The organism is Peribacillus sp. SIMBA_075, from assembly GCF_046534585.1.
This window is the reverse complement of sequence record NZ_JAWRYN010000039.1, coordinates 1-50,616: the sequence shown is the minus strand read 5'-3', so window position 1 is coordinate 50,616 and position 50,616 is coordinate 1. Positions and strand designations below refer to the sequence as shown.

General features: G+C 40.1%; 44 protein-coding genes, 4 tRNA genes and 3 pseudogenes. 41 read left to right on the top strand and 10 right to left on the bottom strand.

The genetic code is table 11. The annotated features are described in order from the left end of the window. Positions 1–364, top strand: a 364-nt coding sequence (locus SB775_RS21520) for a hypothetical protein (RefSeq protein ID WP_410863201.1), incomplete at its 5' end; no start/stop codon positions are given. Between the two features lie 2 nt (positions 365–366). Here SB775_RS21520 and SB775_RS21515 read toward each other — a convergent pair. The 8 genes and pseudogenes from SB775_RS21515 to dnaA form a co-directional block, all read right to left on the bottom strand. Next, positions 367–549: pseudogene (locus tag SB775_RS21515) on the bottom strand (HD domain-containing phosphohydrolase); the annotation flags it as partial. 250 nt (positions 550–799) lie between these two features. Further along, complete coding sequence (gyrA, locus tag SB775_RS21510) at positions 800–3,349, bottom strand: DNA gyrase subunit A (protein WP_410863200.1); 2,550 nt, start codon at positions 3,347–3,349, stop codon at positions 800–802. A gap of 97 nt (positions 3,350–3,446) precedes the next feature. Beyond that, entirely contained in the window at positions 3,447–5,372 is a 1,926-nt protein-coding gene (gene gyrB / locus SB775_RS21505; protein ID WP_061465924.1) for a DNA topoisomerase (ATP-hydrolyzing) subunit B, read from the bottom strand. A gap of 78 nt (positions 5,373–5,450) precedes the next feature. Beyond that, complete coding sequence (gene remB, locus SB775_RS21500; RefSeq protein WP_061440301.1) at positions 5,451–5,714, bottom strand: extracellular matrix regulator RemB; 264 nt, start codon at positions 5,712–5,714, stop codon at positions 5,451–5,453. A 12-nt stretch (positions 5,715–5,726) separates the two neighbouring features. Beyond that, entirely contained in the window at positions 5,727–6,845 is a 1,119-nt protein-coding gene (gene recF, locus SB775_RS21495; protein ID WP_061440300.1) for a DNA replication/repair protein RecF, read from the bottom strand. Between the two features lie 21 nt (positions 6,846–6,866). Beyond that, on the bottom strand, positions 6,867–7,079 hold the full coding sequence (gene yaaA / locus SB775_RS21490) for a S4 domain-containing protein YaaA (protein WP_061440299.1): 213 nt from the start codon (positions 7,077–7,079) through the stop codon (positions 6,867–6,869). A gap of 218 nt (positions 7,080–7,297) precedes the next feature. Then, complete coding sequence (gene dnaN / locus SB775_RS21485; protein WP_061440298.1) at positions 7,298–8,434, bottom strand: DNA polymerase III subunit beta; 1,137 nt, start codon at positions 8,432–8,434, stop codon at positions 7,298–7,300. A gap of 192 nt (positions 8,435–8,626) precedes the next feature. Continuing rightward, positions 8,627–9,976 carry a chromosomal replication initiator protein DnaA gene (dnaA, locus tag SB775_RS21480; RefSeq protein WP_061440297.1) on the bottom strand — a complete coding sequence of 450 codons (1,350 nt, stop codon included), beginning with the start codon at positions 9,974–9,976 and terminating at the stop codon, positions 8,627–8,629. 943 nt (positions 9,977–10,919) lie between these two features. Between dnaA and rpmH the strand changes: the two genes are divergently transcribed. From rpmH to SB775_RS21425, 11 genes are all read left to right on the top strand, one after another. Further along, positions 10,920–11,054, top strand: a complete 135-nt coding sequence (gene rpmH, locus SB775_RS21475; RefSeq protein ID WP_034316183.1) for a 50S ribosomal protein L34 — start codon at positions 10,920–10,922, stop codon at positions 11,052–11,054. A gap of 80 nt (positions 11,055–11,134) precedes the next feature. Beyond that, the gene (gene rnpA / locus SB775_RS21470) at positions 11,135–11,491 is read left to right on the top strand and encodes a ribonuclease P protein component (protein WP_410863197.1); all 357 of its coding nucleotides are present in this window, start codon (positions 11,135–11,137) and stop codon (positions 11,489–11,491) included. Positions 11,492–11,669: 178 nt separating this feature from the next. Then, the gene (spoIIIJ, locus tag SB775_RS21465; protein WP_061465922.1) at positions 11,670–12,458 is read left to right on the top strand and encodes a YidC family membrane integrase SpoIIIJ; all 789 of its coding nucleotides are present in this window, start codon (positions 11,670–11,672) and stop codon (positions 12,456–12,458) included. Further along, entirely contained in the window at positions 12,455–13,075 is a 621-nt protein-coding gene (gene jag / locus SB775_RS21460) for an RNA-binding cell elongation regulator Jag/EloR (protein WP_061465921.1), read from the top strand. Before spoIIIJ ends, jag begins: the two co-directional genes overlap by 4 nt. A gap of 327 nt (positions 13,076–13,402) precedes the next feature. Next, positions 13,403–14,788 carry a tRNA uridine-5-carboxymethylaminomethyl(34) synthesis GTPase MnmE gene (gene mnmE, locus SB775_RS21455; RefSeq protein WP_089363695.1) on the top strand — a complete coding sequence of 462 codons (1,386 nt, stop codon included), beginning with the start codon at positions 13,403–13,405 and terminating at the stop codon, positions 14,786–14,788. Between the two features lie 21 nt (positions 14,789–14,809). Continuing rightward, on the top strand, positions 14,810–16,696 hold the full coding sequence (gene mnmG, locus SB775_RS21450) for a tRNA uridine-5-carboxymethylaminomethyl(34) synthesis enzyme MnmG (protein WP_061465919.1): 1,887 nt from the start codon (positions 14,810–14,812) through the stop codon (positions 16,694–16,696). Positions 16,697–16,726: 30 nt separating this feature from the next. After that, positions 16,727–17,443 (top strand): 16S rRNA (guanine(527)-N(7))-methyltransferase RsmG, encoded by a 717-nt coding sequence (gene rsmG, locus SB775_RS21445; RefSeq protein ID WP_284469107.1) that lies wholly within the window; start codon positions 16,727–16,729, stop codon positions 17,441–17,443. A gap of 359 nt (positions 17,444–17,802) precedes the next feature. Further along, positions 17,803–18,663, top strand: a complete 861-nt coding sequence (gene noc, locus SB775_RS21440) for a nucleoid occlusion protein (RefSeq protein WP_410863194.1) — start codon at positions 17,803–17,805, stop codon at positions 18,661–18,663. 264 nt (positions 18,664–18,927) lie between these two features. Then, positions 18,928–19,689 carry a ParA family protein gene (locus SB775_RS21435; protein WP_034316249.1) on the top strand — a complete coding sequence of 254 codons (762 nt, stop codon included), beginning with the start codon at positions 18,928–18,930 and terminating at the stop codon, positions 19,687–19,689. After that, entirely contained in the window at positions 19,682–20,539 is an 858-nt protein-coding gene (locus SB775_RS21430; RefSeq protein ID WP_061465916.1) for a ParB/RepB/Spo0J family partition protein, read from the top strand. The genes SB775_RS21435 and SB775_RS21430 overlap by 8 nt, the downstream gene beginning before the upstream one ends. A gap of 72 nt (positions 20,540–20,611) precedes the next feature. Further along, positions 20,612–21,313, top strand: a complete 702-nt coding sequence (locus SB775_RS21425) for a DUF554 domain-containing protein (protein WP_089363697.1) — start codon at positions 20,612–20,614, stop codon at positions 21,311–21,313. 255 nt (positions 21,314–21,568) lie between these two features. On the opposite strand, the gene yyaC is transcribed toward SB775_RS21425, so the two are convergent. Then, positions 21,569–22,204, bottom strand: coding sequence for a spore protease YyaC (yyaC, locus tag SB775_RS21420; RefSeq protein ID WP_410863192.1), 636 nt, complete (start codon positions 22,202–22,204; stop codon positions 21,569–21,571). Positions 22,205–22,594: 390 nt separating this feature from the next. Between yyaC and SB775_RS21415 the strand changes: the two genes are divergently transcribed. The 27 genes and pseudogenes from SB775_RS21415 to SB775_RS21285 form a co-directional block, all read left to right on the top strand. Further along, positions 22,595–23,431 carry a mechanosensitive ion channel family protein gene (locus tag SB775_RS21415; protein WP_061465913.1) on the top strand — a complete coding sequence of 279 codons (837 nt, stop codon included), beginning with the start codon at positions 22,595–22,597 and terminating at the stop codon, positions 23,429–23,431. Between the two features lie 20 nt (positions 23,432–23,451). Further along, positions 23,452–23,649: a DUF951 domain-containing protein gene (locus SB775_RS21410; protein ID WP_061465912.1), complete on the top strand. Its 198-nt coding sequence runs from the start codon at positions 23,452–23,454 to the stop codon at positions 23,647–23,649. Positions 23,650–23,815: 166 nt separating this feature from the next. Then, positions 23,816–24,916 carry a redox-regulated ATPase YchF gene (gene ychF, locus SB775_RS21405; RefSeq protein ID WP_410863190.1) on the top strand — a complete coding sequence of 367 codons (1,101 nt, stop codon included), beginning with the start codon at positions 23,816–23,818 and terminating at the stop codon, positions 24,914–24,916. A gap of 194 nt (positions 24,917–25,110) precedes the next feature. Further along, on the top strand, positions 25,111–25,395 hold the full coding sequence (gene rpsF / locus SB775_RS21400; protein WP_034316153.1) for a 30S ribosomal protein S6: 285 nt from the start codon (positions 25,111–25,113) through the stop codon (positions 25,393–25,395). A 70-nt stretch (positions 25,396–25,465) separates the two neighbouring features. Then, the gene (gene ssb / locus SB775_RS21395) at positions 25,466–25,996 is read left to right on the top strand and encodes a single-stranded DNA-binding protein (protein ID WP_061465910.1); all 531 of its coding nucleotides are present in this window, start codon (positions 25,466–25,468) and stop codon (positions 25,994–25,996) included. Positions 25,997–26,043: 47 nt separating this feature from the next. Then, positions 26,044–26,283, top strand: coding sequence for a 30S ribosomal protein S18 (gene rpsR / locus SB775_RS21390; protein ID WP_053348323.1), 240 nt, complete (start codon positions 26,044–26,046; stop codon positions 26,281–26,283). Positions 26,284–26,519: 236 nt separating this feature from the next. Then, positions 26,520–27,467 carry a YybS family protein gene (locus SB775_RS21385; RefSeq protein WP_410863188.1) on the top strand — a complete coding sequence of 316 codons (948 nt, stop codon included), beginning with the start codon at positions 26,520–26,522 and terminating at the stop codon, positions 27,465–27,467. A gap of 38 nt (positions 27,468–27,505) precedes the next feature. Continuing rightward, positions 27,506–29,476 carry a DHH family phosphoesterase gene (locus SB775_RS21380; RefSeq protein WP_089363701.1) on the top strand — a complete coding sequence of 657 codons (1,971 nt, stop codon included), beginning with the start codon at positions 27,506–27,508 and terminating at the stop codon, positions 29,474–29,476. Continuing rightward, the gene (gene rplI / locus SB775_RS21375; protein WP_061465907.1) at positions 29,473–29,922 is read left to right on the top strand and encodes a 50S ribosomal protein L9; all 450 of its coding nucleotides are present in this window, start codon (positions 29,473–29,475) and stop codon (positions 29,920–29,922) included. The genes SB775_RS21380 and rplI overlap by 4 nt, the downstream gene beginning before the upstream one ends. Before the next feature lie 141 nt (positions 29,923–30,063). Further along, positions 30,064–31,428: a replicative DNA helicase gene (gene dnaB / locus SB775_RS21370; RefSeq protein ID WP_061465906.1), complete on the top strand. Its 1,365-nt coding sequence runs from the start codon at positions 30,064–30,066 to the stop codon at positions 31,426–31,428. Positions 31,429–31,716: 288 nt separating this feature from the next. After that, positions 31,717–33,009, top strand: coding sequence for an adenylosuccinate synthase (locus SB775_RS21365; protein ID WP_061465905.1), 1,293 nt, complete (start codon positions 31,717–31,719; stop codon positions 33,007–33,009). Positions 33,010–33,299: 290 nt separating this feature from the next. Continuing rightward, positions 33,300–33,375 (top strand) — tRNA-Lys (locus tag SB775_RS21360). A gap of 8 nt (positions 33,376–33,383) precedes the next feature. Beyond that, positions 33,384–33,455, top strand: a tRNA-Glu gene (locus SB775_RS21355). Between the two features lie 22 nt (positions 33,456–33,477). Further along, a tRNA-Asp gene (locus SB775_RS21350) sits at positions 33,478–33,553 on the top strand. Between the two features lie 31 nt (positions 33,554–33,584). Further along, positions 33,585–33,657 (top strand) — tRNA-Phe (locus SB775_RS21345). 411 nt (positions 33,658–34,068) lie between these two features. Next, a complete protein-coding gene (locus tag SB775_RS21340; RefSeq protein WP_410863186.1) occupies positions 34,069–35,487 on the top strand; it encodes a peptidoglycan DD-metalloendopeptidase family protein in 1,419 nt (472 codons plus the stop codon). A gap of 279 nt (positions 35,488–35,766) precedes the next feature. Further along, positions 35,767–36,474: a response regulator YycF gene (gene yycF / locus SB775_RS21335; RefSeq protein ID WP_034316131.1), complete on the top strand. Its 708-nt coding sequence runs from the start codon at positions 35,767–35,769 to the stop codon at positions 36,472–36,474. 5 nt (positions 36,475–36,479) lie between these two features. Then, positions 36,480–38,312 carry a cell wall metabolism sensor histidine kinase WalK gene (gene walK, locus SB775_RS21330; protein ID WP_410863184.1) on the top strand — a complete coding sequence of 611 codons (1,833 nt, stop codon included), beginning with the start codon at positions 36,480–36,482 and terminating at the stop codon, positions 38,310–38,312. After that, positions 38,309–39,640: a YycH family regulatory protein gene (locus tag SB775_RS21325; protein ID WP_410863182.1), complete on the top strand. Its 1,332-nt coding sequence runs from the start codon at positions 38,309–38,311 to the stop codon at positions 39,638–39,640. Before walK ends, SB775_RS21325 begins: the two co-directional genes overlap by 4 nt. Further along, positions 39,627–40,421, top strand: coding sequence for a two-component system regulatory protein YycI (locus SB775_RS21320; RefSeq protein ID WP_410863180.1), 795 nt, complete (start codon positions 39,627–39,629; stop codon positions 40,419–40,421). The genes SB775_RS21325 and SB775_RS21320 overlap by 14 nt, the downstream gene beginning before the upstream one ends. A 6-nt stretch (positions 40,422–40,427) precedes the next feature. Then, positions 40,428–41,222 (top strand): MBL fold metallo-hydrolase, encoded by a 795-nt coding sequence (locus SB775_RS21315; RefSeq protein ID WP_089363707.1) that lies wholly within the window; start codon positions 40,428–40,430, stop codon positions 41,220–41,222. Positions 41,223–41,492: 270 nt separating this feature from the next. Next, positions 41,493–42,704: a S1C family serine protease gene (locus tag SB775_RS21310; RefSeq protein ID WP_410863179.1), complete on the top strand. Its 1,212-nt coding sequence runs from the start codon at positions 41,493–41,495 to the stop codon at positions 42,702–42,704. Positions 42,705–42,876: 172 nt separating this feature from the next. After that, complete coding sequence (locus SB775_RS21305; protein WP_089363709.1) at positions 42,877–43,038, top strand: CxxH/CxxC protein; 162 nt, start codon at positions 42,877–42,879, stop codon at positions 43,036–43,038. 653 nt (positions 43,039–43,691) lie between these two features. Next, complete coding sequence (gene rlmH / locus SB775_RS21300; protein WP_089363710.1) at positions 43,692–44,171, top strand: 23S rRNA (pseudouridine(1915)-N(3))-methyltransferase RlmH; 480 nt, start codon at positions 43,692–43,694, stop codon at positions 44,169–44,171. A 60-nt stretch (positions 44,172–44,231) separates the two neighbouring features. Next, positions 44,232–45,299 (top strand): dual-specificity RNA methyltransferase RlmN, encoded by a 1,068-nt coding sequence (rlmN, locus tag SB775_RS21295; protein ID WP_061465897.1) that lies wholly within the window; start codon positions 44,232–44,234, stop codon positions 45,297–45,299. Positions 45,300–45,469: 170 nt separating this feature from the next. Then, a pseudogene (locus SB775_RS21290) lies at positions 45,470–45,667 on the top strand (transposase); the annotation flags it as partial. Positions 45,668–45,680: 13 nt separating this feature from the next. Continuing rightward, positions 45,681–45,920, top strand: a pseudogene (locus SB775_RS21285) (transposase); the annotation flags it as partial. A gap of 150 nt (positions 45,921–46,070) precedes the next feature. Here SB775_RS21285 and SB775_RS21280 read toward each other — a convergent pair. Further along, complete coding sequence (locus SB775_RS21280) at positions 46,071–46,403, bottom strand: heme oxygenase (protein ID WP_061465896.1); 333 nt, start codon at positions 46,401–46,403, stop codon at positions 46,071–46,073. Positions 46,404–46,698: 295 nt separating this feature from the next. On the opposite strand from SB775_RS21280, the gene SB775_RS21275 reads away from it, so the two are divergent. Further along, positions 46,699–48,147 carry a DEAD/DEAH box helicase gene (locus tag SB775_RS21275; protein WP_410863178.1) on the top strand — a complete coding sequence of 483 codons (1,449 nt, stop codon included), beginning with the start codon at positions 46,699–46,701 and terminating at the stop codon, positions 48,145–48,147. A 296-nt stretch (positions 48,148–48,443) separates the two neighbouring features. Further along, positions 48,444–50,513, top strand: coding sequence for a catalase (locus SB775_RS21270; RefSeq protein WP_410863177.1), 2,070 nt, complete (start codon positions 48,444–48,446; stop codon positions 50,511–50,513). Positions 50,514–50,616: the final 103 nt, after the last annotated feature.

Here is a 50,616-nt window from a genome sequence, read left to right as displayed (position 1 = left end):
TGCTTTTTTAATAGTGTGTGCTCACTTAAAATTTAACGTTGGCGCTTTGTTTTGTTCAGTTTTCAAAGAGCAATTTCGTTGTCGTTCGCTTAGAAACGACTTTAATAATATATCAACTATATTATTTTTTGTCAACAACTTTTTTTATTTCGATGTCGACTTAGTTATTATATCCAGTATCAGAAATAAAAGCAAGAGTTATTTTAAAATAAATAAAATATATGAATCCCTTGATAATAAAAAATTGGTCATTCCCCTAGAAGCTTATCTTTTTAAGAGTAAACTTTTTTCTTATCAGTATAGTATTTCTTCTATATATCCTTTTTGGAATTCATGGCGTGAAAGACTTCTGCAACAACAATAATTTTAAAATAAGTTCATGAACTTTGTTTTCCACCTTTCGGGATAACCCGTTCCATCTAACCTTCTGTGTTGCTCTAGAACGGCTACCTTCACACTATCCTTAATGATGAAACTATCTTTTATCATTTTATAGTTAAAAATAGGGCGATTGTGAATCTCCTCATGATCCTCAGCAGTTAGACTTTCCGTTTTATTTAATAATCTTGGTCCCTAGCAAAATGTTTCACTTCGATAGTTTTGATGAGTATCATACTACTTGAAAAACATGGTGATTATATTCAATTTATTTTATTAGCCGTTTTAATCTTTGATACTCCAAAACCTTAAGTCTTTCACTCATATTCAAACACTTGATATTCACATTTTGAAAAATCAGCTAATACGCAAATAAAAAAGACCCAGCTTAGATTGCCTGGGTCTCTTGGTTATGGAAGAATTATTCTTCCGTATCCTTTTCAGTTTCTTTATTTTCTTCGATTAGAGTAGGTTCAGAATCAGAATCCGTATCTATTGTTGGGCCCTGTTCCGCATCTATTTCTTCTTCTTCTTCTTCTCTTCCAACGATGGCTACCGTCGAAACATATTCATTGTCTGCTGATTCAAGTCGGATGAGTTTAACACCCTGTGTATTACGGCCCGTTTTAGAAATGCCTTCGACTTCCATTCGGATCAATACACCAGCTGCTGTAATCAGCATTAAATCCTCATCTATACCTGTAACTGTTTTAACAGCAATAAGTTCACCATTTTTCTCAGTGACATTACATGTTTTGATCCCTTTGCCACCACGGCTTTGAATCCGGTATTCTTCCGCAGATGTCCGTTTGCCATAACCGTTTTTCGTAACGATAAGGACCTCTTCATCATCTTCAAGAATTTCCATACCGACCACTTCATCATTCGACCTTAAGGAAATCCCTTTCACTCCCGCTGCAGTACGTCCCATTGTCCGTACATCCGTCTCAGGGAAACGAATCATCATCCCGGCTTTCGTTCCAATTATGATCTGTTTGTCTCCATTCGTAAGACGCACTGAAATCAATTCATCATCTTCACGTAAACCTAGAGCAATTAAACCGTTATTACGGATATTTGCAAAAGACGACAAAGGAGTACGCTTTGATATCCCATGTCTGGTCGTGAAGAATAAATACCAATCATCGGCAAATTCCTTCACAGGTATGATTGCATTGACCCACTCGCCTTTATCGACTTCCAACAAGTTGATAAGCGGCAATCCTTTTGCCGTCCTACCATACTCAGGTATTTCATATCCTTTGGAACGATATACTTTACCTTTGTTAGTGAAGAATAATAGAGTGTCATGAGTCGAAGTGGTTAACAAGTGACCGACAAAGTCATCTGTATTCGTTCCCATGCCCTGTATTCCACGACCCCCGCGTTTTTGACTGCGGTACGTGGTTGCAGGCAAGCGTTTAATGTAACCGTTATGGGTAAGTGTCACGATTATATTTTCCTCTGGGATTAAATCCTCATCTTCCAGGCTTTCAAAGCCGGCTAATGTGATTTCGGTTCTCCGTATATCATTAAAGCGTTCTTTAATTTCAAGAAGCTCTTCACGAATAATTTCAAGAACCTTTTCCTCATCAGCAAGAATGGCTTTATATTCTGCAATTATAGCCATTAATGCCTGGTATTCATCTTCAATTTTTTCACGTTCCAGACCAGTCAAACGCTGTAAACGCATATCAAGGATAGCCTGCGCCTGTTTTTCGGAAAGTGAAAATTGTGTCATTAAGCCTTCACGGGCAATTTCTGTCGTTTGGGAACCACGGATTAACGAAATGACCGCATCCAAATTATCAAGTGCTATACGCAAACCTTCTAAAATATGGGCACGGGCTTCAGCTTTCCGTAATTCAAATTCCGTCCTGCGCCTAATGACCACCTGTTGGTGCTCTAAGTAGTAGTGCAGGCATTGTTTTAAATTCAGCACCTTAGGCTGGCCGTCCACCAAAGCAAGCAGATTGATTCCGAAGGTGGTCTGCATCGCGGTATGCTTATAAAGATTATTTAAAAGGACATTTGCATTAACATCCTTTCGAAGCTCCATGACAATACGCATGCCATTGCGATCCGATTCATCCCGTAAATCAGTAATGCCTTCGATTTTCTTATCTCGAGCAAGTTCTGCAATTTTTTCAATCAATCTTGCTTTATTTACTTGATAAGGGATTTCTTTAACAAGGATTACCTGTTTACCATTGGGCTTTTCTTCAATCTCGACTCTCGCCCGTTGGATGATTGACCCTTTTCCAGTTTCATAGGCCTTCCTAATTCCGCTTCGTCCTAAAATTAAACCGGCTGTCGGGAAATCCGGACCAGGGATATATTCCATCAACTCTGGAATTGTAATTTCAGGATTCTTGCTTAAAGCCAATACGCCGTCAATTACTTCACCTAGTTGATGTGGTGGAATATTGGTTGCCATCCCTACTGCTATACCTGATGAACCATTCACTAACAAGTTCGGGAAACGGGCTGGCATAACGGCTGGTTCTCTTTCTGAACCATCGTAGTTATCCTGGAAATTAACCGTATCTTTATTTAAATCGCGAAGTAATTCCATCGAGATCTTCGACATTCTTGCTTCTGTATACCTCATTGCAGCAGCTTGGTCTCCATCGACCGAACCGAAATTCCCGTGACCATCGACAAGCATATAGCGATAGTTAAACGGCTGCGCCATCCGTACCATCGTTTCATATACGGCAGAATCACCATGCGGGTGATATTTACCGATTACTTCCCCTACAATACGGGCTGATTTTTTAAATGGTTTATCCGAAGTCATTCCAAGATCATTCATTGCATAGAGAATTCTTCGGTGTACCGGTTTTAAACCGTCCCTTACATCAGGCAAAGCCCGAGACACGATTACGCTCATCGCGTAATCCAAAAAAGATGTCCGCATCTCGGTACTTATATTTATTTCTTTTACACCTGATCTTTCATTTTCTGACATGGAGCCAACCTCCTATAAAAAGCTTATACTCTCATTTAGTTTTAACTGTACGTGCACTATGTAAAGAACAGGATGTAAAAAGCATCCTGTCAAAAAATCAGATATCGAGATTTTTTACATAAATTGCATTTTCTTCAATGAAGTTACGTCGCGGTTCCACCTTGTCGCCCATCAACATTTCGAAAGTCTCATCTGCCTCGGCAGCATCTTTCAAACTGACTTGAAGCAGCGTTCTCGTATCAGGGTTCATGGTCGTTTCCCATAATTGCTCTGGATTCATTTCCCCCAGCCCTTTATAGCGCTGCAGGTTAGGCTTTGGAGTACTTGGCATACTAGCCATGATTTCTTCAAGCTGGCGATCATTATAGGCATAATCCACTTTTTTCCCTTGCTGAATTTTGAAAAGTGGCGGCTGAGCAATATATATATATCCATACTCGATAATTTTTCTCATATAACGGTAGAAAAATGTCAACATCAGCGTTCTGATATGGGCACCATCTACATCCGCATCGGTCATGATAACAATTTTATGGTATCTGGCCTTTTCAATATTGAATTCATCACCAATGCCTGTTCCAAGTGCTGTGATGATCGTGCCTATTTCTTCATTATGCAGGATTCTGTCCAATCGCGCTTTTTCAACATTCAGGATTTTACCCCTTAACGGTAAAATAGCTTGGAAATGACGGTCCCGACCCTGTTTAGCCGAGCCTCCCGCCGAGTTTCCTTCAACGATGTACAATTCGCTGATAGCCGGGTCTTTAGATGAACAATCCGCCAATTTTCCCGGTAGATTGGATACTTCCAAAGCACTTTTCCTTCGTGTCAATTCACGGGCCTTCTTTGCTGCCATACGTGCTCTTGCTGCCATCAGCCCTTTATCTATAATTTTTCTGGCCACTGCAGGATTTTCGTATAAGAAGGAATCAAGCCTTTCCGAAAGAATGGAATCAGTAACCGTCCTTACTTCAGAATTTCCCAGTTTGGTTTTCGTCTGTCCTTCAAATTGCGGTTCAGGATGCTTAATCGAAATGATTGCCGTTAGACCTTCCCGGACATCTTCACCGGAGAAATTGGAATCGGCTTCTTTTAAAAGGCCATTTTTCCGTGCATAATCATTGATGACACGGGTTAAAGCGGTCTTGAATCCTGATTCATGTGTACCGCCTTCATAGGTATGAATATTATTGGCAAAAGAAAAGACATTACTGATGTAGCTGTCATTATATTGCAAGGCTAATTCAACGGAGATTCCATCCCTTTCGCCTTCCATGAATATCGGTTCCTCATGCAAAACCTCTTTTGAGCGGTTCAAATGCTCGACATAAGACTTGATACCACCCTCATAGTGGTATTCCCTGATTTTCTCTTCTTCTCCACGTTTATCTTCAATGATTAATTTCAAGCCTTTATTCAGGAACGCAAGCTCACGGATACGTGTGGCTAATGTATCGAAATCATATTCCAAGGATTCCGTGAAGATTTCACCATCAGGAATGAAGTGAACAGTCGTGCCGGTATGATCGGTTTCCCCGATGATTTTCAAATCTTCTCTAGGGACCCCTCGGTTAAATTGCTGATAATGGATTTTACCTTCACGATGAACGTAAACTTCCAATACCGTGGACAAGGCATTAACTACTGAAGCTCCCACACCATGCAGACCACCGGAGACCTTATAACCTCCGCCGCCAAATTTACCGCCCGCATGAAGGACCGTCATGATAACTTCCACAGCTGGCCGTCCCATTTTTTCATGGATACCGACTGGAATCCCCCGTCCATTATCGACTACGGTTATGCTATTGTCTTCTTCGATCGTCACTTTGATTTCAGTACAGAAACCAGCTAGTGCCTCATCAATACTATTATCGACAATTTCCCAAACAAGATGGTGAAGTCCTTTTGCAGAGGTAGTACCGATATACATCCCCGGACGTTTACGAACTGCTTCTAAGCCTTCTAAAACCTGTATCTGATTCTCATCGTATGCCTGAGCTTGTACTTCTTTTTGTTCCATTGTCATTCGTATCACCTACACTTTTCTTTTGGCATTTATCAAATTTTTCAGGAGTGATTATAACGTTATAGCTACAATTCAAAGAATATCTATATCATCGATTAAGAGCGATGGCTGCAGTGAACGCTTTTTTAAAGTGGACGACGCAAGCGGTGAATAATAGACCTGTTTATCCGTCACTACAATCGATTTAACCGAGTTTTTTTCTAAATGGTAAGTTACATCAGACTTTTTCTCCAAAAATTCACTCATGATTGGAGAGGCCTGGAGCAGCTTCTTATCTAAAATGGCTATGACATCGTCCGTTTTCACAAGAATGTCTTCACCAATATGGAGATACATACATTCACCTCATCATTTAACCTTTTTAATACTTCCTTGACTAACATAAAAGGTGGACGCTTCTCTTAGGGTTTGATGATCGATTCCATCAACGGAGGGTGTCGTCACAAATGTTTGCACTTTCCCTTGTATCGTATTCAGTAAATGAGATTGACGGAAATCGTCAAGTTCCGATAACACATCATCCAATAATAAAATGGGATACTCGCCTATTTCTTCATGGATCAGTTCAATTTCGGCAAGTTTCAAGGACAGGGCAGTTGTACGTTGTTGTCCTTGTGAACCATAAGTCTGGACATCACGGTCATTCACAAAAAAAACCAGGTCGTCACGATGAGGACCTACCAGTGTTACACCCCGTTCAATTTCCCTTGTTTTTATTTTATCAAATTTTTCTGTGTATACTTCTATCATTTTCGTCAAATCCATAGATTCTGATACATCAAGCGACGGTTTATATTGGATTTTCAATACTTCTAGGTTTCTGGAGATCCCCGAATGAATCGGCTCTGCCCATTGCTGGAGCTTTAAAAGAAACTCGTATCTTCTTTCGACAATTTTCGCTGCATACTGAATAAATTGGTCAGTCAGCACGTCAAGCATCGTCGTATCCGTTTGTTTCCGGGTCTGCAGAAGCTTTAAGTAATGATTTCTTTGTTGAAGTATTTTATGATATTGGCTCATATCATGAAGGTATACGGGAGAAACCTGGCCAATTTCCATATCTATAAAACGGCGTCTGACTAGAGGACTTCCCTTCACAAGGTTAAGATCCTCAGGCGCAAACATGACCACATTCATATTTCCGACATATTGACTCAACTTTCTTTGTTCAATATGGTTGCACTTCGCCTTTTTCCCTTTTTTTGAAATGGTCAGCTCAAGTGGTATTGAGGTATTTCTCTTTCTAACTCTACCTTCTATTTTAGCATACTCTTCATCCCAGCGAATAAGTTCTTTATCATTTGAGGTCCGATGGGATTTTGCCATTGCTAAAACGAAAATAGATTCCATGACATTTGTTTTTCCTTGAGCATTTTCGCCGAGGATTACATTGACTTTATTTTCAAAAGCCAGATTCAGTTCGGTATAGTTGCGGTAATTTCTCAAACTTATATTTTCAATATACATATTCCGCTCTTCCCTTATGTTTTAGCTTGTAATTGTGTAGACGCCAAATCCAGGAATCTCTATTTTATCACCTGATCTTAATTTCCTGCCTCTTCTCACGTCTAGTTCGCCATTAATGTAAACCTCGTATTCACTTAAGAACCATTTCGACATTCCTCCGCTTTGGATCAAATCAGCCAATTTCAAGAATTGTCCAAGCGTAATATATTCTGTGCTTATTTTTATGGAGTCCATTATGCCTCACTCATTTCTAAGTAGTCTTTAATATTTCATTTTACTAAATAAATGCCATTAAGACAAAGTATAGCTTTTTCAACTCTTATTTTTAGCAGTCTTAAGTTCCGTTCAGTATTAAAAAAATGTTAAAAAACCTTTTGGAACCTATGTTTAAATATAAAAAAATTAAAGACCTGCTTAACAAGCCTTTAATTTTTTTGAAATATTATTTTAGATTAATAAGTCCTTACCGGAAGGATTAATTGGAGCATGGAATCATCATGTAGTGGACGAATGACAAATGGACGCATTGCACCGGTGAAATTAATTTTGATATCGGAACCTTCCAATGCCTTTAAAGCATCCATTACAAATTTGGCACTGAATGAGATTTTCAGATCTTCACCTTCAATGGCTTCTGCCTGAACCTCCTCGATTACTTTACCAATTTCAGGTGTATTGGAAGAGACTTCGATTATCCGTCCTTCAAGGGTTGTCAATTTGACGACATTATTTCTTCCTTCCCTTGCAAGTAAAGATGCCCTGTCAATAGCTTGGAGAAAATCCTTTGTATGAACAGTCACATCCGTTTTGCTATCCGATGGAATTAATCGTGAAGTATCGGGATAGTTCCCTTCAAGCAATCTAGAGAAGAATAATAAATTTTCAGCTTTGAAAAGTACTTGGTTTTCGGTAATGACGATTTCAATGAGTTCGTTAGTATCATCAAGGATTTTACTCAACTCATTCAGGCTTTTACCTGGGATTACAACGCTATAGGTCCCTGTAATTTTATTTTCTATTTTGGCCGTTCTCATTGCCAGCCTATGACTGTCTGTTGCAATACAGGTCAATTCATCATCTTGAACCTTTAAGTTTACACCTGTTAAGATGGGGCGTGTTTCTGACGTGGACACTGCAAAACCCGTTTGGCGAATAAGGGTCTTTAAAAGGTCCGTCGGAAGTTTGAAAATATTTTCTTCTTCAATGATTGGAAGATGTGGATATTCTTCGGGATCCAGTCCATTTAAATTAAATTCGGCTTTACCTGAGCGGATAATCGTTTGAAAGTTGTTTTCCACTTCAATTTCTACAGTATCCATCGGGAGCTTTTTGACAATTTCACTGAAAAAACGGGCATTCAGGACAATACCGCCGCTACTTTTCACTTCAACAATCTCATCGCCGTCAACTTCAGCTGGAATGAATGATTGAATGGAGATATCTGAATCACTTCCTGTTAAAGTGACACCCTCACTAGTAACGCTTATTTTTATCCCCGTTAGAATTGGAATCGTCGTTCTTGATGTGACTGCCTTCATTACTTCTTGGACACTATGAACTAATCGATCTCTTTGGATTATAAATCTCATGTTTCATCCTCCAATTTATTATTGCCAAATAGGCATATTTATTAATAATTTTTATTAAAAAAGATAGTAGTAATAGTAGTAGGGCCTGTTGATATGTGGATAAGTCCAATTAACCTAAGGAAAAACAGTCTATCCACTTGTGGACAGACTGTGTGTAAGTAGTCGTCAGTTATACACATTATCCAGAATTGATTATACCCTCAGCTGATCCTGGATTTCCTTAACCTGACGTTGTAGCTGGGTGTCGGTTTGCATGAGTTTAGAAATTTTTTCATGCGCATGGATGACGGTCGTATGATCGCGACCTCCGAATTCATCTCCAATCTTAGGCAGGGATGAATCCGTTAACTCCCTGGAAAGATACATGGCAATCTGTCTTGGAAAGGCTACGGATTTAGTCCGTTTTTTCGCCTTGAAATCCTCCAATTTCACACTATAATGCTCACCAACTGTTTTTTGGATTTCTAAGATGGTGATTATTTTAGGTTTGGAGCTTGGGATGATGTCTTTTAATGCTTCGGCTGCTAAATCGGCATTAATATCCTTATTAATTAATGAAGAATAAGCGACAACACGAATGAGTGCACCCTCAAGCTCACGAATATTGGAATCGATTTGGTTGGCAATATAGAGCATGACTTCATTCGGGATATCAAGACCCTCAGCTTTTGCCTTTTTACGCAATATAGCAATCCGTGTTTCTAGATCAGGAGGTGTGATATCCGTGATCAAACCCCACTCAAACCTGGAGCGGAGGCGATCCTCAAGTGTAGGGATCTCTTTTGGTGGACGGTCACTCGAGATGACGATCTGTTTGCTTTCTTCATGCAACGCATTGAATGTATGAAAAAACTCTTCTTGGGTTTGTTCTTTTCCTGCAAGAAATTGAATATCATCAATTAATAAAACATCTACGCTTCGGTATCTATCACGGAATTCCCCTGCTTTATTATCCCGGATTGAGTTGATGAATTCATTCGTGAATTTTTCAGATGATAAATAAACGACCTTAGCATTAGGATTATGCTCAAGAACATAATGCCCGATTGCATGCATTAAATGGGTTTTCCCTAGGCCTACGCCTCCGTATATAAATAATGGATTATAGGCTTTGGCAGGTGCTTCTGCGACAGCGAGAGACGCGGCATGGGCAAAACGATTGCCGGAGCCGATGACAAATGTATCGAAGGTGTTTTTCGCATTCAGCATATGCTGTGGAAATGCAGCATGGTCTTTATCCTGTTTTTTTATCTTTTTAGGTTGAACAGGAACGGTAAAATCATCATCTTCTTGATTTGGGGGAATGATGAATTTTGCTTCCAATTCCTCACCGGTAAGTTCAAACAATACATCAGAAATAAGATGGGAATAGCGTTCTTCAAGCCAATCCCTGGCAAATTCATTGGGGGCGGTGACTGTTAATGTATCACCTTGCAGTAAATAAGCCTTGGTTGATTTAAGCCAAGTTTCAAAGCTTGGTTTACTGATTTTTTTTTCGATTTTTCCGAGCGCCTGGTTCCAGAGGCTATCGATGTTATCCAAACTTATCCCTCCTTTGCAAAATATTTTATTAATAGAATCTTAAATGTATAGGCACAAATAAACTCATCGATTGCCGTCTTTATATAAATTTTGACAGCAAAGGTTCGGTGAGCTGTAAGGGATTTGTGTGTTGTAATGTTAATTCCCTATAACTATATCTAGCGCTGTACAACCTTTGTACAGACTACATCTGGTAACCAGGTGTAGGTTTGGATTTTTATTCATCAACAGGTATTTTGAAAAATATATAATAAGAAAGAAAAAGGGTTTTCGACAATATCCACCATCTGTGGACATATTAATATACACAGGTCGAATAAACTATCCACATGTTATACACAGTCTGTGGATAACCGATACCTGTTGATAAAGTTATTCAGAGTGAAAACACAAATATAATATCAGAAATTCAGGCGTCTTGCAATGGGTTAGAAAACTTTATCCACAACTTACCGAGCCTGTGGGAAAAACTTTTCCACAGGCGATTGTTATGTGCAAAAGTCTATGAAAAGGGTTGTGGATAGAAAAAAACATGTCGAATTTTATCCACAGACCATAATTATAGGCTCGGATTAATTTGATTTATTTTGGATGAATCAAGTTGTTCTCCCCGGAAAACCGCGAAAAAACCGAATGGAACATTAAAACATGATTTAGGTTAATTCTTAATTATTTGTCGAATGCCATGTCGATCAGGAAGATACCTTGGGAATTTAATATATGTGTTCATGGAAAAATTGATGGAAATTCCCCTCTCCCCAAAAATTTCTATATCAGTTCGGAGCAAAATCATTTACAATAGGCTAGGTAGTAAAAAAAGGCCTACTGGACATTGAGCATTAAAAAGAAATATTTTTATGGATGAGGTTGACAAGTAGAAACCTCCATCTATATAATTGTAAAGACTGTCTTTAACTGTTATTCCTCAGGGAGGTGTCATATAATGAAAAGAACTTATCAACCGAATAACCGCAAACATAGTAAAGTTCACGGTTTCCGTGCACGTATGAGCACGAAAAACGGACGTAGAGTAATCGCTGCACGTCGCCGTAAGGGCAGAAAAGTATTATCTGCATAGACCACTGAAAAGTCTCAGTGGTCTTTTTTCGCAAAATAAGGGATTTACTGAGACTCAATTCATGTAATGAAGGTGTAAAAATGAAAAAAAAGTTAAGGATTAAGAAAGAGGACGAATTTCAGCTTGTGTTTAAAAAAGGTGAATCTTCTGCTAATCGGCAATTTGTTGTCTATGTCCTTGAAAAGCCAGGTCAGGATTATTTTCGGATCGGCCTTTCTGTCAGTAAAAAAATCGGGAATGCCGTTGTAAGGAACCAAATTAAAAGATACATAAGGCAAGCGTTTTTGGAATTGAAAGAAGATATAGAAGTGGGTAAGGATTATATTGTGATTGCTCGAAAACCAGCGGCGGAGATGGACTTTTTCCAGGTGAAAAGCAGCTTGATCCATGTCCTGAAACGTTCTAAATCACTAAACTTTAAAATGAAAAGACAATAAAGTCCCCTTTATACCGAATACTAAGCACTCCTCGGATCATGTAGTAACTTGAAAAAGATGACATAGAAAATTCCTATTGGAACTGTGAAAATGGTGGAATACTTTTCCTTGAAAGCCGCTAATGAACAGTTCACAATTGTTTCAAAAAAGATTGATTGCAGATAGGAGGAAATTACGGTTGAAAAAACGAATATTACTCATTATTGGACTAGCCTCGATAATGATGTTGTTAGCAGGGTGTACGGAAATTAAAGAACCTATTACTGCGGAAAGTGAAGGTTTTTGGAATTCATACATTGTCTATCCATTATCAGCCCTGATCATTTGGCTTTCTGAAGCATTTGGCGAGAACTATGGTTTGGGACTCATCGGTGTTACATTAATCATTCGCTTAGCATTACTTCCACTAATGATCAAACAGGTGAAAAGCTCGAAAGCTATGCAGGCCATTCAGCCTGAGATGAAAGAACTTCAAGCAAAATACAGCTCAAAAGATGCTGCCACACAACAAAAACTACAGCAAGAAACAATGGCTTTATTTTCAAAATATAATGTGAATCCATTGGCGGGATGTTTGCCTATAGTGGTCCAAATGCCGATTTTGATCGGATTTTACCATGCCATCAGCCGTACGAAAGAAATTTCTTTACATAGCTTTCTTTGGTTTGATTTAGGTTCCCCGGATCCTTATTATATTTTACCGGTTGTTGCAGGTATTACGACATTTATCCAGCAAAAGATGTCGATGGCTGGCATGAACTCCAATCCACAAATGGCGGCACAAATGACGATGATGCTTTACATCATGCCAATAATGATTGTTGTTTTTGCTATTAAATTTCCCGCTGCTCTTTCTCTTTACTGGGTAGTAGGTAACCTTTTTGGTATCGTTCAAACATATTTCATTAAAGGTCCGGATCTTAGAAAAGCAGCTGCGGAAAACGCGGGAGGGGCAAAGAAAAAGTGAAAAAAGTAACTGCTACAGGACAATCTGTCGAAGAAGCAGTAAATTTAGCTTTAGCTCAACTGAACAGCACTAAGGATCGCGTGGAGATTGAAATAGAAGATGAAGGCAAAAAAGGATTTTTTGGTTTATTTGGTGCAAGGAAGGCAATTGTCCATGTGACATTGCCTCCCGATCCCATTGAAGAGACACTTAAATTTTTGAAGAATGTCAGCGTGGAAATGGGAGTCAATGCAAAAATTGATGTCCATCGTAAAGGTAAGAACGTAACATTTCATTTATCAGGTGATAAAATTGCATTATTAATTGGAAAAAGGGGTCAAACACTAAATTCCCTTCAGTATTTAGCGCAGCTGGTTGCAAATCGATATTCGAAGCAGTTCTTGAATATTACTGTAGATGCAGAAGATTATCGAAATCGCCGCAATGAAACTTTAATCCAATTGGCTGGAAGAATGGCAAATAAAGCTCTAAAAACAGGTAAAGCTGTTTCACTGGAGCCAATGCCATCCTATGAACGTAAAGTCATCCATAATGCTCTCCTGCATTATCCAAAAATAAAAACAACTTCAAGTGGGACGGAACCATATCGCCATTTAGTCATTAGTCCACTCAAATGAACCTTCTGCTTTTAAGCAGGGGTTCTTTTTTTTAGGGCATGATATCGTTGTATGTCGAATGTTTTTTTGTAAAAGAGTAATTCAACAATAACTGACATCATTCTTTTTTTATTCTCATGATCAGTAAAGCGGGCGATATTTGTTATTCACATGTGGATAAGTTAAAATGAGTGTTATAGAATATGGATTCAACGCGTGTGGATAACTCTTGAAAGGAAGGAGTATCTACTTTTTTTCATGAATATACTGTGGTATTGTAGTTATTTAGAGATTCGAGATTTTATTATCAGAAAAAAATAGAAACATCAATATATAAGAGGTGAAAGCATGGAATTCGATACAATCACCGCTATCTCTACTCCCTTAGGGGAAGGGGCAATCGCCATTGTTAGAATCAGCGGTGATGAGGCCATAGAAATAGCCGATGGAATCTTTAAAGGACCAGGCGGAAAAGGATTGCTTGAAGTGAAATCACATACGATTCATTATGGCCATCTTATCCAGCCTAAAACTGGTGAAATCATAGAGGAAGTCATGGTTTCGGTCATGAAGGGTCCAAAGACATTTACAAGAGAAGATGTTGTTGAAATAAATTGTCACGGTGGAATCGTTTCGGTCAATCGGGTATTACAGCTTATTCTCTCACAAGGTGCTCGTTTAGCAGAACCAGGTGAATTTACGAAACGGGCTTTTTTGAATGGCAGGATCGATCTTTCTCAAGCAGAGGCCGTTATGGATTTAATCCGGGCTAAAACGGATAAAGCCATGAATGTGGCATTAGGTCAAATGGAAGGCCGGCTTTCGAAATTAATCCAAAACCTACGTCAAGAAATATTACAGACCCTCGCTCAAGTCGAGGTAAACATAGATTATCCGGAATATGATGATGTCGAAGAAATGACACATCGTTTATTTTTGGAAAAAGGTAGTTATGTGAAGACTGAAATTGAGAAACTGCTTCACACAGCCCAACAAGGGAAAATCCTGCGAGATGGGCTTGCGACGGTTATCATAGGGCGCCCTAATGTCGGGAAATCTTCTTTGCTTAACAGTTTGGTTCATGAAAATAAAGCGATTGTCACTGATATCCCAGGTACAACACGTGACGTAATTGAAGAATATGTCAATGTTCGCGGTGTACCGCTTAAACTTGTGGATACAGCAGGAATTCGCGAAACGGAAGATATCGTTGAACGAATTGGAGTTGAACGGTCCCGTGCAGTATTAAAAGAGGCAGATCTAATATTACTTGTATTGAACTATTCCGATGATTTTACAACCGAAGATGAGAAACTATTCCAGGCTGTTGAGGGAATGGATGTTATCGTTATCATCAATAAAACCGATCTTCCACAGAAAATCGATTCGGCAAAGGTTAAGGAAAAGGCGGCATCACATAAAATCGTTTCTACTTCATTACTTGAGGATCAAGGGGTCGATGAATTGGAAGAAGCCATCGCTTCTTTATTTTTTGAGGGTTCTTTAGAAACGGGGGACCTGACCTATGTTTCGAATGCCAGGCATATAGCCTTGCTAGGACAGGCTTTACAATCAATCGAAGACGCAATCGAAGCTATTGAAATGGGTACGCCAGTTGATTTGGTTCAAATTGACTTCACGAAAGCATGGGAGCTCCTTGGAGAAATCATTGGTGAAAGCGTTCAGGATAATTTGATCAACCAATTGTTCTCACAATTTTGTTTAGGAAAATAAGCGTAAAAGGAGGAAAAGGATATGCAATACGAAGCAGGTAGCTATGATGTCATTGTTATTGGTGCTGGTCATGCTGGTAGTGAAGCAGGCCTTGCAGCTGCTAGAGTCGGAGCTAAAACGTTGATGATCACCATTAACTTGGATATGGTCGCCTTCATGCCATGCAATCCGTCCGTTGGTGGGCCGGCAAAAGGGATAGTTGTTAGGGAAATTGACGCTTTAGGCGGTGAAATGGGAAAAAATATCGACAAGACCCATATCCAAATGAGGATGCTGAATACGGCTAAAGGTCCTGCTGTTCGTGCGTTACGGGCACAGGCAGATAAATTCCTCTATCAGCAAGAAATGAAAAAGACGATAGAAGACCAAGAAAATTTGACATTGATTCAAGGAATGGTTGAGGAATTAATTGTTGAAAACGACGTTTGTACGGGTGTCATTACAAAAACAGGTGCGGTATATCGTGCGAAAACTGTCGTAATCACGACGGGAACATATTTACGCGGTGAAATCATTTTAGGGGAATTGAAGTATTCAAGCGGTCCCAATAATCAGCAGCCTTCAATCAGGCTTTCAGAACATCTAGAGCAGTTAGGATTCGATTTGGTCCGTTTTAAAACAGGAACACCACCACGTGTCAATAGTTCTTCCATAGATTACAGCAAAACGGAAATTCAGCCTGGTGATGAAGTGCCACGTGCATTTTCTTATGAAACCACAAAGTTCATCACTGATCAATTGCCATGCTGGCTAACGTACACGAATGAGGGGACACATCAGCTCATTGATGAGAATCTACACCGTTCGCCAATGTATTCCGGAATGATAAAGGGAACGGGACCTCGTTATTGCCCATCGATAGAAGATAAGGTCGTTCGTTTCAATGATAAACCACGTCACCAAATCTTCCTTGAACCTGAAGGACGCAATACAAAGGAAGTGTATGTTCAAGGGCTGTCCACTAGTCTGCCTGAAGATGTACAAGTGAAGATCCTTCAAACGATCCCAGGGCTCGAGAAGGCGGAAATGATGCGTGCGGGATACGCAATCGAATATGATGCGATCGTTCCTACTCAGCTATGGCCTACATTGGAAACGAAAAAGGTTAAAAACCTGTATACTGCTGGACAAATTAACGGCACGTCCGGTTATGAGGAAGCAGCTGGCCAAGGGCTTATGGCCGGTATTAATGCCGGATTGAATGCAATAGGTAAGGAAGAACTGATTTTAAGCCGTTCCGATGCCTATATTGGTGTGCTCATTGATGACCTTGTAACGAAAGGTACGAATGAACCATACCGATTGCTGACTTCACGTGCAGAATATCGTTTATTATTGCGTCATGATAATGCCGATTTACGCTTAACGGAAATCGGATTCAATATCGGAATGATCAAAGAAGAACGCTACAATCGTTTCCTTTTGAAAAAAGAAGCGGTTGAAATGGAAAAGGAACGACTAAAATCAAACTTCATCAAACCGACCAAAGAGGTACAAGAAGTCATTACAGCAAGTGGCGGCAGTGAGCTGAAGGATGGAATCCGTGCCTCTGATTTATTGAAGCGGCCTGAAATGGATTATTCCCATATTCAGAAGCTGGCTCCAAGTGATGTCGAACTGAGCGATGATGTGACGGAACAGGTCGAAATTCAGATCAAGTATGAAGGATATATTGAAAAATCCTTGCAGCAAGTCGATCGTCTGAAAAAAATGGAGAATAAAAAGATTCCAGAGAATATCGATTATGATGCAATTTCTGGTCTAGCAACGGAAGCACGCCAAAAATTAAAGCAGGTCCACCCGCTATCAGTAGCCCAGGCTTCAAGAATTTCCGGTGTGAATCCCGCTGATGTTTCCATTTTGCTTGTTTATTTGGAACAAGGTAAGATTGCCAGAGTATCTCAGTAATGGAAATACCCAAAAAGGATTGAAGAAAACATGAATATTGAACAGTTCCAACAAGCACTGCAGGAGAAAGGGATTGAGCTTTCTCCTCACCAGCTTGATCAGTTTGACACTTATTATCGATTATTGGTTGAATGGAACGAAAAGATGAACTTAACAGCCATCACTAATAAAGAAGAAGTTTATCTAAAGCATTTTTATGATTCAATCAGTGCAGCCTTCTATTTCGACTTTAACAAATCTTATCAAATTTGCGATGTCGGGGCTGGAGCTGGATTTCCGAGTATTCCATTGAAGATTTGTTTCCCTGATATCCACGTATCGATTGTGGATTCTTTGAATAAGCGAATCTCTTTTTTGAATCACCTTGCTGAGTCTTTGCAATTAAAGGGAGTTTCCTTCTATCATGACCGGGCGGAAACCTTCGCTCAAAAACCAGAGCATCGCGAATCCTATGATATTGTAATGGCAAGAGCGGTAGCCAGGATGTCCGTTTTAAGTGAGCTATGTTTGCCGCTTGTTAAACCAGATGGGACGTTCATTGCCATGAAAGCCGCTAGTGCACAAGATGAAATGGATACAGGGAAGAAGGCCATTTTTACATTAGGCGGAGAAATCGAAGAAATTCATCCTTTCACATTGCCAGAGGAAAATAGTGAAAGAAACATCATTACTGTAAAAAAAGTGAAGAAGACTCCTAAAAAATACCCAAGAAAACCAGGGACACCGAATAAGCAGCCTATCGAATAACCCTTATACTGATGAGGCAGGTTTCATATTTACTATAAGCGTATGACCTTGTTATTGTTCATTTAATACTGTGCCAACATGAAGGTTTTTTTGATACAATATCAAACGTGTTCCTTCTTTTCCAGCAGGGCTATAAGCCGGCGATTTTTCTTTTTGATTTCAGGGAAATAATCTTGGGCAAGCCGGCCGATATTTATAAAAACTGGCCGTTCATTCTTCTTTTTTGCCTTGATGACGCCAGTCGACATGTTTTTTACAGTGAAGACCCATATGTATAACCATGTCGGGAAATGTATGCAGGACTTGTCCTTTAAATAGAGAATATGTTATTTGGGAGTTTTAAAAGGTGGTGTAGGAAGATGAAGCATCCTTTTTCGCGGTTCTTTGGGTTTGGCGAAAAAGAAGAACAGCAACTAGAGATGGAGACACCTAGCAATAATAATGAAGAAATAAGAAAAATTTCCATTTCTGATATTGTGCCAAATCGATTTCAACCAAGGACCGTTTTTAATGACGATAAAATTGCTGAATTGGCTCAAACGATTCATACACATGGGATCATTCAGCCAATTGTAGTAAGGGCATATGGACAGGGAAAGTATGAAATCATTGCAGGTGAGCGTCGTTTTCGAGCCATGCAAAAGCTTGGCTGGGTATTGGCACCTGCAATAATCAAAGATTTCACCGATACAGAAACGGCTTCCGTTGCGCTGATAGAAAACCTTCAGCGAGAAGAACTGACACCGATTGAAGAAGCTTTGGCTTACGGCAAACTATTGGAGCTGCATAGTCTAACCCAAGAAGCTCTGGCACAAAGACTGGGAATAGGACAATCTACCGTGGCAAATAAGCTTCGGTTGCTTAAGCTGCCCCAGGAAGTTCAAGATGCTCTTCTTCAAAAGCAAATTACGGAACGCCATGCCCGCTCGTTGATACCGTTAAAGAGTCCTGAAAAGCAGGTCAAACTGCTTTTGGAAATCATCGAAAAAGGGTTAAACGTCAAGCAGACCGAAGAGATGGTCGTCAAGCTCTTGACGGGTACTGTGCAGAAGCCGAAACCTAAGCGAAAAGCGTTTAGTAAAGACATGAGGATTGCCGTGAATACTATACGCCAATCACTCAGTATGGTTACAGACAATGGAATAAATCTGGATGCAGAGGAAGAAGAGTTCGAGGAGTATTATCAGTTCACGATTAAAATACCTAAGAAAAAAACTTGATTCCCTATCCTTAACCCTGCTTGGTAGTCTACGATTACCAAGCTTTTTTTATTTTGTTGCCAAAAACTCGCATTTTACACCCTAAAAATGATTCAATTTTTCTCGGTTTTTTCATGCTGTTTAGATAAATTTCAAATTTTATGAGGAATTTCAGAAAACGATTTCTTCCAGTAACATTCATGATAAAATAGAAAGAAATAAATGGATTTACGGTAAAAGTTAATAGATATAGCGTGATGAAGATAGTTGAAAGCAGGTGAATTCGTGGGTAAGATTCTCGCCATTGCCAATCAAAAAGGCGGTGTTGGAAAAACGACAACTTCTGTCAGTCTAAGTGCCTGTCTTGCATACATAGGACAGAAAGTCTTAATGGTCGATATCGATCCGCAGGGAAATGCGACAAGCGGTGCAGGTATTGATAAAGCGGATGTGGAACAATGTATTTATGATGTATTGGTTGATGATGTCGAAGCCAGTACCGTCATCATGGAAACAAAGGTAGAAAACTTATATGCTATACCTGCGACAATTCAACTTGCAGGTGCTGAAATTGAACTTGTTCCAACCATCTCAAGGGAAGTCCGATTAAAAAGGGCATTAGAAGAGGTGCAAAGTCAATATGATTACATCGTGATTGACTGTCCTCCATCATTGGGCTTGCTTACGCTTAATGCATTAACGGCAGCAGATGCAGTTTTGATTCCTGTACAATGTGAATATTATGCATTGGAGGGCCTGAGTCAACTCTTGAATACGGTCCGTCTCGTCCAAAAGCATTTGAACCATGATTTGAAAATCGAGGGTGTGCTATTGACGATGTTGGATGCCAGGACAAATTTAGGTCTCCAGGTTATAGAAGAGGTCAAAAAATACTTTCAGGATAAAGTCTATCAAACCATCATCCCTCGCAATGTCCGTTTGAGTGAAGCACCGAGCCATGGAGAACCAATAATTATATATGATCCAAAGTCACGAGGAGCGGAGGTTTATCTAGAACTGGCAAAGGAAGTGGTATCAAATGGCTAAAGGACTTGGCAAAGGACTTAACGCACTTTTCACTGGGGATATAAGTAAAGATGAAATCGTGCGCGAAATCAAATTAAGGGAATTAAGGCCAAATCCTTATCAGCCCCGAAAGAGCTTCCGACTTGAAGCTATAGAAGAATTAAAGCAATCTATCATGGAACATGGGATATTACAGCCGATTATTGCCCGGAAAAGTATTAAGGGCTATGAAATCGTTGCTGGGGAGAGGCGTTATCGTGCTGCCAAGGAAGCTGGTTTAAAGACAGTTCCGGTTGTTGTGAGGGAATTGAATGAACAGCAGATGATGGAACTGGCGATTTTGGAAAACCTGCAACGGGAAGATTTAAATCCAATTGAGGAAGCTGCCGCTTATCAGACACTTCTTGAAAAATTGAATTTCACCCAGGAACAGCTGGCCAATAGGTTGGGTAAAAGCCGACCCCATATCGCGAACTATGTAAGATTGCTATCTTTGCCTGAAGGGATTAGGAGTTATATCTCCGAAGGGGAAATTTCCATGGGGCATGGCCGAGCATTACTGGGTTTAAAGAAAAAAGAGATGCTTAAGCCAGTAGTGGATAAAATCCTCAAAGAAGGAATGAATGTCAGACAGCTGGAGCAATATATACATCAATTGAATGATACCGTTTCACGTGAAACCAAACCTAAGAAACAAGATAAAAAAGATATATTCATAAAGCAACGCGAGTCAAGTCTGCGTGAAAGACTGGGAACGAGTGTAACGATAAAACAAAGCAAGAAAAAAGGGAAAATAGAAATCGAATTCTTTTCAAAAGAAGATCTGGAGAGAATTTTGGACTTGATCGATCAAGAGAACATTTCCTCTTAGATCGCCTTTATGAAAAAAAAGTGGCAACAGAGGTTTAATCTATTTTTTACTGTGGAAAATTAGGTGAATGAGATGGTATTATTAGGGGCTTTGGTGAATGGTGCCTGCATTTTAATTGGTTCGATTTTGGGAAGGTTTTTGCAACATATACCTGAAAAGATAAAAGAAACGGTGATGAGTGGAATTGGTTTAGCCGTCATGGTCTTAGGCTTGCAGATGGGGCTTAAAAGTGATCAATTCCTTATTGTCATTTTAAGTATTGTTGGAGGGGCTGTCCTTGGGGAATGGATGAATCTTGAGGGTAGGCTTAATTCTTTAGGCAATTGGATTGAACGCAGGATGAAAGCGAAAGAAGGAATTTCGATATCCCAGGGGTTTGTAACGGCTACGCTCATATTTGGCATTGGGGCGATGGCCATTATCGGTGCCATGGATAGCGGTATCCGGAATGATCATGACGTTTTGATAACAAAAGCGATCATCGATGGATTTACAGCACTGGTCCTCGCCAGTACGCTTGGCATAGGAGTACTTTTTTCGGCATTTCCGGTCATTCTTTATGAGGGCTTGATAGCAATTTTTTCAAGACAGATTAATACGCTGATCCCAACTGCTTTAATGGATTCCTTCATACTGGAAATGACGGCAACTGGGGGAGTCATGATATTAGCAATTGGTTTGAATATTATCGGTGTCACCAAAATAAGGGTGGCTAATCTGCTTCCTGGCATAATGATCACTGCCATTTTAGTTACAATCATGTATTATTTTTAAATAAAGGCTCTTTTCGTAAAGATTGTTGTTTTTAAAACGAAACTATTTAAGGTTGATTGGAGCGGGACAGGTGAGACCCCACAGGCGTTTCCGCCGATGAGGCTCACCGCCCGCCCCAAGGAAAGCGAGCATCTGGAGGGGAAATCAACCACAACTCACTACCTGGTAAATAGCAACAAAGTATGTGAAAACAGCCTAAATAAAAGAAGGAAGGGGATAATCCCTTCCTTCATTTTTTTTGATCAGCAAAACCGATCAAAGGGTTTTTTCTTGCTTGAATGACAATGTGAAAGGAGTGATGGAAGGTTTTACTGGATAATGATTTTGTGCTTCATAAATCCCCTCGGCGATGGTTTTGGCCATTTTTAGCACAAGATTAAGACGAGTGTTTTGCAAGACCATGAACTCCATGAAGCCACTTACATTCACGATTCCTGTTATATGGGCATTTCCAACGGAAGGAAGATCTTTATTGACCCCAGCACCTGGTTTCACCGGTCCTTGACCGATTTGGACAATACCAACGCTTTTCATCTTCCCTAAGCAAGCATCGATTCCGACTATAAATGGATTGGTATGAATCTTTTTTATTTGATTTAATTTTTCCGATAAATTCATCGCATGTATAGGGTCATCTAAAGTACCGTAAACATGGAACGATGAAGAACTGTTTTCAGCTTTTTCACTTAGCAGAGTGCCGACAAGTGGTCCGAGGGAATCGCCTGTAGAACGGTCTGTGCCTATACAGACGATGACGATTGTTTGAAGCTTTCCAGTTGGTAGAAGGTTGATTAATTCCTGGGAAATTTGTTTGGATGCATCCGTATCTTCATGCAGGATGCGGCTCAATCTATTTTTATTATTATTAAATAGACTAGAATTCAGATTCATCGGCTCAACTCCTTTACTTTATTTGGTATTACAGTATACGGATAAAAAGGAAAAAATATACGGTATTTAACGTAACGGATGAGGGAAATTTTTGTAGAACTTGCAAACAGGTGAAGGGGAAATGGATTGACTTTTCTTCCTCTACCAATTGCTTTCATTTATACATTCTAGTAAAAAAATACTGGATTAACTCGGAAAAAACTTCTATTTCTTTTACCTATATACCCATATTTTTTTTGTACAGAAACCCTTATTTATTGATAAAATAGAGAAAACTTCTCCTATTCGGGTTATCTCACAGCATGAGGGGTAGAGGAATAAGTCGGTATGGTAAAGTCATAGAGAAAATATAAAAGTTTTGCAGAATTTTGGATTAGCCAGGAGGAAAAGATGGAACGCATTTATGATAACGTTACAAAAGAGGTAATGGATGAAAAATTATGGTTACTATTAGGGGAAGGAATCATTAAAATCTTCCTTGTTCTCCTGTTATCACGTATTATTATTAGAATAGGAAAGACGGTCATAAGTAAATTTTTCGCGGTTCGCTTAAGAAGTCCTATTCGCGTTTCAGAGCGCAGAGAAACGACACTCATTAAGTTGCTGGAAAATATAGTCACTTATGTTATTAATTTTATTGCCTTGGTAATGATTCTTGAAATTTTCGGATTTGATGTAAAGGCTTTGCTGGCTGGAGCTGGGATTCTTGGTTTGGCAGTTGGTTTCGGTGCCCAAAGTTTGGTAAAAGATATCATCACAGGATTCTTTGTGATTTTTGAAGATCACTTCTCGGTTGGGGACTATATTAAAATTAATACATTTGAGGGTGAAGTTCTCGAAATTGGGCTTCGTACAACAAAGATTAAAAGTAGCTCAGGAGAATTGCACCTCATACCTAATGGTAGTATTGTTCAAGTTACAAATTATTCTATATTAAATAGTAAGGCTGTTGTGGATGTAGCTATACCTAATGATGGATCAGTAGAACTTGCTGAGAGGGTACTCATTCAAACCTTGAATAATATGGAAGGCAAATATGACTTCTTAGTCAAAGCACCTGAATTTTTAGGAATTGAAGCGATAAGTCCTGATGAAGTTGTCTTTCGGGTCACTGCTGAAACAAAACCGATGCATCATGTCGAAATGAGTAGAATATTAAGAAAAGAAATAAGTGCTGCGCTTGATTTAAGTGGGATTAAATCTACGTACAATGGCAGCGAGTCATAGGAATTAGGGGGCTCATGGTTATGGAAGAAAAAGAGTTTGCGCTTAAGGATATTGTGGAAATGAAAAAACCACATCCCTGTGGAGTAAATAAGTGGAAAATCATTCGACTTGGTATGGATATCCGGATAAAATGTGAAGGCTGCGGTCATAGCGTAATGCTGCCTCGACGTGAATTCGCGAAGAAAATGAAAAAAGTTCTACAAAAGCATGAGGAGTGATCATGCTTTTTTTTTGAGTGAAGGCAGTCCTGAGTTTCTCATGATTTACTTGTCTTTTTAGGAAGCGAAATCTATAATTGGGAAAGGTTTAGGTAATTGGATGGTTTTTATAGAAAATCAGACTTTTTCCCATATGTACGAATTATCTTGAAGGAGTGAAATATAAATGGCTTTAACAGCTGGTATAGTAGGTTTGCCTAACGTAGGTAAATCCACTTTATTTAATGCAATTACTCAGGCAGGTGCGGAATCTGCCAACTATCCTTTCTGTACGATTGACCCAAATGTAGGGATTGTTGAAGTGCCAGATCACCGTCTGCAAAAATTGACAGAATTGGTCAAACCAAAAAAAACGGTTCCGACAGCATTTGAATTCACGGATATCGCCGGAATTGTAAAAGGGGCCAGTAAAGGAGAAGGTCTTGGTAATAAATTCCTTTCCCATATCCGTCAAGTGGATGCAATTTGTCAGGTTGTCCGTTGTTTCGCAGACGATAACATTACTCATGTTTCTGGAAAAGTAAATCCAATCGATGATATCGAAGTCATCAACCTTGAATTGATCCTGGCCGATTTGGAATCCGTTGACAAACGCATCGACCGTGTCGGAAAAATGGCCAAGCAAAAAGATAAAGGCGCAGTGGCTGAACATGAAATTCTTGTGGCTTTAAAGGAAGCATTGGAGAATGAAAGGCCCGCCCGTTCAGTTGAATTTACCGAGGAACAGCAAAAAATGGTGAAGGGCATGCACTTGCTTACGGCGAAGCCGACTCTTTATGTGGCGAATGTGAGCGAGGATGAAGTGGCTAATGCTGACGATAATGAATATGTTCAGCAAGTTCGTGAATATGCTGCGAGGGAAAATGCAGAAGTAATCGTAATTTGTGCCAAAATCGAAGAAGAAATTGCAGAGCTTGAAGGTGAAGAAAAGGAAATGTTCCTATCTGAACTTGGCATTGAAGAGTCGGGTCTTGACCAGTTGATCCGTGCTTCATATAATCTTCTCGGATTGGCAACATACTTTACAGCTGGTGTACAGGAAGTGCGTGCATGGACATTCCGTAAAGGTATGAAAGCCCCTCAATGTGCAGGTGTCATTCATACGGACTTCGAACGTGGCTTCATCCGTGCCGAAATCGTTTCTTATACCGATTTGCTTGAAGCGGGTAGTCATAGTGCTGCAAAAGAAGCAGGAAAAGTTCGATTAGAAGGAAAAGAATACATCGTTAACGATGGCGATGTAATCCATTTCCGTTTCAACGTTTAAGTTAAAAAGACCCTACATTTTCCCAATGCAGGGTCTTTTTTGAGCCTTTAATCATTAGATTTCAATTAATTGTAATAAGTCGAACCGTTCGTTGCAAAGCCACTTTAACTATGCTATAATTTTATCTTGTGAGTAATTATAAATAATTGCTCCTTGCCCAATTGGGCCGCTTAGACCAAAAGGAGGTGACAGTGATGAGAAAATACGAAATTATGTATATCATCCGTCCAAACATTGAGGAAGAAGCTAAAAAAGCTTTAGTTGAACGTTTCAACACAATCCTTTCTGATAATGGTGCGGAAGTAGAAGCAAAAGAATGGGGTAAACGCCGTCTTGCATACGAAATCAATGATTTCCGTGATGGTTACTACATGCTTCTTAAAGTTAACGCTGAAAGTGCTGCGATTCAAGAATTCGATCGTCTTGCTAAAATCAGTGAAGACATTATTCGCCACATGGCTACTAGAGAAGAAGTCTAATCCAATATTTTAATATAAATTCTAATCTTGTTTCACGTGAAACAAGTTTGAAACCTAGGGGTTGATTCTGATGATGAATCGCGTAGTTTTGGTAGGACGCTTAACTAAAGATCCTGAATTGCGATATACACCTAATGGAGTTCCCGTAGCTACCTTTACTTTAGCTGTGAATCGTGGTTTTACGAATCAGCAAGGTGAACGTGAAGCGGATTTCATTAACTGTGTAGTTTGGCGTAAACCGGCAGAAAATGTAGCTAACTTCTTGAAAAAGGGCAGTTTAGCTGGCGTGGATGGACGTGTCCAAACACGTAATTATGAAGGACAAGACGGCAAACGCGTATATGTGACGGAGATTCTGGCTGAGAGCGTTCAATTCCTTGAACCACGAAGCAGTTCAGCGGGTGAAAGAAATGAAGGCGGTTCTTACGGTGGAGGTCAAAAAAGTTATGGTAACAATAATAACGGAAATGACAACAATTCGTATGGACAAAATCCTAATCAGAATCAACGGAGCAATAACAACTACACTCGTGTAGATGATGATCCATTTGCAAATGACGGTAAAACAATCGACATTTCAGATGACGATCTTCCGTTTTAAACAGCCGTTTAAAATGAAAATTTAAAAAGCAGGGAGGGAAATTTATTATGGCAATGGGTGGACGTAAAGGACGCGGTAAGCGTAAAAAGGTTTGTTATTTCACATCTAACGGAATCACTAAAATTGATTACAAAGATACAGATCTTCTTAAAAAATTCGTCTCAGAACGCGGTAAAATTTTACCACGTCGTGTAACTGGCACAAGCGCTAAATATCAACGTAAATTAACGATTGCTATTAAACGCTCACGTACTATGGCATTACTTCCATATGTATCTGGTGAATAATAAATTGGCACATTGAGGAGTTTTCCTTAATGTGCCTTTTTTTATAAGTTAGGATCTTATGCTGAAAAACCGCTGAATTGCGGTTTTTTTATTTTTAAAAGGAATTTAAAAAGGTGTTTTCCTTACAAAAAATAATCATATCCTAAAAAAGAATGTGATGTTTGAAATATCCTGGCCGTAACGGATACAATATGAAGATAAGACATTAATTTTAATAATAACGGGGGGGTGAAAAAATGAATAACGGGAGACGAATTGCGGAGGGTGGAGCCCTTTTGGCACTATATTGCATTTTACTGTTCATCACAATTCAAGTCCCGCTAGTGGGTATCTTCACTACTTTCTTTTTACCCATTCCATTCATACTGGTCACAATCAAACAAAAGTTATCGTGGAGTTTCGGTTATTTATTCATTGCTTCACTATTGTCGATCCTCATCGGGACGATATTGTCTGTCCCGCTTACCTTACTTATGGGGGCAACGGGAATTGCGATCGGCTATTTTTTGAAAAAGGACAAACCGATGGCACCTATGTTCATAAGTGCAGTCCTTGTCTTCCTGGGAGGAATTTTATTAATATATGCAGCTTCAGTGTTAATAACGGATGTTAATTACATAGAAGAATCGATGAATATGGCTGAAGGATCTATAAAAAAAACAATCGACATCATGGATTCTTTAGGACAGGCACCGACGGAACAAGTCAAAAAGCAGATGTATGAATCAATCGACATGATAAATACGCTGATGCCAAGTTTGTTCGTGTTGATATCAGTCAGCATGGTTTTATTGATTTTCTTCGCTGCACATCCCATTGTGAAGAGGTTCAGCGATAAGACGCTAAAATGGCCTCATTTTCGAGATCTTCGACTCCCGAAAAGCCTTTTATGGTATTATTTAATTACGATGCTTCTTGCTCTTTTTGTGAATACGGACAAGAATAGTTTTGTATATATGGCCATATCGAACCTATTTTTCATCCTGCAGTTCTTCATTTTATTACAAGGATATTCCCTGATATTTTATATCGCTCATGTGAAGTCATGGGCTAAAGCCATACCTGTTTTAATCGTGGTTTTTTCTTTGCTGCTGCCGATTCCGATTATTACAACGGCCGTACGATTTTTAGGTATAATAGATTTAGGATTTCCTTTTAGGGAGACGATCAAGAAAAAGGAATAGACTTTTTTGTAAAACAGATGCTTTTAGGAGCTGAAACTATGCCATCTTATTTGAAAGAATACTCGATTAAGTCCCCAGTGTATGGGATGCTGGCCGCGGGCGTGTTACTTTTGGGCGTACTGGCTTATTATAATTGGGTTATTGCACTTGTTGGTTTATTGATTCTTGCTGGTTTATTTTATTTAACATTAAGAATGGTAGAAAAAAAGCAACGTAAGACAGAAGAGTATATAACGACTTTATCTTACCGTTTAAAAAAGGTCGGTGAGGAAGCGTTATTGGAAATGCCAATTGGGATCATGCTCTTTAATGAGGATTATTACATTGAATGGACCAATCCATTCCTGGCTTCGTGTTTTAGTGAAGACTCCTTGGCGGGAAGATCGCTATACGATGTTGCGGACTCGATCGTTCCGTTAATTAAGCAAGAGATCGAGACAGAGACAATTACGCTCCACGATCGGAAATTCAAAGTGGTCCATAAGCGAGAGGAAAGGCTTCTTTACTTTTTTGATGTGACGGAGCAAGTGGAAATCGAGAAACTATATGAAGATGAGCGAACGGCAATTGCGATCATTCTCCTTGATAACTATGATGATTTGACACAGGGTATGGATGATCAGCGTAAAAGCAGCATTAATAGCTTGGTTACCTCACTTCTTGATAGATGGGCAAGGGATAATGGCGTTTTCTTTAAACGGGTTTCCTCGGAGCGATTCATCGCTGTCTTTAATGAGCATATCCTTCAGCAACTTGAGAAGGGGAAATTCTCGATTTTGGATGAAATCAGGGAAACGACGGCCAAGCAAAATGTACCATTGACCTTGAGCATCGGGGTCGGCTCGGCAGTGTCATCCTTACCGGAACTGGGTACACTTGCACAGTCCAGCTTGGATCTCGCTTTAGGACGGGGCGGTGACCAGGTAGCCATCAAGCAAGCGAATGGAAAAGTGAAATTCTATGGGGGTAAAACCAATCCGATGGAAAAACGCACGAGGGTCCGTGCACGTGTGATTTCCCATGCATTAAAGGATATAGTCCTTGATAGTGATAAAGTCATTGTCATGGGCCATAAAAACCCGGATATGGACGCAATCGGTTCAGCCATCGGCATTTTGAAAGTTGCCCAAATGAATGAACGTGAAGGCTATATTGTAATTAACACCCAGCAGCTTGATAGCAGTGTACTTCGTTTAATGGAGGAAATCAAAAATAAAGAAGAGCTTTATGCCCGGTTTATAACTCCTGATGATGCTCTTGAAATGATTACGGATGAGACATTGCTGGTTGTGGTCGATACACATAAACCTTCTATGGTAATTGAAGAGCGGTTATTGAATAGGATCGATAAGGTTGTAGTCATCGACCATCATCGTCGGGGTGAGGAGTTCATCAAAAACTCATTGCTCGTCTATATGGAGCCATATGCGTCTTCAACAGCAGAACTTGTGACCGAACTGCTTGAATATCAGCCGAAACGCAGTAAGATAGATATGCTGGAATCAACGGCGCTACTTGCAGGTATCATTGTCGATACGAAAAGCTTCACTTTAAGAACAGGTTCACGTACTTTCGATGCAGCCTCTTATCTAAGGGCACATGGAGCTGATACGGTACTTGTCCAGAAGTTCTTAAAAGAAGACGTTGACACCTATATTAAACGGTCGAAGCTCATTGAAGAAGTTATCTTTTATAAAAAGGGAATTGCAATTGCCTCGGCAAAAACCGATCAGGTCCACAATCAGGTGCTCATTGCTCAGGCTGCGGACACCCTATTGACCATGGATGGCGTTGTTGCTTCCTTTGTAATGGCTAAGCGATCTGATGATACAGTAGGCATAAGTGCGCGATCGCTTGGTGATATCAATGTACAGGTAATCATGGAAATGTTAAATGGAGGCGGACATTTAACAAATGCCGCTACTCAACAGGCATGCTCCATTGATGAAGCAGAAAGTCGATTAAAAACAGCTATAGATGAATATTTAGAAGGGGGACAAAAAGAATGAAAGTAATATTTCTGAAAGACGTAAAAGGTAAAGGGAAAAAAGGGGAAGTTAAAAATGTTGCAGATGGTTATGCACATAATTTCCTGCTAAAACAAGGATTGGCCGTTGAAGCAAATAATACAAATGTAAAAACATTGGAAGCCCAGAAAAATAAAGAAGAATCACTTGCAGCAGAAGAACTGCAGCATGCTGAAGAATTGAAAGTGCAGCTGGAGAAACTAACGGTTGAACTATCTGCCAAAGCCGGTGAGGGCGGGCGTTTATTCGGTTCCATCACGACTAAACAAATTGCATCGGAGCTTCAGAAAAAACACGGTATCAAGGTTGATAAACGTAAAATGGAGCTTGCTGAAGGCATCCGCACTTTAGGGCATACAAAGCTTCCAGTCAAGCTTCACCCTGAAGTCACTGCGACACTGACTGTGCATGTGAAAGAAATTAACTAATTTTAGCTGTTTCATATCTGTGAAAAATTGATAAAATAGAGATAGACGAAAAATGTGATTGGGCATGTTGTCCTTTCACTTTTTTTCTTTTTTACTAGAAACATATAAATGGTATCCTCTTAGAATGGGAGGTTTTAAGATATGATAGAACAATTTCAGGATAGGATTCCCCCTCAAAATATAGAAGCCGAACAGGCTGTGCTAGGAGCCATTTTTCTTGAGCCCTCTTCATTGACCGTTACATCGGAAGTTTTGATTCCGGAGGATTTTTACAGAAGCTCTCATCAAAAAATCTTTAATGTGATGCTTAATTTGAATGACGAAGGAAAAGCTGTCGATTTGATTACGGTGACAGAGGAATTGGCTGCGACAAAAAACCTTGAAGAGGTTGGCGGAGTTTCTTATTTAAGTGAATTGGCCGGATCGGTACCTACCGCGGCCAATATTGAATATTATGCTCGCATCGTCGAGGAGAAGTCATTGCTGCGTCGTTTGATCAGGACAGCGACCAACATCGCTCAGGAAGGCTACAGTCGCGAGGACGAGGTCGAGGAGCTGCTCGGGGAAGCAGAAAAAACGATCATGGAAGTGGCCCAGCGTAAGAATTCCGGGTCTTTTCAAAATATTAAGGATGTATTGGTTGCGACGTACGATAACATAGAAATTTTGACTACCCGTAAAGGGGATGTCACGGGAATACCGACAGGGTTTGCTGAACTGGATCGAATGACAGCAGGGTTCCAACGTAATGACCTCATCATAGTGGGTGCCCGCCCTTCGGTTGGTAAAACCGCTTTTGCATTGAATATCGCTCAAAACGTTGCGACCAAAACGGAGGAGAATGTAGCGATTTTCAGTCTTGAAATGGGTGCAGAGCAGCTCGTTATGCGTATGCTCTGTGCTGAAGGAAATATCAACGCTCAGAATTTACGGACAGGTTCCTTAACGGATGAGGATTGGCGTAAATTGACGATGGCGATGGGAAGCTTGTCGAATGCCGGCATTTATATCGATGATACTCCAGGTGTGAGGATTGGTGAAATTCGTTCGAAATGCCGTCGTTTGAAGCAGGAACATGGGCTTGGCATGATATTGATCGATTACCTGCAATTAATTCAAGGTGATGGTCGTTCAGGTGACAACCGTCAGCAAGAGGTATCCGAGATTTCACGTTCACTTAAAGCGCTCGCTCGTGAACTTAAAGTGCCCGTCATAGCCCTTTCCCAGCTATCGCGGGGAGTGGAGCAGCGCCAGGATAAGCGTCCGATGATGTCTGATATCAGGGAATCCGGGAGTATCGAGCAAGATGCCGATATCGTCGCATTCTTATACCGTGATGATTATTATGATAAAGAATCCGAGAATAAAAATATCATTGAAATCATTATAGCGAAACAGCGTAATGGTCCAGTAGGCACGGTTTCGCTTGCATTCGTGAAAGAATATAATAAATTCGTTAACCTCGAACGCCGTTTCGATGATGATTCGATGTCTCCCGGCGCATAGGGAACTGCCTGCCATTCATGCAATGGCGGGCTGTTTTTATTTTGGAAAAAGAAAGGGACTGGTGATAATAATAAAAGAAATCAAAGGGCAGAATAAGGATTGACAATCCAAAACCAATTTTGAAAACGGAAAGATTTTTTTCATATTTACGAACGAAGTATTTTTTGAAATGTGTAACGTTCGGATTTTGTATTGACTTCCACTTTGGATTATTGATAAAATAGGTTTGTTTGATAAGAACCGGTAAATAATCGGTATTACGTGAACCTTTGGAGGTGCTTTATTCAGATGTCATCAGTTGTAGTAGTCGGTACACAATGGGGAGACGAAGGTAAAGGTAAAATAACAGATTTTCTATCCCAGAATGCGGAAGCCATCGCTCGTTATCAAGGTGGGAATAATGCAGGGCATACAATAAAATTTAATGGCGTTACCTATAAACTGCATTTAATTCCGTCAGGGATTTTTTATAGTGATAAAATTTGTGTCATTGGAAATGGTATGGTGGTTGATCCAAAAGCTCTTGTAGAGGAGCTTGCTTATTTACATAGTCATGGAGTGAGTACGGATAATCTTCGTATCTCTAACCGTGCACATGTCATTCTTCCTTACCATATCAAATTGGATGAAGTCGAAGAAGACCGTAAAGGCGCTAATAAAATTGGAACGACAAAAAAAGGAATCGGCCCTGCTTATATGGACAAAGCTGCTCGTAACGGAATCCGTATGGCAGATCTTTTGGACCGTGAAATTTTTGAGGAAAAATTGGCTCAAAATCTTGTCGAAAAAAACCGTATGTTCGAACGCTTCTATGAAACGGAAGGTTTCAAAATCGAAGATATCATGGATGAATACTATGAGTACGGACAACAAGTGCAGAAATATGTTTGTGATACATCCGTTGTATTGAACGATGCACTTGATGAAGGAAAACGGGTATTATTCGAAGGGGCACAAGGTGTGATGCTTGATATCGATCAAGGAACATACCCATTCGTCACTTCATCTAATCCTGTTGCAGGTGGCGTTACGATCGGTTCTGGCGTAGGTCCTACAAAAATCAATCATGTGGTTGGAGTATGTAAAGCATATACAAGCCGTGTGGGCGATGGTCCTTTCCCTACAGAATTGCATGATGAAGTCGGCAACCAAATCCGTGAAGTTGGCCGTGAATATGGTACAACTACAGGCAGGCCGCGCCGTGTCGGCTGGTTTGATGCAGTTGTCGTTCGCCATGCACGCCGTGTCAGCGGGATTACCGATTTATCATTGAACTCGATTGACGTGTTATCAGGTCTTGATACGGTCAAAATTTGTGTAGCTTATGAATACAAAGGCGAAATCATTCATGAGGTTCCAGCAACATTAAAAGCGATTGGCGAATGTAAACCAGTTTATGAAGAGCTATCAGGCTGGTCAGAAGACATCACAGGATGCAAATCATTGGATGAGCTTCCAGAGAACGCTCGCCACTATGTAGAGCGCGTATCTCAATTGGTAGGCATTCCTTTGACTACTTTTTCTGTCGGTCCTGACCGCAACCAAACAAATATCGTGAGAAGCCCTTGGCGTCTAGCGTAATTGATGAAATGGAGCTGGCTTTTTAGCCGGCTCTTCTTCATTATTGGAATCAATCACTGCATTCTGATGTCACAATCGAGAGACCTGGGATATTGGAAGAATGGATTGAAACAGTAGGAAAAAGGAAAAAGATAAAAAAAAATAATTTTATTTCAAAAAAACTATTGCCTAAACTATGATAACCATGATATTATCAAAAGCGTCGTCACAATAGAACAAGCATTAACAGCATCAAGCGAGTAGCTGCATTGAGACGTGAAACATCCTGAAAAGTTACATTTCATTAGAACGAGCCATTAGCTCAGTTGGTAGAGCATCTGACTTTTAATCAGAGGGTCGAAGGTTCGAATCCTTCATGGCTCACCATTTTTTTCGGCCCATTGGTCAAGCGGTTAAGACACCGCCCTTTCACGGCGGTAACACGGGTTCGAATCCCGTATGGGTCACTTCTTTATATAATTCTTTACTGGTCCCGTGGTGTAGCGGTTAACATGCCTGCCTGTCACGCAGGAGATCGCGGGTTCGATTCCCGTCGGGACCGCCATTTTATTTTTTTGTTCTAAAATAGAATATTTGGCTCAGTAGCTCAGTCGGTAGAGCAAAGGACTGAAAATCCTTGTGTCGGCGGTTCGATTCCGTCCTGAGCCATCCTTTTTAAAAACGCCTTTCCTTTAGGGCGTTTTTTTTGTTTTACATCCAGATGTATTATAAATGAAATCTTGTTAATGAATTGTTAACGATTTGTAACATACCAATTTCACCCAAATTGGCATATAAACTGCTTTTATCCTTACGGGGCTTACGTCCACTCCTTATTTCGAAATGTATCGAATCTTCCTCATTAGCATATTTATTGGTACTTGTTGTCACCATTTATACAGTTCTATTACATTATCACGACTGTTTCTTGTTTTTTTTTTTATTATGGTAGAGTTATGAGTGAAAAATCATAATAGAAATCAGTCATATGCAAGTGGATATTTAAATTGGACTAATAAATCTCAAAATAAATTTGATTAGTTTCTTAATTGGTGACTGAGCCGTTAAGGAGGACAATATATGTTTAGCTCAAAAGGTAAGGGGATCATCCTGTTGATGGTTTCGGTCATTTTATTGCTTGCTGGAAATATGGTAACGGCCGCAGGGATATCGAAAACTGACACCATTCAGCATGTTTATCTTAATGATGAGTTCGTCGGAAGTGTGACGGATGAAACGGAAATAGAGGAGATCGTAGCCGATAAGGTAAAAGCAGCACAGAGAGATTATCCAGACTATACATTCGATAGGGAGTCGCAGCTGTCATATGTACCTGAAGAGGTATTTGATGAAGAAGTAAAAGAAGATCAGGCTGTAAAGCATATTCAAGAAAAGCTCAATGTGAAAGCAAAGGCGTATGAAATCGACATAGATAATCAGGCGGTCGCTTATGTTGCGTCAAGGGATGATGCTGAGGACGTTTTGGAAAAAATCAAGTTATTATATGTAAATGAAGAGGAATACGCTGAATATGAAACAGGTAAAAAAGGAAACGAAACGGGTGCAAAACCGTTAAAAGAACCAGGAAGTAGAATTCTGGACATCAAGTTTTCACTTCCCGTTACGTTTAAAGAATCAATGATCGATCCAGCTGAAATCAAGACCGTCGATGATACCATTTCCATGATAGAAGAAGGAAAGAAAGAAAAGACGCTTTATGAGGCTATGGAAGATGAGGATCTTGAAGCAATTGCCAATCAGCATGATATGGACCTGGATCAACTGTTAGAGCTAAATCCAGGACAGGATGAGGGCAAAGGGCTTAAAAAGGGCGAGCATCTCTATGTGACCCAGCTTACGCCCTATGTGAACGTAATGGTGGAAAGAGAAGTATTAAAGGAAGAGAGGATTCCTTTCGAAAAGAAAGTGAAGGAGGATGACGAACTTCCCAAGGGTGAACTCATTACTGAACAAATTGGCAATGAGGGGGTTCAGGCATTCACATATGCAGTATCTGAAACAAATGGTAAGAAAATCAGTGAAACGATCGTAAAAAAAGAAAACACGGAAAAAGCCAAAATGGAAGTCACTAGAAAAGGCACGAAGGTCGTTCCTTCACAGGGGAGCGGTACATATTCATGGCCTGCAGATGGGGGCTATATTTCCAGCAAGCAGGGGCAGCGCTGGGGGAAACTTCATAAAGGTATCGATATTGCCCGGCCAACCACCAGGACCATAACGGCAGCGGATCATGGGATAATCGAGACTGCTGGAAACTCCGGAGGGTATGGAAATAAGATAACGATCAATCATAATAACGGGTATAAGACAGTATATGCCCATTTGGATTCAATAAATGTAAAAGCTGGACAAAAGATTGAGAAGGGCATGAAAATTGGCATGATGGGTTCAACAGGGCACTCCACAGGTGTCCACCTCCATTTTGAAATATATAAAAACGGTTCTCTTGTAAATCCGCTAAACTATATAAGTCAGTAATCGATGGGAGTCTTCGAAAAATATTCGAGGACTTCTTCTGCTTCACAGATAGATGAGAATAATAGGAAAAAGGTGATTTAATGCCTATAAAATGATAAAGTAGAATAGATACAATTCGCTTTCATTCCGGTGTTCGGTCCCTTTTATTGGGTATATATATATAAATTTGTTGAACTGGGATGCTAGATTGGTGCAAGCAGAAGGAAAAGTGAATAAAGTCCCGGATAAGGACACGGTTTTTAATAGATTCAGTTTAGTTATTAAAAAGGAGATAAGCACATGGATAAGAAGATTCTGGTAGTGGATGATGAAAAGCCAATTGCCGATATATTACAATTCAATCTAAAAAAGGAAGGCTATGAAGTTTTTTGTGCTTATGATGGCAATGAAGCCCTCAAAATGGTAGAAGAACGGCAACCTGATTTGATTTTACTTGATATCATGCTACCGCAGCGCGATGGGATGGAAGTTTGCAGGGAAGTAAGGAAGAAGTATGAAACGCCAATCATCATGTTAACGGCTAAGGATTCAGAGATAGATAAAGTCTTAGGTTTAGAGCTTGGTGCGGATGACTATGTCACAAAGCCATTTAGTACCCGGGAAATAATTGCCCGCGTTAAGGCGAACTTAAGACGTCAGCAAGCGGTCCCGGTCCCAGATCAAGAAAATGAACCGAAGGAAATTACGATAGGAACGCTCACCATCCATCCGGATGCTTATGTGGTATCCAAACGGGGCGATACGATTGAATTAACTCATCGCGAATTTGAATTGCTTCATTACTTAGCGAAGCATATCGGTCAGGTCATGACAAGGGAGCACCTATTACAAACCGTGTGGGGCTATGATTATTTTGGTGATGTACGGACAGTCGATGTAACGGTCAGACGTCTTCGTGAGAAGATTGAAGACAATCCAAGCCATCCTGGTTGGATTGTAACTAGAAGAGGGGTCGGTTATTACCTGCGTAACCCTGAACAGGAGTAGTTCTTATGAAAAAGGTTGGTTTTTTTCGCTCAATCCATTTTAAATTTGTTCTGATTTATGTGTTGCTCATTTTTGTAGCGATGCAGATAATCGGGGTATATTTTGTTGGGGAATTGGAAGAAAATCTTGTCGGGAACTTCACGAAATCAATAAAAGGTCACGTTAACCTGCTTACCTACAGTATTGGTGAAGAAATGGAAAAAGAGAGGGGAGAGGAAGATCCAACCCTCGAAGATGCGATTTATATGATATTGAAAGACCCGGATAATTCTTCGAATGATATTTCGGAAGTACGTGTCATTGACACTCGCAGCAGGCGTGTGATTGGAACTTCAGCCTCAAGTAACCAGGATATTGTAGGGAAGAAGACAACGGAAGTCCTTATTAAAAATACGCTGATTAATGGAAAAGAAGAAAGTGACGTATTTCGAGATCAGAAAACCGGCAGGCGGCTCTGGGTTCTTTCGACACCCATTGAAGCAAATGGGGAGGTCATTGGCGCCGTCTATGTAATAGCAGAGATGGAGAATGTCTTTGAACAGATGGATGAAATCAATGGTATTTTCATGACGGGTACGGCCATCGCCTTGGTCATTACGGCCATCTTGGGGATCCTGCTCGCACGAACGATCACTCGACCCATGTCGGATATGAGAAAACAGGCCTTGGTGATGGCGAAAGGGAATTTCTCCAGAAAAGTAAGGGTATATGGCGATGATGAAATTGGCCAGCTTGCCGTCACTTTCAATAATTTGACTAAAAAGCTTCAAGAGTCGCAATCAAGCACAGAAGGAGAGCGCCGTAAGCTTTCATCCGTCCTCTCCAATATGACGGACGGTGTAATATCAACTGATAGGCGCGGTCGGGTGAACTTGATTAATGAACCGGCGGCACAATTACTGAATGTTTCGCGTGAAACCGTCATGAACCAACCGATCATCGAGGTTTTGGGTCTTGAAGAAGAGTTTAAATTTGAGGATTTACTGGAAGAGCGAGAGTCCGTCATCCTTGATTACAGTAAAAAAAATCGGCCTTTCATTTTGAGGGGGAACTTTTCGGTCATTCAAAAGGAAACGGGATTCGTTAATGGTTTGATTACTGTTTTGCATGATATAACAGAGCAGGAAAAAATCGAGGGCGAACGCAGGGAATTTGTTGCCAACGTTTCACATGAACTGCGAACGCCGCTAACGACGATGAGAAGTTACCTGGAAGCATTGGCTGAAGGTGCTTGGAAGGACGAGGAAATCGCTCCATCCTTTTTAAGTGTGACCCAAAATGAAACGGAGCGAATGATCAGGCTTGTTAATGATCTGTTACAGCTTTCGAAAATGGATAGTAAAGATTACAGGCTTAAAACGGGCTGGGTGAATTTCAATAAATTCTATGACCATATCATCGATCGTTTTGAAATGACGAAAAATGATGACATCACGTTTAAGCGTGATTTGCCCAAGGAAGCTTATTTTGTGGATATTGATGAAGATAAAATCACCCAGGTTCTCTATAATGTAATCTCCAACTCGTTGAAGTACTCACCTGAAGGGGGTCAAGTGACTTTCCGCGTCAGGGCTTCGGATGGCTTTATCGTTGTGAGCATTACAGATCAAGGAGTGGGCATCCCGAAAAACGTCATTGATAAAATATTCGACCGCTTCTACCGTGTGGATAAAGCAAGGTCGCGGAACTTGGGCGGGACCGGGCTTGGTTTAGCGATCGCAAAAGAAATGGTCGTGGCGCATGGCGGGAAAATATGGGCGGAAAGTGTGGATGGAAAAGGAACTACGGTGTTCTTTACACTTCCTTACGAACAGGAAGAAGAGGATGATTGGTCATGAATTTTGAACGTGCAAAAAGTATCATACTGATTATTTTGGTTGGGACAAGCATTTTTTTGACTTGGAGCATTTGGACGTATGAGCCTGAATATGATAAATTTGGTGACCGATCGAATTATATAAAGATTAAAAGCGATGTCCAGATTGTTAGTGATGTAGTTAAACCAGTAAGTATCCTTTTTCATGGCAATGGGCGACATTTCCAGACCTCCGATCCGGTGGAAATAAATAAAATGGAAAAAGAATTTTCGCAATGGAGTTTTACCGGCGTAAAAGAGATATCCGTAAAAAGGCTGCAAAGGAAATTTGATGACTTTGTCCATGAAGATGGGTCGATTGAAATCGAATTTTCCGATGATGTGCCCATTTCCCTCTATAAAACGGTATTGAATATTACGGATAAGGACGTGCCTAGCTTTTCATTTGATCGGATCATCATTAAACAAAAGGATATCAGCGGTAATGAATCTGCCGTTTATTTTGTTTCTTACGATCAAGAGAAGATTTATCAAGGTATGGTCGACTCTAAAAGACTAAGAGATTTCATGGATGATTTTTATACGGGCTCTTACAGTAAGCACCCTGAATACACGGCCGAAACCATAAACAGCAAAAGGACGTTGTTCGTTCCGGAAAAATCCATTAAGGTCAACAGACTTCAATATTATATCGACAATTTGGATATTGGAAATCTAAAAAATGCGTTATTTAATGATCCGAAGTATGTACGCCAGGAACCCGTTTCGGTCGGTGAGGAATACACGGATGGAACAAGACTGATGACGATCAATAAAGAGAATTACCTAATTTCTTATATCAATCCGGCACAAAAGGACAAGTTATTTAGCAGTTCCGGTGACCTTCTGCAAAAGAGCATTGATTTCATCAATGATCATGCTGGTTGGGAAGATAATAATTATCGCTTTGCTTATATGTCGGAGAATGAGCAACGAGTGGTATTCCGCTTATTCGTAAATGGTTATCCGGCCTTCAATGAATCCGGAATGACTGAAATCGAGCAAATTTGGGGGAAAGAAGAAATATATAGCTACGAGCGCCCGTACTTTTCACTTGCCTCAGTCCTCCCTTCAGACGAATCGGTAGAGACTTTACCAAGTGGTAGAGAAGTCTTGAATCAGTTGAAATCGAAAGATAATATCGACTTTAAGAGCGTGGAGGACATCTCGATTGGCTATAAACTGCATAAATCCCTGGATTCCAAACTTGTCACACTAGTTACACTTGAACCCACTTGGTATTATCGTATCGGCGATAAATGGTTTATTGTGCCTGGAGATACGGGAGGCGATCAAAGTGGATTGGAATAATACAAAGTCAATTTTCATCATGGTCTTTTTCATTTTGAATATTTTTCTTCTTTATCAATTCCTGGAAAAGATTAATGACAACCAAATAGAAAATTTCACGGAGTCTTCAATAGATGAACTCTTGAAAGAAGATGAGATTTCAATAGAAACCCCACTTCCGAAACAAAAGTTGGATCAATTCCTGATTGCCCAAAGCAAGACTTTCGAGAAGAAAGATATACAGGACCTGAAAAATCAAAAAGCAAAAATCATCGATGATAAGAAGCTCGTAGGTACATTTAAAACACCGGTTAGCATGAAAGCGGAAATTCATGCTGCGGACCTTGATATATTCCTGAAGGAGTATATATTAAATGGAGATGACTATCGCTTTTGGAGCTATGATAAAATCAATCAAACCATCATCTGCTACCAAGTGGCAGATAAAAAGATGTTTTATAACAATAGTAAGGGGAAGGTCACTTTATATTTGAACAAAAAGGGTGAAATCGTCTCCTATGAACAGATGTATTTAGAGGGGATTAAAAAATTCAATAAACCCAAGGAATTGATCCCTGCTTTAACTGCTATTGGAGCATTATATGATAATGGTGATATTGATCCCAAAAGCAAAGTCACGAATGTAAAACTAGGTTTTTATAATTCGCTGCAGACGACATCTGTATCACATTTACTTGTGCCAACATGGTGGGTGGTCCTTAATGACAAAACGGATCTCTTCGTGAATGCTATTGATGGAGAGGTCATTGAATTAAATACAGAAGAAAAAATACTGGAGTGAGTATAGATGACTATGCATTTTAGTGTTCTCGCAAGCGGGAGTACAGGAAATGCCTTATTCGTGGAAACGGAGGATCAATCTTTCCTTGTCGATGCCGGCTTAAGCGGTAAGGCTTTGGAAGCATTGTTTCAGGATATAGGCCGTGATATGTCGAAGTTATCCGGTATCCTTGTTACCCATGAACACAGCGACCATATTAAAGGTCTGGGCGTGGTTGCCAGAAAACATAAACTCCCGATCTATGCGAATGCAAAGACATGGAATGCCATGGAACGATCAATCGGTGAAATTGCAACCGAACAAAAATTCACATTTGAAATGGAACAGGTCAAAACGTTCGGCAGTCTTAATATAGAATCTTTTGGTGTTTCTCATGATGCGGCAGAGCCGATGTTTTACGCCTTTCATCATGAAGACAAAAAACTAGTGGTCATCACTGATACAGGGTATGTAAGTGATCGGATGAAAGGAATCATCTCGAATGCCGATGCATATGTATTCGAAAGTAACCATGATGTGTCCATGTTGAGGATGGGAAAATATCCATGGAGCATTAAGCGCCGGATTTTAAGTGATGTTGGTCATGTTTGTAATGAAGATGCAGCCCTTGCAATGAGTGAAGTGGCCGGTGATAAGACCAAGCGGATTTATTTGGCTCACTTAAGTCTTGATAACAATATGAAGGATCTAGCAAGAATGTCGGTAGAACAGACCTTAAAAACAAAGGGGATCATCGTTGGTGATCAATTCTCCTTATATGATACTGATCCAAAAAGACCAACGGAACTTGTTACGTTATAAATAAAAAGGAATGGATGAGGGATACCTTGTTCATTCCTTTTTATTTTTAAAATTTCGATTCATAAGTTACTATTCGGATTAAAAGGGGTATCGTTTGGTTAGAACTGTATAGGAAAAAGAAAATGGCTGAACCTGGTCAATTTTAAATTTCCCTTTAAATAAAAGCATACATTTTTTTAGAAAATTTACGGTAAATGAGTATAATTGAGGGAGGATACCAAACAATAGAATTGCTATAATTCATTCCTAAAATGAGAGGATGGAACGGTCTTGGGTTATTATGATCAGAATGATGAGAACCAAAATAAACGGAAAAAGAGCAATGCGAGCTATTTTTTAGCTGGCTTGGGAGGCGCTATCATTGGGGCTTTACTTATTTTATTATTTTTTCCGGGAAGTGGACTGTTAAATAACGAAACTACAACGGAAAAATCAACGGGGAGTGAGACCACTAAGCAGTCCCAGCAAAACCTTACTGTAGATGTAACAAGTGCCGTCACCAATGCTGTAGGTAAGGCCAGCGACGCAGTGGTCGGCATCTCTAACATTCAGAAAACGAACTTCTGGGGTCAAGGGGGCGAGGACAGTTCAGCCGAAGCTGAAGCTGGCACTGGTTCTGGTGTCGTCTATAAAAAAGACGGGGGCAAGGCCTATATTGTCACGAACAACCACGTCATTGAAGGCGCTAATGAATTGGAAGTGACATTAAGTGATGGCACTAAATTGCCAGCTAAACTACAAGGTAGTGACCCATGGACCGATTTAGCGGTCATTGTCGTGAATGGTGATAAAATCAAAACCATTGCTGAATTCGGAAAATCCAGTAAATTGAAACCAGGTGAGCCCGTGATTGCCATCGGTAACCCATTAGGCCTCCAATTCTCCGGATCAGTCACACAAGGGATCATCTCCGGTTTGGAGCGTACGATAGACGTGGATATCAATGAGGACGGACAAGTCGATTGGAATGCAGAGGTCATCCAGACCGATGCGGCGATTAACCCAGGCAACAGCGGAGGAGCACTCGTTAATATGTCAGGGCAGGTCATCGGAATAAATTCCATGAAGATAGCAGAAAATGCGGTGGAAGGAATCGGTCTTTCCATTCCAATTGATTCAGTTATTCCAATTATTAATGATATTGAGGAATTTGGTGAAGTGAAACGTGCATACTTGGGTGTGAACTTAACATCCGTAAAGGAAATTTCCCAATACCATCAGAAAAATACATTAAAGTTGCCAAGGAAAGTTACTGCGGGTGTTGCAATAACAGGCGTTCAAAGCAACTCTCCTGCATCTAGAGCAGGATTGAAGGAATTTGACGTCATTGTGGGAATGGATAATGAAAAAATCCATGACGTCGTGGAATTAAGGAAATACCTTTACATTGATAAGAAAATCGGTGATAAAGTTAAAATCATTTATTACCGTGACGGAAAGAAAGAAACTACGGAAGTCAAGCTTTCAAGCAGCGAAATCTAAAACGGAGGGACAGGGGGCAGTCATTGCTTCCTGTCTTTTATCTTTCCTTGTGATTTTCTTATTTTTTGTTACGATTACCTGTGGATATATACTGAAATTAGAGATTTCACGTAACTTGTGGATAATTGGGAATAAGTACTTGGAGTAATGAGTGAGAAAGGAGGAATGAAAGATGAAATTATATTGCTGTCAGGAACACGTGGACATGGCGCTGGATGAAGTGGTATACGAATGTGAAACATATCCTGTTTTAACGCTGGTTTCTGAAGAAAAACAGTTATCAACAACCTGTGAATATTGTCGAAACGTGGCAATATATCTAGTAGGGAACTAATATTCCCATACAAGATGTGGATAGATTTTGTGGATATGTGGATAACTATTGTGGATAACATGTTTGTAACCTGTTCTTAACATTTTCCGAAGAATGAACTGGAGGGTAGAATTATTGTTGTAAAAGCATTTTTGTATACACTATAATGGCCATTTAGGAAAGTGGACCCTTGGGAAAATCAATCATAATCCTTATCGAAGCTAAACATAGGACCATCCACATTTTCACGATGAACATTAAAAATAAAGGCTCTTTTCGTAAAGATTGTTGTTTTTAAAACGAAACTATTGAAGGTTGATTGGAGCGGAAGTGCGAGACTCCTGCGGGAGCAGCGGGACAGGTGAGACCCCACAGGCGTTTACGCCGAGGAGGCTCACCGCCCGCCCCGCGGAAAGCGAGCATCTGGAGGGGAAATCAACCCAACTACTACCTGGTAAATAGCAACAAAGTATGTGAAAACAGCCAAAATAAATGAAGGTTACCGTTGCCGCTTTCAGGGGCAGCGGTTTTTACTTTAAGGGCCATGGAACCCCTCCATTAAAAATTGGCAAGGATATGCTTGTTTTGCTTATAGGTCACTCTAAGGTATGATATAAGATAGGCAAAAATCCAACAACTGAAAGTAAAAACATAATGAAAGTTAGAGGATATATATGAAAATAACGATTATTACTGTTGGCAAGCTAAAGGAAAAATACTTAAAGCAAGGAATTGCAGAATATACAAAAAGGTTAAGTGCCTATGCTAATATAGAACTTGTTGAAGTACCGGATGAAAAAGCTCCAGAGAACCTGAGTGCTGCGGACATGGACATCGTAAAGCAAAAGGAAGGTGAACGTATCCTGGCCAAAGTCAGCCCGGACACCTACGTAATAACGCTTGAAATCAATGGAAAACAGCTTACTTCCGAGCAGCTGGCCACTCAAATCGATCAGCTCGCCACTTATGGAAAGAGCAAAATTGCCTTTATTATTGGCGGGTCTCTTGGGCTTGGCACTGAGGTGGTTTCAAGAAGTGATTATGCCCTTTCCTTCTCTAAAATGACCTTTCCGCATCAATTAATGAAACTAGTTCTGCTGGAGCAAATATATCGGGCTTTTCGGATAAATAGAAATGAACCATATCATAAATGAAAGAGTTAATCCCGGGGAATGTAAAAATTAAAACTTAATGAAATGAAAAGAGGGTAACGAATGAATAAGGAGTCCATTTATGGTTTAACATTCGAACAATTAACAGCATGGCTTTTGGACCATGGCCATAAAAAATTCAGAGCTTCCCAAGTCTGGGAGTGGCTTTATAGAACACGTGTGACGAGTTTCTCTGAAATGACGGATGTTAATAAAGAGTGCATAAAATTACTTGAAGAGCACTTTGTCATCCAGACTTTGACTGAGCACGTTAAGCAAGAATCAGCAGATGGTACGATCAAGTTCTTGTTTAAATTACAGGATGGAAACCTTATCGAAACGGTTATGATGAGACATAAATACGGAATTTCGGTTTGTGTCACCACCCAAGTGGGCTGCAATATTGGCTGCAGTTTCTGTGCCAGTGGATTATTGGCCAAAAGCCGTGATCTATCCAGCGGGGAAATAGTGGAACAAATCATGAACGTTCAATTGCATCTAGATAAATTGGAACAAGAGGATGTTGTAAGCCATGTTGTTGTAATGGGTATTGGTGAGCCGTTTGATAACTTTGAAAATATGATAGACTTTTTGAAGGTGCTCATGGACCATAAGGGTCTTGCTATCGCTGCTAGGCGGATTACTGTTTCGACGAGCGGTCTCGCCAACAAGATTTATGAATTCACCGATACTAAATTACAGGTGAATTTGGCCATCTCATTACATGCGCCGAATAATGAACTCAGGACACGAATCATGAAAATAAACCGAGGTATTCCGATAGAAAAATTAATGAAATCTCTTGATTATTATTTAGAGAAAACGAATAGGAGAATTACGATTGAATATATCCTATTGAAAGATGTCAATGACCATCAAGAAGAAGCTGAGCAACTCGCCGACCTTCTTGATGACAAAAAACATCGGCTCTATGTCAACCTGATTCCATATAATCCTGTAGATGAGCATAGTCAATACCAAAGAAGTGAAAAAGAGTCCGTTCTCTCGTTCTATGATACGCTGAAAAAGAGAGGCGTAAATTGTAAAATCCGCCAAGAACATGGAACGGATATTGATGCAGCTTGCGGACAGCTAAGAAGCAAACAAATCAAGAAAGCTGAAGCCCAATAATTTACCAAGTGGGACCAAGCCATAAACCCCATTAAAAAGAGGCAGCATATTTCGAGGGCACTGAAAAAGGACCTTCGGGCCAATAGAGGTGGATTTTCTCATTTATTCTGAGGAAATCTACCTTTTTTTGATTTATAATCAAAGGTAAAAAATTTATGTGGGTGAGTACGATGATTCAAAAACCAACGTCTATGGTTTTTAGTCCATATATGGCCATTTATGATGTAGTGGTTCCAAAGGATAACATGTTACGCAAGATCAATGAACTTATTGACTTTTCTTTTGTGTTGGAAGAATTGAGGGACAACTACTGTTTTCATAACGGTAGGAATGCTGTCGATCCAATACGTATGTTTAAATATTTCCTCGGCATGGCTCCAGAAGACCTATTCTGTCAGTATTAAATCCAATGAACATACAGAACAGGCTACATTCCAGGAAAGTGAGTATTTTAGAGAAAAATCAAAAGAACGTTATAAAATAGAAGCGAAAAACAGTGAATTGAAACAAAGACACGGGTATGATGTTGCAAAATCCCCGGGTCTACTTGGCATGGAATTACAAGAAGCAATGGCTATTTTCACCGTTAACTTGAAAAGAGTATTGAAATTAATGGCCTAAAAAAGTGACACACAGAAGCAAAAAAAGACGATTTCCATTCAAGTATCGAATGAGAATCGTCTTTTTTTAGTTTGATTTACCGTACTAGTTAGAAAAACGTGAGCTTTTCAGCAGCCTCCATATTTCGCGGCCTTTTTTGGTGTGATTTTATTATTTAGCTATTTCTTTTACCGAGGCGACTTCATACGTAGTTAGCTCGCTGCCTAGAATTGGAGATTCTTTTTTAGCTTCACCGGAACTTGGTTCAGGCCGTTTATGTGCAGCTTTGAATGCATCGCTATTTCTCCAAGCAGTAAAGTTATCAAGGCTTTCCCAGTACATGTTAACGCTTAGTTCATCGTGATCCGATAAGTTCTGCGTTAATAATACTTCAACTTTTACGAAGCCTTCCGTAGTATCAAGTGGACCTGGAGCAGTGAATCCTGGGGCCATGACTGCCCCCATACCTTTTTTGACTCTGATTCTATTCGTTACGATTATCATAAATCAGCACTCCTTTTGGATATCGGCTTTTAATCTACGCTGTTTCCGCTTTAATATCATACATATTTTAGCATATTGAAAGAAGCTGGGTCCATTTTGATTAATCAAGATCATTGAATCCGGAATGACCAACCTTTTTAATGATGATGAAGATTCATTATATTGAAATAAGTCAATTGAATTTGGTTATTACAAGGTTTATCGTTTCATATCGCGTATAATAGAACCTTGTATAAGGAAATTATGATTATGGAAACAATAATGTAAGATACTAAATAACAAAAGAGGCTGTTATATGAATGAATTGAACTTTACTGATTATACATTAAGTGATGAAATTGTAAGGGCATTAGAAAGCTTGGGTTACCAACGTCCAACCGAAGTACAGCGCGAAGTGATTCCAGTGGCATTGAAAAGGCAGGATCTTGTCGTAAAATCCCAAACAGGCAGTGGCAAGACCGCTGCATTCGGCATACCGATATGCGAAATGGTCGATTGGGAGGAGAATAAGCCTCAGGCGCTTATTTTAACACCGACACGTGAGCTTGCTGTACAGGTAAAAGAGGATATTACGAATATAGGCAGATTTAAACGGATAAAGGCAACGGCGGTTTATGGAAAACATCCATTCGCTTTGCAAAAAGCGGAATTGAAACAAAAGAGCCATGTAGTCGTTGGAACCCCGGGGCGTGTTCTGGATCATATCGAGAAAGGGACATTCGTCCTGGAACGTTTAACTCATTTAGTTATTGATGAAGCGGATGAAATGCTGAATATGGGCTTCATTGAACAAGTGGAGGCCATCATTAAAGAGCTTCCTAAAGAAAGAGTAACCATGCTGTTCTCCGCTACGTTACCTGAGAGCATAAAAAAGCTTTGTAAGCAGTATATGAAAGATCCTTTGGATATTGAAATCAAGGCTAAGGGGTTAACGACCGAAAAAATTGAACATGCTCTTATTGAAGTGAGAGAGGATGATAAGTTTTCCCTGCTTAGAGATGTAACCATCACGGAAAACCCCGATAGCTGCATCATTTTCTGTCGGACGAAAGATAGGGTCGACCAAGTATGTGAAATGCTAATGGATCAGGAATATCCTTGTGATATGATTCACGGCGGCATGCTTCAGGAAGATCGTCTTGCAGTCATGAATGAATTCAGAAGAGGTGAATTCCGCTATTTGGTTGCGACAGATGTTGCTGCACGCGGAATTGACATCGACAATATAACCCATGTGATTAACTATGACCTGCCATTGGAAAAGGAAAGTTACGTACATCGAACTGGAAGAACGGGCCGTGCAGGTAAAAAAGGAAAAGCCATTACTTTTGTGACGCCGTACGAAGATAAATTCCTTACTGAGATTCAAGGATATATCGGTTTTGAAATCCCTAGGATGCCCTTTCCATCAAAAGAGGATGTCTCCAATAAAAAAATGGATTTCGAAGCAAAACTGGAAGCTCGTCCAAAGATAAAAAAAGATAAAAGTGAAAAATTGAATAAACAAATCATGAAGCTGTATTTTAATGGCGGAAAGAAAAAGAAAATCAGGGCTGTTGATTTTGTCGGAACTATCGCAAAGATTGATGGAGTGAATGCTGAGGATATCGGGATCATTACGATTCAGGATAATGTTTCTTATGTGGAAATATTGAATGAAAAGGGACCGCTTGTCTTGAAAGTGATGAAAAATACGAAAGTAAAAGGGAAACTTTTGAAGGTTTCAGAGGCTTTTAAGAACTAAAAGTGCCGAATAAAAAAGAAGCGGGAAGATGAAAATCTGTCTTTACGCTTCTTTTTTTATTTGTATTTTAATATAATGAAAAATTGACCTTAAGAATATTACGTTACATCCCCAGTGATTCAAAACTGGGGATTTTTTGTTTTTTGAAGACGGGAAGGATCTTTTTCTGAATTCTGTTTAGCCGTCAAATGAGAGTGGTATATGAGGAGGGATTACACAATTGTTTCAAATTTTAAAGTAAGTACATACAACACGAATTAAACTGAATTTCTAAGACATGGAGGGGAATGAAAAGGATGAAAAAAGAAAATGAAAACGGAAGAATCAATGAACAAAGTAAGCAAAGACAGTTGGAACAATATCGGGTGGACGACAAAGGGAAAAAGATGACGACTAACCAAGGTTTGCGCATTTCAGAGGATGAACATTCTTTGAAAGCGGGTACCCGTGGTCCAACTTTGATGGAGGACTTTCATTTCCGTGAAAAAATGACTCACTTTGACCATGAGCGTATTCCTGAACGGATTGTCCATGCGCGTGGTTCCGGAGCACATGGATATTTTCAGGTATATGAGCCGATGGCCGAATATACAAAGGCAAAGTTCCTTCAAGACCCTTCAGTCAAGACACCAGTATTTGTTCGTTACTCCACGGTAGCAGGTTCACGCGGATCGGCAGACTCGGTTCGTGATGTCAGGGGATTCTCTACAAAGTTTTATACCGAGGAAGGAAACTATGATCTGGTCGGAAATAATATTCCGGTATTCTTTATCCAGGATGCCATTAAGTTCCCGGATTTAATTCATGCGGTTAAACCGGAGCCACATAATGAAATACCTCAGGCCGCGTCTGCCCATGATACCTTTTGGGACTTCGTCGCCAACAATGAAGAAACGGCACATATGATCATGTGGCATCTTTCTGATAGGGCCATACCAAGAAGTTTCCGGATGATGGAAGGGTTTGGGGTCCACACTTTCCGTTTTGTGAATGAAGAAGGTGTGGCCCATTTCGTTAAATTCCATTGGAAGCCTGTACTGGGAGTTAAATCCCTTGTCTGGGATGAGGCGCAGAAAATTGCAGGGAAAAATCCTGATTTTCACCGTCAAGATCTGTGGGAAGCAATAGATACTGGAAATTATCCTGAATTTGAATTCGGCGTGCAAATGATTAAGGAAGAAGATGAATTCAAATTCGACTTTGATATCCTTGATCCTACTAAACTATGGCCGGAAGAACAAATCCCGGTGAAAATAATCGGGAAAATGGTTTTGAATCAAAATACAGATAACTTTTTTACAGAGACGGAACAGATAGCTTTCCATCCGGGGCATGTTGTACCGGGTATTGATTTTTCAAATGATCCGCTGCTTCAGGGACGTTTGTTCTCATACACCGATACCCAGCTATCCCGATTAGGAGGCCCAAACTTTCATGAGCTTCCGATTAATAGGACGGTTGCCCCCGTTCATAATAATCAACGCGATGGCATGCACCGAATGTCAATAAATCCCGGACCGGTCAGCTACCACAAAAATTCCCTTGCAGGTAACTCTCCAGAACCTGCTTCAGAAGAGGAAGGCGGCTATGCTCATTATCAGGAAAAAGTCGATGGCAGGAAGGTCCGTAAACGGAGTGAAAGTTTCAAGGATCATTACAGCCAAGCTAAACTATTCTGGAATAGCATGACGGAAGTGGAGAAAGAGCATATTATTCAGGCTTTCCACTTTGAAGTGGGAAAAGTGAAAAGTAAGGACGTTCAGCAGCAAATTGTCGAGATGTTCAGCAATGTTGATGTCGAACTGGCAAAAACAATCGCTTTTGGAGTGGGAGTTAATCCTCCAACAAACAAGAGTGAAGTCAAGATGGATTTAGCTTCTCCGGCTTTAAGCCAGGAGCAAATGAAAGTGAACACGGCCGTATCAAGAAAAGTGGCCATCTTGGCTGCAGATGGTTTCAACGGGTCAGAGGTTAATCAAGTCTTGGAATCATTTAAATCAGCAGGTATAACTACTGAAATCATCAGTCTTAATCGTGGAGTGATTACAAGTTCTGAAGGGCAGCAGGCCGAGGTGAATCAGACATTCCTGACAGCCGATTCGGTACTTTTCGATGCTGTATATGTGGCAGGAGGCCAGGAGAGTGTCGATGCTTTAAAGGCATCCAAGGAACCAATTTACTTTGTTGATGAAGCCTACAATCATTTCAAAGCGATTGGTGCAGGAAAAGAAGGAGCCGAGATCTTATCGAAGGCAGGCATCGTTTCCAATGATCCAGCCTCAGGCATTGTAGCTGTTACGGATAATAATAGTGGTACTGCCTTTATCGAGGCAATTGCCAAGCACCGTCACTGGAGTCGCGCTTAATATTGGATGAAAAACCCCCAGACTTGGTGAACTATACCCCGAATAATGGACACAGTAAAAAAAGTCCCTTATTCGGGGTTTTTCTATGTCCTTTTACTAGAAC

Coding starts and splice junctions, on each gene's coding strand:
- SB775_RS21425 (WP_089363697.1), top strand. CDS start 20,612: ATGGTATTATTAGGGGCTTTGGTGAATGGTGCCTGCATTTTAATTGGT.
- ssb (WP_061465910.1), top strand. CDS start 25,466: ATGATGAATCGCGTAGTTTTGGTAGGACGCTTAACTAAAGATCCTGAA.
- SB775_RS21270 (WP_410863177.1), top strand. CDS start 48,444: ATGAAAAAAGAAAATGAAAACGGAAGAATCAATGAACAAAGTAAGCAA.
- ychF (WP_410863190.1), top strand. CDS start 23,816: ATGGCTTTAACAGCTGGTATAGTAGGTTTGCCTAACGTAGGTAAATCC.
- walK (WP_410863184.1), top strand. CDS start 36,480: ATGAAAAAGGTTGGTTTTTTTCGCTCAATCCATTTTAAATTTGTTCTG.
- noc (WP_410863194.1), top strand. CDS start 17,803: ATGAAGCATCCTTTTTCGCGGTTCTTTGGGTTTGGCGAAAAAGAAGAA.
- dnaN (WP_061440298.1), bottom strand. CDS start 8,434: ATGAGATTTATAATCCAAAGAGATCGATTAGTTCATAGTGTCCAAGAA.
- SB775_RS21365 (WP_061465905.1), top strand. CDS start 31,717: ATGTCATCAGTTGTAGTAGTCGGTACACAATGGGGAGACGAAGGTAAA.
- yycF (WP_034316131.1), top strand. CDS start 35,767: ATGGATAAGAAGATTCTGGTAGTGGATGATGAAAAGCCAATTGCCGAT.
- rlmH (WP_089363710.1), top strand. CDS start 43,692: ATGAAAATAACGATTATTACTGTTGGCAAGCTAAAGGAAAAATACTTA.
- SB775_RS21305 (WP_089363709.1), top strand. CDS start 42,877: ATGAAATTATATTGCTGTCAGGAACACGTGGACATGGCGCTGGATGAA.
- yaaA (WP_061440299.1), bottom strand. CDS start 7,079: ATGGACTCCATAAAAATAAGCACAGAATATATTACGCTTGGACAATTC.
- SB775_RS21380 (WP_089363701.1), top strand. CDS start 27,506: ATGCCATCTTATTTGAAAGAATACTCGATTAAGTCCCCAGTGTATGGG.
- SB775_RS21315 (WP_089363707.1), top strand. CDS start 40,428: ATGACTATGCATTTTAGTGTTCTCGCAAGCGGGAGTACAGGAAATGCC.
- yyaC (WP_410863192.1), bottom strand. CDS start 22,204: ATGAATCTGAATTCTAGTCTATTTAATAATAATAAAAATAGATTGAGC.
- rnpA (WP_410863197.1), top strand. CDS start 11,135: ATGAAAAAAAAGTTAAGGATTAAGAAAGAGGACGAATTTCAGCTTGTG.
- SB775_RS21325 (WP_410863182.1), top strand. CDS start 38,309: ATGAATTTTGAACGTGCAAAAAGTATCATACTGATTATTTTGGTTGGG.
- dnaB (WP_061465906.1), top strand. CDS start 30,064: ATGATAGAACAATTTCAGGATAGGATTCCCCCTCAAAATATAGAAGCC.
- SB775_RS21275 (WP_410863178.1), top strand. CDS start 46,699: ATGAATGAATTGAACTTTACTGATTATACATTAAGTGATGAAATTGTA.
- SB775_RS21385 (WP_410863188.1), top strand. CDS start 26,520: ATGAATAACGGGAGACGAATTGCGGAGGGTGGAGCCCTTTTGGCACTA.
- gyrB (WP_061465924.1), bottom strand. CDS start 5,372: ATGGAACAAAAAGAAGTACAAGCTCAGGCATACGATGAGAATCAGATA.
- rpmH (WP_034316183.1), top strand. CDS start 10,920: ATGAAAAGAACTTATCAACCGAATAACCGCAAACATAGTAAAGTTCAC.
- SB775_RS21280 (WP_061465896.1), bottom strand. CDS start 46,403: ATGATAATCGTAACGAATAGAATCAGAGTCAAAAAAGGTATGGGGGCA.
- mnmG (WP_061465919.1), top strand. CDS start 14,810: ATGCAATACGAAGCAGGTAGCTATGATGTCATTGTTATTGGTGCTGGT.
- SB775_RS21410 (WP_061465912.1), top strand. CDS start 23,452: ATGGAAGAAAAAGAGTTTGCGCTTAAGGATATTGTGGAAATGAAAAAA.
- recF (WP_061440300.1), bottom strand. CDS start 6,845: ATGTATATTGAAAATATAAGTTTGAGAAATTACCGCAACTATACCGAA.
- rpsR (WP_053348323.1), top strand. CDS start 26,044: ATGGCAATGGGTGGACGTAAAGGACGCGGTAAGCGTAAAAAGGTTTGT.
- SB775_RS21430 (WP_061465916.1), top strand. CDS start 19,682: ATGGCTAAAGGACTTGGCAAAGGACTTAACGCACTTTTCACTGGGGAT.
- rplI (WP_061465907.1), top strand. CDS start 29,473: ATGAAAGTAATATTTCTGAAAGACGTAAAAGGTAAAGGGAAAAAAGGG.
- mnmE (WP_089363695.1), top strand. CDS start 13,403: ATGGAATTCGATACAATCACCGCTATCTCTACTCCCTTAGGGGAAGGG.
- SB775_RS21415 (WP_061465913.1), top strand. CDS start 22,595: ATGGAACGCATTTATGATAACGTTACAAAAGAGGTAATGGATGAAAAA.
- SB775_RS21340 (WP_410863186.1), top strand. CDS start 34,069: ATGTTTAGCTCAAAAGGTAAGGGGATCATCCTGTTGATGGTTTCGGTC.
- gyrA (WP_410863200.1), bottom strand. CDS start 3,349: ATGTCAGAAAATGAAAGATCAGGTGTAAAAGAAATAAATATAAGTACC.
- remB (WP_061440301.1), bottom strand. CDS start 5,714: ATGTATCTCCATATTGGTGAAGACATTCTTGTGAAAACGGACGATGTC.
- rpsF (WP_034316153.1), top strand. CDS start 25,111: ATGAGAAAATACGAAATTATGTATATCATCCGTCCAAACATTGAGGAA.
- rlmN (WP_061465897.1), top strand. CDS start 44,232: ATGAATAAGGAGTCCATTTATGGTTTAACATTCGAACAATTAACAGCA.
- rsmG (WP_284469107.1), top strand. CDS start 16,727: ATGAATATTGAACAGTTCCAACAAGCACTGCAGGAGAAAGGGATTGAG.